The sequence below is a fragment of the Aestuariivirga litoralis genome (genome assembly GCF_015714715.1).
In the GTDB taxonomy this organism is placed as follows: Bacteria; Pseudomonadota; Alphaproteobacteria; order Rhizobiales; family Aestuariivirgaceae; genus Aestuariivirga; species Aestuariivirga litoralis_A.
In genome coordinates this window covers 113,828-168,234 of sequence record NZ_WAHS01000001.1, presented here as the reverse complement: position 1 = coordinate 168,234, position 54,407 = coordinate 113,828, and the positions used below count along the sequence as shown (strand labels likewise).

The window sequence follows — 54,407 nt, the reverse complement described above, 5'->3', positions numbered from 1 at the left end:
TGGTTTCATCTATTTCGATTCATTTGAGCAGTTCTACGAAACCCAGACCGGCCACTATGATGATGCGCATCCGCCCATCATGGCGCTGTTCTGGCGCCTCCAGCAAATAGTGTTCGGCACCGCCAATCTGTTTTTTGCATTGCAGATTGCAGCTTACTGGCTGGGGCTGCACATCCTGTTCCGGCAATGGCCTGCCCGCTGGTGGACCGTGCTGGCTCAATTGGCTTTGGGGTTCGCACCCTTTACAGCGCAGTTTCTTGGCAATGTCTGGAAAGACATAGGCCTCGGGGTGTGCGCAATGATTGCTTGCGCATTGATTATGGATGCGCGTTTCAACGACAAGGCCATTTCATTTCGGCGCGGATTGATAATCGCGCTGTTGATTTTTTACGGCACATTCGTGCGCCACAACTCAGCCTTCCTGACGGCGCCGCTCATCCTGCTGGCCTTCAACAAATGGAGCAGAATATTCTCTTGGCAGCCTCTCGCAGCACTGGCTCTCTGCGCAGCCCTTATTGGCGTCGCACCATTTATGAACAGGCAGATCATGGGGGCAGAAAACTCCCACCTGGATAAGGCTCTGAAAATCTATGACCTCGGTGGAATTTCTCAATTCACCCAGATCAACCTTCTGCCTGGAACGTGGACTGAAGACGAAAACAACAAGATCCTGAACTCTTGTTACACAACGCGAGATTGGAACACTTACCGGTTCAATTTTTGTCCTTTTGTTTGGGCGAAGCTCGATGTTTCAAACCTGAACCATGTCTGGCTGAGCGCGATTGTCTCTCATCCGGTTGCCTATGCCTATCACCGGCTGGGCTCATTTAACAACTTCATGCGGTTCATCGGCCCGCAATGGGGCTATCTCTACTATGAAAAACAGGTGCCGGGTTACGTCACCGACAAGCCCCCCGTTCCAGCACCCCTATACAGCGCCATCGCCGGCGTTTTGAAAAGCATGCACAGCTACATTTTTTTCATGCCCTATTTTTGGTTTTCTCTCCTGCTCGCCCAAGTCATACTGACAACGCCAATGACGGATAAATCGAGGCAGGTTGTGAACTGCATTTCTGTCGCATCGCTCGCCTATTTGCTGAGCTTTCTACCTTTTGGTGTGGCCGCCAATTTCCGCTATGCCTTCCCGGCCATCGTACTTTGCTGCAGTGGTTTTGTGATCCTCATCGCTGCGCATCTTAAAGGGACCGCCACGCCCTACACGCGGTTGCAAAAAGGGCTGCTGGTGATCCCCGCAACCATCATCATGATAGGCGTAATTTTTTGAGTGGCGCGGCATTCAGAAAACCCCTGGATGCGGCGCGTGTTTTCCGGCTACCGGGCTTTCTCCAGGCGTTTCGCGAAATCATTCCCCCCATCGCCCGAAATTTCGAAATCGAGCTTGCGATTCACGCAATCGGGCTCAGAATGCCTTGCGACGAAATAGAAACGCATTATGGAACGCGGCTCGAAAATTCACAAAGCAAGCTCTCTACCTGGCGCGATGGCAGGCGCATCCTGTTCATGATTGCGCGGTCCGTCATCACTGAAAAACCGCTGCAGTTTTATTCATATTGCGCCGGCCTTTGTGCCTTGATAGCACTTTTGCTTGGCATACCCGTCGCATTAGAGTTCCTGAAGATCGGTTTGGTGCCGCGCCTTCCAACCGCAGTTCTCGCTGCCACGCTGATGATCTGCGCCTTGTTGCTTCTGGCCTGCGCGCTCATCCTCGATCATGTGAAGCTCGAGCGCTATGAGGCCAAACGGTTGGTTTACCTTTCCATCCCCCATCCCAGCCAGAAAGCCACGACGGTATGATCGGCACCTTCGCGGGCACCAGGAGGCTTTCAGAGCGTGACTGGCAGGAAATCCTCAGAGTGACCGCGGTGATTGGCGTTCTGCTGCAGGCAGCGCTCTATTATCCTGGCTTCATCTATTTCGATTCATTCCAGCAGTTTTACGAAACCCAGACCGGCCACTATGACGATTGGCATCCGCCGATCATGACGCTGTTCTGGCGGCTGCAGGTCATACTGTTCGGCACAGCCAACCTGTTTTTCGCCTTGCAGATTGGGGCCTATTGGCTGGGGCTGCACATCCTGTTCCGGCAATGGCCTGCCCGCTGGTGGACCGTGCTGGCTCAATTGGCTTTGGGGTTCGCACCCTTTACAGCGCAGTTTCTTGGCAATGTCTGGAAAGACATAGGCCTTGGGGTGTGCGCAATGATTGCTTGCGGATTGATTATGGATGCGCGTTTCAACGGCAAAACCATTTCATTCCGGCGCGGCCTGATGATTGCGCTGTTGCTTTTTTACGCCACCTTCGTGCGCCACAACGCAGCCTTCCTGACGGCCCCTTTCATCCTGCTGGCTTTCAGCAAATGGAACAGGATGCTTTCATGGCAACCGCTCGCAGCACTTGCTCTCTGCGCATTCATCATTGGCATCACGCCATTCATGAATCGCCAGATATTGGGTGCGGAGAATTCTCACGTAGACAGATCTCTCAAGATTTATGATCTCGGTGGAATTTCTCACTTCACCCAGATCAATCTTCTGCCTGGAACATGGACTGAAGACGAAAATAACAAGATCCTGAATTCTTGTTACGAAACGAAGGATTGGAACAATTACCGGTTCAATGCTTGTCCCTACGTTTGGGAAAAACTCGATGTTTCAAACCTCAACCAGGTCTGGCTGAGCGCAATTGTCTCTCATCCATTTGCCTATGCCTATCACCGGTTCGGCTCTTTTAACAACTTCATGCGGTTCATCGGTCCGCAATGGGGCTATCTCTATTATGAACAACAGGTGCCGGGTTACGTCACCGACAAGCCTCCCAATCCAGCGCCCCTATACAGCGCCATCGCCGGCATTTTGAAGAGCATGCACAGCTACATTTTCTTCATGCCCTATTTTTGGTTTTCACTCCTGCTCGCCCAATTCATACTGACGACGCCAATGACCGATAAATCCAGGCAGGTGGTGAATTGCATTTCTATTGCATCGCTAACTTATCTGCTGAGCTTTCTGCCTTTCGGTGTCGCCAGCGATTTTCGCTATGCCTTCCCGGCCATCGTACTTTGCTGCAGCGGTTTTGTGATCCTCATCGCTGCGCATCTTAAAGGGACCGCCACGCCCTACACGCGGTTGCAAAAAGGACTGCTGGCGATCCCGGCAACCCTCATCACAATAGGCGTGATATTTTGAGCGGCGCAGCGTTGAGGAAAAGCCTGGACGTGGTGCGAGAATACGTCCCGCTTAACATTCTATCGATCATCGGTTTCGCCGGTTTTGTCTTGCAGGCCGCGATCTATTACCCCGGCCAGGTGTACCGGGACGTCTGGTGGGAATATCTGAACGCCCTGCACGGTTCCTTTGGTGACCTGCATCCGCCGATCATGGCGCTATTCTGGGAATTGCAGATCGTGCTTCTGCGCACCGCCAATGTTCTCTACATCACCAACCTTGCGATGTATTGGCTCGCCTTCTATCTTGTCTTGCAGCACTGGCCACAGAGACGCCTGGCCACGCTGGTATTGCTGACGCTAGGATTCGCACCGTTTTCATTTCCGGCACTTGGTATCGTGTTGACGGATGTGGGCGTGGCAGGTTCCGCCATGCTGGCTTGTGCGCTGATCCTTGACGCCCAATTCCGCAGCATCACTTTATCTCGAAAGCGCGGCGTGATGATCGGCGTTCTGCTTTTCTACGCCACCTTCCTGCGCCACAACGCGCCGTTCTTGACGGCACCTTTGATCATGCTGGCGCTCGGCCGGTGGAATCGTCTGATCTCTTGGCAGCCCATTGTCGCCATCGGCCTCACTCTGCTGCTAATTGGCTTTGCCCCCGTCTTGAATCGCGGCATCATCCGCGCTTCGAATGACCATTCCTCGCGCCAGCTGATGATTTATGACTTGGCCGGTATCTCAAATCGCTCTCGGAGCAACCGGATACCCGGAAATTGGACCGATCTGGAAATCCGTCAAATTCTGGAAAACTGTTACAGTGAAAAACAGTGGGATGCCTATGCGCCGTGGGGCAAGTGCTCTTTCGTGACAGCCCAAGTGGACAATGACGCCTTGCCAGGCGCCTGGATCCGAGCCATCGCGCAACGCCCCCTGCTTTATGCGGAACATCGCCTCGCAAACTTCAACTACTTCATGAATTTTATCGGAGAGCCTTGGGCGCCCTGGGGCAGTTGGCAATATCTGCCCGGCTATTCAGGCGACAAGGTGATACCTGATGCCCCGGCCTACAAGGCACTGAGGAGCCTTTATTACGGAGCGCCCACAGCGATCTGGTACATGCCCTATTTCTGGCTGTCACTGAATCTGGCGGTCTTCATCATGACGTCTGATATGCATGACAGATTCAAACGTGCCGCAAATGCAATGGCCACTGCGTCACTGCTCTATCTCACCACATATCTGCTGTTCAATATCAACTCGCACTTCCGCTACGCCTATCCAGCCATCGCCCTGTGCTGTTTGGCGATTGTCACTCTCATCACGGCGCGCCTGCTGAAGATTGATACGCCTTACACGCAATTGCAAAAATGGCTGCTGGTCATCCCGGCAGCCATCATCGCAGTGGGTGTGATTTTCTAAGCGAGAGTTATTCCTTCACCGGCACCACATAATTCAGCGGCATGCGCGCGCCATCGGCATAGATCACCTGGCCAGAAATATAGCTGGCCTCTTCCGAGGCAAGGAAGGACGCGATGGTGGCGATTTCCGAGGCTTCACCCGGGCGGCCCAGCGGCGTGCGCGAGAGAATGCGGTTCATCGCCACCTTGTCATTGGCCACGCCCTTCAGCATGTCGGTCATGATCGAGCCGGGGCCGATAGCATTGACGCGGATACCATGCGGCGCGAGTGCGAGTGCCGAAACCTTGGTGAGCTGGCGCACGCCACCTTTTGACATCGTGTAAGGCGCAATCGCCGGGATCGCAAGCGTATCATTGACCGACGACATGTTGACGATGGCACCCGCCTTGCGGCCCGCCGCCACCTGCTTCACCATCTCACGGCCACACGCTTGGCTCAGCAAGAATGAACCCTTCAAGTTGATGCCAATCACCTGGTCGAATTGTTCTTCGGTGATCTCGAGGAATTCTCCGACAATCGAAATCGCCGCATTGTTGACGAGGATGTCGATTGCACCATGCTGCTTCAGCGTGGCCGCAACCAGCGCCTTCACCTCGGATGATTTCGAAACATCGCAATGTTGGTAGGTGGCGTTCAGCTTCTTCGCTTCCGCCTCGCCTTCCTTGTCAAGCACGTCGGCCATCACAACCTTGGCACCTTGCTTCACGAATTCTTCTGCAATCGCCAGGCCAATGCCGCGCGATGCGCCGGTGACGATGGCAACTCTATCTTTCAACTTCATGGGTCAGTCCTTGTGAAAATGGAGATTGGCCGTAGCGGCCTCAAGCAGGATGGATTGGAATGAAACGTGGCGGCCTCTTTGCAACGCGAAAAGCGTCTGGTCAACGACATCCCGGTTGTTGACCCAGGCCGAGTTATCCTTGGGGGTGTTCCACGCGGCATCGAGCGGCGAAATATCTTCCAGGTTGGGCGGATACACCGCCGTAACCCGCACATTCGTGCCGCGCAATTCCTGTCGCAACGCATCGGTAAACCCGGCCTGCGCTGCCTTGCTGGCCATGAAGGCCACGGAAGCATTCTGTTGCGCTGCCTGACCGATGCCGCTCACCGAAATGATGTTGACGAGATCGCCATGCGCCGATTGCTGCATCAACGGCAGAAGCCCCTTGGTGAGCAACATGGTGCCAGAGACATTGGCGCCGATGAGGGCCAGCAACTCTTCATCCTCACCATCGAACGGCCCGGATAGCCACAGCGAAGCATTATTGATGAGAATATCCAGCGGACGCTTGTCGTGCCGCCACGACGCAGTCAGTGCGGAAATGGCTTTGTGATTGGCAAGATCAAGCGCCACGCATTCGGGCCGGGTACCGGTGTGCGCTGCAATCGCATCTGCCACTGTGGCAAGCTTTGCGGTGTCGCGGCCGGAGAGAACGACTTCAGCGCCAAGATCAGCCAGCACGATGGCAAAGGCCGCACCCAAACCGCGGCCAGCACCTGTGATGAGAACGCGCCGGCCCTTCATGGCCACATCAATAATCTGCCTTGGGCGCAACGCGGCGCGCGAATACAGCAATGATGATGGCGCCCAGCACAGTCAGCCAAAGGCTCGCGCTCAATGATGTAACCTGCGCCACAAAACCAATCAGCGGCGGGCCGGCGAGAAAGCCAGAATAGCCCATGCTGACCACGGCGGCCATGCCGCGTGCCGGTGCATCAGGCTCAAGCCGGCCACCACCCGCAAACAACACGGGGGCCAGATTGCCGATGCCAAGGCCGCCGATGCAATAGCCGATGATCGCAGTGTAAAGATCGGGCGCCAGCAATGCACCGGACATGCCGATGGCAGCGATCACGGCACTCACCACGATCACATTCACCGCGCCATATTTGTGGCGCAGCCAGTCGCCCGCAAAGCGCGAGATCGACATGCCGCCCTGATAGAAGGCGAAGCCGAGTGCGGCCATCGAAGCATCCACCGCGAAGCGTTCCTTGTTGTGAATGCCAGCCCAATCTGCGACCGAGCCTTCCACCATTAGCGCCATGAAGCACAATGCACCCAGAGCCACCGTGTGCCGCGTGGGCCAGCCGAAATGCGATTCAGACAAGCCTTTGTCCACGCTTGAAGGCAAAAGATAGAAACAAGCCGTCACCACACCGACCAGGAATATCCCATCGAATATCAGTGCTTCGATCACAGCTCCGTAGTGTTGCAGCAACCATGACCCGGCAAAGGCACCTGCCGTGCAGCCCACGCTCCACGCGGCATGCAGCACTGAGAGGATGGGTTTGCCCAATGCTTTTTCAACCGCGATGCCATGCGTGTTCATCGACACATCCATCGAGCCCAGGCCAAGCCCCATGGCAAAACCACCCGCCATGAAGGTGGCAAGGTTGGGCGCAAAAACCGGCCCCAGGAATCCGATGACCAACAGCAGGCCGCCGGCCAATGTCATGCCGGCACTGCCAAACCGATTGATCAGCGCGCCGGTAAAGGGCATCGAAAAAATTGAACCCACGGCGATTGAAAGCAGCGCCACGCCGAACACCGCGGGGCCGACTGCAAGACGGTCCTTCACCAGCGGAATGAGCGGTACCCAGGCGCCGATGAGCAAGCCATGCCAGAGAAACAGCATGAAAACGGCCCAGCGTGCCGCGTTGATTTTGGGAAGGGGAAGCGTTTCAGTCATGTTGGCCATGGGGCAGTTACACCAGTTTGAGTTTGTTCAGATATGGTTTTTCGCGTGCAGAATTGCGGCTCGCGCAGGCCTCAATTGAGCAGTGAAATCAGCGGGCGCATCGGCCTCCAGCACCAGCGTCGCCACATCAGCCAACGCACAAATGCCATAGGGCGCGCGCGTGCCCAGCTTTTCATTCAGAAGTCCGGTGACCACCGATTTTGCATTTTGCACCAGCATGGATTTGATTTCGGCATCTTCATAGACAAAGGCCGAAACCGCGCCCTCTGCATCGAGCGCGCAAGTGCCCAGCACCAATAAATCTGGGCGGAAATCCTGGATAGCCCGCATAGCGGCGGCATCGGTGGGTGCGCCCACATGCCGGTTGATTTGGCCGCCAATGCTGATCAGCCGGATGTTCTGAAAAGCCACCAGCGCCGCAGCGATCGCGGGGTCATGGGTGATGACAGTGATGTCCTCACGGTCCGGCAAGTGACGCGCGGCAGCCAGGTTGGTTGACCCGGCATCCATGAACACCACCTGCCCCGGCTGAACCAACGAAGCCAGTGTGAGCCCAAGCGCATCCTTGCGGCTCAGATCAAGGCCTCGCCTTTGCCCGGCATCGGGAGGCACAGGGCTCTTCAAAAGGGCACCACCATAAACGCAGGTGCACAGGCCCAGCGATTCCAACTCTTTCAGATCACGCCGCACCGTGTCTTCTGAAACCGCATAATCCTGCGAAATCTGGCGCACTGTAACGCGGCCAGTTTTCTCTAATCTTTTTAGTATTCTATTGCGTCTTTCATCAGGAAAATCCGCAACGCTCAAATTCGTCTGCATGATACACATCCTGCAATATTCTGCTAAATACTGCACAATATTGCAAAAGTCAAATCCTGTCAGCAGTTCAAGAGTGTTGCAGTCCCGACACTTCCGGCGCGCATGGACGGCTGTTAAGGACCGCGCATGACGATTGCTCCCACTTCCAAATACGCCACCCTTTTCATCTTCGTCACCGTGTTGCTCGACATGGTGGGCTTCGGCCTGGTCATGCCGGTGCAGCCCGCCCTTATCCAACAGGTGGCGCATGTCGATCTCGGCACGGCTTCGCTGATCGGCGGCTTCATGTTCTTCGCCTTCTCGGCTGGTCAATTTCTTTTGGGGCCAACGCTGGGCAACCTGTCAGATGCCTATGGGCGCAGGCGGTTGCTGCTGCTCGCGGTCTTCGGCCTGGGTTGCGATTTTCTGATCACCGCCATGGCACCCAATATCACGTGGCTTTTCATCGGCCGCACGCTGGCTGGTGTGTGTGGTGCTTCATACGTGATCGCCAATGCCTTCATCGCCGATGTCACCCCGCCAGAAGGCCGCGCCAAGGCCTTCGGCATGATGGGTGCTGCCTTCGGGCTGGGCTTTGTAATCGGCCCTGCGATCGGTGGCCTGCTCGGCACATTCGGCCCGCGCGTGCCCTTCTATGTTGCAGCCGCGATTTCGCTTTTGAATTTCGCCTTCGGCTATTTCATTCTTCCCGAAACATTGCCGCCGGAAAAGCGCCGCGCTTTCGAATGGAAACGTGCCAATCCGTTCGGCACTTTGAAGATCTTCGCGCAATATCGCCAGGTGCTGCCGCTCTGCGGAATTCTCGGGCTCTATTTCTTCGCCACCTCGGTCTATCCGGCGATCTGGCCGTTCTGGGGCACCGCGAAATTCGGCTGGAGCTCAACCCTGATCGGCGTCACGCTGGCTGCTTTCGGCATCATCATGGCCTTCACCCAGGGCGTACTCACCGGCCCGCTGGTCAAGCGCTTCGGCGAATGGAATATGGCCATTGTCGGCCTGATTGCAGCACCACTCGGTTGCATCATCTTTGCATTGGCACCCTGCCTTACGATTGTGATCATGGGTTTCTTCATCCACGCGCCGGAAGGCTTCGTGCATCCGATGGTCACCGCCATCATGTCGAAGGAAGTGCCGGAGGATGCGCAAGGCGAATTGCAGGGCGGCCTGTCTTCCATCATGAATATTTCCATGATGATGGGCACGGTCTTCTACGGTGTTGCCTTTGATTATTTCGTTCGCCCGAACCCGTTCATCGTTTCGGCCGGTGCAGGCTTCCTGATCGCTGGGGCGTTAACAGTTTGTACACTTCTGCTGGCCCTCACGCTGGCCAAACCGTCACGCGCACTTTTGATGGCTGAAAAGTAAGAATTACCCTTACTGGTTGTTAAGCATGATCTTCTAGTTTCCGGATGCGGGAAACCAGGGATTGCACATGACTGAACTTGCCTTGACGATGCGGCGCTGGAGCTTGAAAGGCTTCAGGCTCGTGATCCAAAGCCTGGCGGCGCAATGGCTCATCCTGTTCATCCCGCTTCTGTGCATGGCCACCAATCAAGTCATGTTCGCACGCCTGCCGCACCGTGAGCTGGCCCCGATTTTCGACGTGCTGCTGGAAATTGCCACCAGCATGATTCCCGTCGGCGTTGCCGTTGCGCTGATCCTGCGTTTCATCCAGTATATTTTCATCATCAAGCCGGAAAGCCCGGTGCGCGCGCTCATCGCCGATGTGAAATGGATTGTCACCAAGCCCGCAATGTTCATCAATGCGCTGCCGGTGGTGATCGCCATCGTGATCTACAACAAGGCCATTCTCGATCTGAAACCGCAGATCCCGTATCTCAACGGTTTCAAATGGGATGAGACGTTTATGCAGCTGGATCGCACGTTGCATTTTGGTGTGGACCCGTGGCGCCTACTGCAGCCGCTGATGGGTTATGACTACGTCACTTTCGCCGCCTGCCTGCTTTATAATCTGTGGTTCATCGCGCTCTTTGGAACCATGGTCTGGTTCGCCTTTCAGAAACAATCGAGCGAGCTGCGCACGCGCTTTTTCCTGTCCTACATGCTGATCTGGTGGATCGGCGGCGGCTTGATGGCGGTATATTTCTCTTCCGCCGGCCCCGCCTATTATGAGCGCCTCGGCCTGATGCCTGATCCTTACACCGACCTGATGGCCTATCTGAACAGCGTGAATACGCGCCTGCCGATCTGGTCGCTCAGCACGCAGGATCTGCTCTGGGATGGCTATACCGGCAAGTCGGAAGCTTTGGGTATCTCCGCCTTCCCTTCGATGCACAACGGCAATGCCGCTCTGTTCGCGTTGACCTTCCGCCACATCAACAAATATCTCGGCTGGTTCTTTGCGGCTTACGCCGTGGTGATCCTCGTCACCTCGGTGCATCTGGCCTGGCATTATGCGGTGGATGGCTATGGCGCCATTGCGCTGTCCTGCTTGATCTGGTGGCTCAGCGGTGCGGTCGCAAAATACCTGCACCGCCGCCCCACGATGATCCAGCATAACCGCGACATGGAAACTCTGGCCCGCGGCTGACACTTGTGGCAGAGCAACCTGCCATGACATTCGAATTGCCCGCCGACAAAGCCGCCGCCCGCAAAATGGCGTCCGGCACCCGCCTGAAAGCGCATGAGCAAATGAAGGAAAGCGCGCCCTTGCTGCTCGCCTCGCATGGTTTTCCGGCCAGGGCAGAACCGGGCTTCAATGTCGTCTCCGCTTTCTTTCCGGTGCGCTCGGAGATTGATACGCGGCCCTTGCTTGGCCGCCTCGCCGGTGAAGGCTGGACGACCTGCCTGCCTATCGTCATCGCCGAGGGCCAGCCGCTGTCTTTCCGCCGCTGGCTGCCGGGCGAGCCTTTGGACAAGGGCTTCATGAATATCGACATCCCTCTCGACACATCGCCCGAGGTTGAACCCGATGTCCTCATCGTGCCGCTTCTTGCCTTTGACCGTAAAGGCTTTAGGCTGGGCTATGGGGGCGGCTTCTACGACCGGACATTGGACAAATTGCGCGCCCAGAAAAAGATCATCGCCATCGGCGCAGCCTATGCCGCACAGGAAGTGGAAGAGGTACCGCATCACGCCCACGACCAGCATTTGGATTTCGTGATGACCGAACGCGGTGTGATCGCATGCGGCTGATTTTTCTGGGTGACGTGGTGGGCCGTTCCGGTCGCGACGCCGTCCTGCGCCACCTCCCCGTTCTGCGCGAAAGCCTCAAACCTGATCTCGTCGTGGTCAATGGCGAAAACGCCGCCCATGGTTTCGGCATCACCGAGGAAATCTTCAACAGCCTGCGCGAGGCGGGTGCGGATGTCGTCACCCTCGGCAACCATGCCTTCGACCAGCGCGAGGCACTGGTTTTCATAGCGCGCGAAAACCGCATGATCCGCCCGCTCAATTGGCCGGAAGGTTGCCCCGGCAATGGCTCGGCTCTGGTGGACACCGCCAAGGGCCAGCGCGTGCTGGTCATCAATGCGATGGGCCGCGTGATGATCGAGCCGCAGCTCAACGACCCCTTCCCGGCGGTGAACCGCGAACTTGAAATGTGCCGCTTGGGTGTGGATTGCGATGCCATCCTGATCGACATGCATGCCGAAGTGACATCGGAGAAAATGGCCATGGGCCATTTCTGCGATGGCCGCGCCAGTCTTGTTGTGGGCACCCACACCCACACGCCCACCGCCGATCATCACATCCTCGTCGGCGGCACTGCCTATATGACCGATGCTGGCATGTGCGGCGATTATGATTCCGTGATCGGCATGGACAAAGCCGAGCCGCTGAACCGCTTCCTGCGCAAACTCCCGGTAGAACGCATGCGTCCCGCCGATGGCGAGGCTACAGTGTCAGGCGTGATGGTGGATACCGATGACAAGACCGGGCTGGCGCTAGCGATCAACCCCATCCGCGTGGGCGGACGGTTGAGCCAGGCGTTGCCTTAATTCTTTGTGCTGAAAAGCTTACGCGCTCTTGCGCGATTTGCTTTTGAGAAGATCGGGGATCGAGGCTTTGGCGGAAGCCGCCAGCTTCTGCGCCACATGGCGGGCACGGCTGATGTCGCCCTGCTCCAAAGCCTTGGTGGCGGATGCGCTCATTTCGGTGAGCGTGGTGATGGAGGCAAACAGCCTGCCCGTAGGTGCATTCTCAGCCAATGACTTGACCTTCCTTAAGCCCGCCGCGCCTGCGACTCCGAAATCTTCATTGAACGAAAAAGACTCAATAGGCGCAAACTTGCCATTCATGAAAACGCACTCCACACACTCACTGGGCCCCATGTTGAGGGCTTAAACTTAAAGCCGGGTTAAACTGTGGCGCTTGGCACTACTGCCGCCTGCCTCTATAAGGCAGCAACTTCGGTATCTGACTTTTTAAGAGATTGATATGGCTGGTCATTCACAATACAAGAACATCATGCACCGCAAAGGGCGGCAGGATAAAATCCGTTCGAAGATTTTTTCCAAGCTGGCGCGCGAAATTACCGTGGCCGCCAAAGCCGGTATCCCGGACCCGTCCGCCAATGCCCGGCTGCGCCTCGCCATCCAGAATGCCCGCGCTGAATCGATGCCGAAGGATAATATCGAGCGCGCCATCAAGAAGGCGTCCGCCGCCGATGGCGAGAATTACGAAACCATCCGCTACGAAGGCTATGGCCCGTCAGGTGTCGCCGTCATCGTCGAAGCCCTGACCGACAACCGCGCCCGTACAGCACCCGTGGTGCGCGCGTTCTTCGCCAAATATGGTGGCAATCTGGGCGAAACCGGATCAGTGTCTTTCATGTTCGTGCATGTGGGCGAGATCGTCTATCCGCTGGCCAAGACTTCTGCTGATGCGATGATGGAAGCTGGCATTGAAGCAGGTGCCGACGATGTGACCAGCGACGGTGAGCACGTGGTCACCTGCGCGTTTGAATCAATCAATGAAGTGTCGACCGCTTTGGCCGCAAAATTCGGCGAAGCTGAATCCGTGAAGCTGGTGTGGAAGCCCACAGTGATGGCGCCCATCACCGAGTTTGAAAAAGCCGAAAGCCTGATGAAGCTGATCGACGCGCTGGATGAAGATGATGACGTGCAGCACGTCTTCACCAATGCTGATATTCCGGAAGAGATCGCGGCCAAGCTGAACCCAGAATAAGATGGCGCATCACAATTTCAGCCCCAGCACTTACTTCCAAACCATCGGCAGCCATGCGGCCGCATTGGTGATTGCGGATGGCGACACGGTCACCGTCTCCACGCTGGATGCCAATGGCTACGACCTGAACAACGCGCATCAGGCCGCCGATCCGAACCCGATGTCCGGGCCGTTCTTCATCGAGGGTGCAGCACCCGGCGATGCGCTGGCGGTGGAGATCATTGAGATTGAGATGACGCGCGCCACCGGCTGGACGCGGCAAGGCCTCGCTTGGCACTTGGTCGATCCACATCAAGTGCGCGCCATGCCGCCGCGAGAAAAGATTTTCTGGGATATCAATCCCAGGCAAAACAGCATCACCCTGCAAAAGCCGCCGGCTGCTTTAAAAGATTGGTCGATCCCCATCGTGCCGATGATCGGCTGCTTTGGCGTGGCCCCCGATGGTGGCGAAGCAATCAGCACTGCCACCAGCGGGCATCATGGCGGCAACATGGATTACCGCGGCTTCGGCGAAGGCGTGACAGCTTATTTCCCGGTGTCTGTTCCCGGCGCGTTGTTCTTCCTCGGCGATGTGCATGGGGCACAGGGCGATGGTGAAATCGCCGGCACCGGCATCGAGACCAGCGCCGAAATCACTTTCAAAGTGCGCCTGCTCAAGAACAGGAAAATGCGCTGGCCACGCGGCGAGAATGAAACGTCGATCTTCACGGTCGGAAATGCCCGCCCGCTGGACCAAGCACTGCAGCACGCCACCACCGAAATGCTGGTCTGGCTGGAACAGGATTACGGCCTCGACAAGATCGCAGCTTCTCACTTCCTCGGCATGAATGTGCGCTACGACGTGGCCAATGTTTTCAACCCGGCCTATTCGGTGGCTTGCCGTTTGGAAAAGTCTGCCCTCGCCGCTCTCAAATAGCTAATCTCGCCCTATGGTGAGAATCATCGGTCTCGATCCCGGCCTGCGCCACACCGGCTGGGGCATCATTGAAGCAGAAGGCACGCGGCTGTCCTATGTCGCCGATGGTGCCGTTCACTCAGTGAATGAGGATGACCTCGCCACCCGCCTGCTGCAGATCCACACCCAGGTTCTGAAAGTCCTCGATGAGTTTGCGCCGGAGGAAGCCGCTATCGAAGAAACCTTCGTCAACAAGGACGCCCGCGCCACTTTGAAGCTGGGCCAGGCGCGCGGCGTGGTCATGCTGGCCCCGGTCTTGCGCAAAGTGGGCGTGTTCGAATACGCACCGAACGTGATCAAGAAATCAGTGGTGGGAAATGGTCACGCCGAAAAAGACCAGGTGAAGCACATGGTGAAAGTGCTGCTGCCCCGCGCCGTGATGAACACGGCCGACTCAACCGATGCCCTCGCCATCGCCATCTGCCACGCGCAACATCGCGGCGCCCACGCGCTCAAGGCGAAACTGGCGCAGCTCTGATTATTTCAGTTCGCTGTGGAACTCCGCAAGTTGCTTCTGGCCTTCCGGCTTCAGAAATTCTGCGGCTTCTTTAAAGCCGATCACCACCGCATTGGCGCAAGCGGTTGAGACATAGGGCAGCTCCGGGGTGAAGCTCATGCCCGTGCTGGCAAGGCTCACATCCCATCCGAAATTATCCTTCACGGCCTCAGCGCATTCCTCGCCATTGTCCTTGTCATCGGTGAATGCCTTCATGACCATGGACTCGAGCTTGCCCGAGAGTTTGCCATCCTTGGCGGCGATGCCGCTGGCAAACCATGTGCGCAGATCAAGCGCTTTCCCGTTGCGCAAATCATAGACCTGTTCCGAGCTGCTGTTGGCCGGATGCGCCCCGCCGCAGAAAGAACCATCGCCGCTGCCGACGACGAGCCAGTGCGCCGTCAACACCGTGGGCGAAAGACTGACATCATAATCGCCGTCGCGCCCCATCGTCGTTGCCTGTTGCAGGCATTCGACATAGCCAGGCGCACTGCCATTCTGCGGCACGCCTTCCAGCAGCTGCTTGTTGATGGCCGCAATGCCTGCACCCTTGCCGGGCAATTTGAAGGTTTCCAAGATGGCATCGAATTGCTTGCCCGCTTCAACCTTAACCTTGGTGTAGGGCTGGCCATCCAGCGTGGCCGGTGTTTCAGTGATCTTCGGCGGCGTCAGGCGCGGTTTGAAAAATTCATTTGCACCGCAGGGCGAGTCCACATCCTCGCCGGAGAGCTTGGCCAGCCGGTGCAAGTTCACATCGAACGTCTTGCCATTGCCAACCCAGCTGCCGGAAACCGTGTCGCCCCCGGCCATCTTCAAGGTCCAGACGGCGTCGGGCTTGGCCTCATCAGTGCCTTCGGTCCATCCGCCCTTGTCGCTGGTCTGCAGATTGATCAGCTTCAGATGCGAAAGATAATAATAGGCGCCGAAATTGTACTCGCCGTCTTTCACCTGCAGGCAGACATTGACGGGCAATTTGCCAATTGTGCCGGTCCAAATGCCGTTCAGCGGCTGCACATCACCCTCGGCATGGGCCTGTGCTGCCAAGATAAGACCCCATACCAGCGCGACAATCACTTTCAACATCTCGCCCTCCTCCGCGTTCTTGACTTGTTCTAATACGTTCTTTACCAGTCAGCTTTAGAGAACAACGCATGATCGGCAAGCTTAAAGGCAGAATTGATTCCACCGGTGAAGACTGGGTGATGCTGGATGTGGGCGGCGTGGTCTATTTCGCCTCCGCTTCCGCCCGGACCCTGGCCTCCCTGCCGCGCGCCGGCGAGGCGGCTGAGTTGCACACCGAAATGCTGGTCAGCCAGGATAATATCCGCCTCATCGGTTTTGCCAGCAACGCCGAGAAGGAATGGTTCAAGCTGCTGCAATCGGTGCAGGGCGTGGGTGCCCGCGTGGCACTGGCCGTCCTGTCGATCATGACACCCAATGAATTGGCCTCGGCCATCGCCGTGCAGGACAAGGCCAAGATCGGTGAAGCCAATGGCGTGGGCAAGAAACTGGCCGAACGCATCGTGCTGGAGCTGAAAGACAAGGTGCCGAAATTCATCGTGGCCGATGTTGGCCTTGCCCAGGTTTCAGCAGAAATGCAGGCCACCACTCCCACAGCAGTGACCGATGCGGTCTCCGCCCTGGTCAATCTCGGCTATGGCCAAACCCAAGGCGCCCAGGCGGTATCCGCCGCTCTCAAAAAATTGCCACCCGATACACCCCCTGAAAAACTGATCCGCGCCGCCCTGAAAGAACTGGCGACGGTATGAACACCCGCCCCCTCGTGACCGGCGACAAGAAGCCTGAGGACGCGCTGGATACCCATCTGCGCCCGCAGCGGCTGGCGGAATTTGTCGGCCAGGCCAAGGCCAAGCAGAATCTCTCGGTCTTCATCGAGGCCGCCAAGGGCCGCAAGGAAGCTTTGGACCATGTGCTGTTCGCTGGCCCACCGGGCTTGGGCAAAACCACGCTGGCGCAAATCATGGCGCGCGAATTGGGCGTCAACTTCAAGGCCACCTCCGGCCCCGTCATCGCCAAGGCGGGTGACCTCGCCGCCCTGCTCACCAATCTTGAAGACCGCGATGTTCTGTTCATTGACGAGATCCACCGCCTGAGCCCGGTGGTGGAAGAAGTGCTCTATCCGGCGATGGAAGATTTCCAGCTGGACCTCATCATCGGCGAAGGCCCGGCCGCACGCAGTGTGCGCATCGATCTCGCGCGCTTCACATTGATCGGCGCCACCACCCGCACAGGTTTGTTGACCACGCCATTGCGTGACCGCTTCGGAATCCCTGTGCGCCTCGACTTCTATCAAGAGGACGAGCTGCTCGACATCGTGCAACGCGGTGCGCGCATTTTGAATCTCAACATCACCGAAGATGGTGCGCGCGAAATTGCCAAGCGCTCGCGCGGCACGCCACGCATTGCGGGCCGCCTCTTGCGCCGGGTGCGAGACTTCGCCCATGTCGGCGGCACTTCAACCGTAGACAGAACAATCGCAGATAAAGCATTGAAACTGCTGGATGTTGATGCCGCTGGTCTGGACGCACTCGATCATCGCTATCTGTCCTGCATCGCGCTCAATTTCGGTGGCGGGCCAGTGGGCATCGATACGATCGCGGCGTCATTGTCGGAAGCACGCGACACGATTGAAGACGTGGTGGAGTCCTATCTGCTGCAGCTTGGCTTCCTCAATCGCACACCGCGCGGCCGCCTGCTCACTGTGCATGCCTTCAAGCATTTGGGCCTCGCCATGCCCAACCGGCCGGAACTCACGCAAGGCCTGCTGCCGCTCGATGAGGATGACTGAGTGATGACTTATGCCTTGCGCGTCTTCTACGAAGACACCGATTTTTCCGGCTACGTCTATCACGCCAATTATCTGAAATATTGCGAGCGCGCCCGCAGCGATTATTTGCGTGTGAAAGGCGTGGACCAGACGGCTTTGTTCGACGGCGAAGACCGCACCGCCTTCGTGGTGCGCCGGATGGATTGCAATTTCCTCAGCCCCGCCCGCTTCAATGATGAGCTGACGGTGGAAACCGATTTCCGCGAAATGGGCGGCGCACGGTTTGAGCTGTTCCAGACGGTGAAGCGCGGTGAGCAGAGCCTCTTCACCGCCGCCGTTACCGTGGTGCTGATTGACGGGCGCGGGCGGCCGAAACGTATCCCCGGAGACATGGCCCGGGTACTGCGCGGCTAACCCAGCTCAGGAACGATAAAGTAACCCATCCTTAACCATAAGCCTGATTCAACAGGCCTGCTGTGGCATCACTGCCCCGGCCTGCGGATGATTCGGGAAAAGCCTGTAAATGCCGCAGTTTTGACAGATTTGACTGGTGGAAGCGCCTCACCTTCTCAGGGGCGAAGGCATCCACTATTTGGGACAGGGTTCATGGATCAAGTAACTGCCGCACCAGTAGCGCCAGGCGGCGCGCATATTTCGCTCTTTCATCTGATCTTCCAGGCTTCATTGCCGGTCCAGATTGTGATGCTCGGGTTGGGCCTCGCCTCAATCTGGTGCTGGGCCATCATCTTCAACAAATTTTTCGCTGTCCGCCGCATGAATGCCGCCAATGACCGGTTTGAAAGCCAGTTCTGGTCGGGCCAGTCACTGGAAGACCTGTATCGCTCGATGTCCGGCCGCGCCACGATAGGCATGGCAGCGATCTTCATCACCGCGATGGAGGAATGGAAGCGCAGCCAGGGTGCTGCGATGCGCGCCGGTTTCGCCGGTGTGCTGAAGCGCATCGAAAAGGTGATGGATGTTTCGATCCAGAAGGAAATGAGCGGGCTGGAAGGCCGTCTTTTGTTCCTTGCCACCGTGGGCTCTGCCGGCCCCTTCATCGGCCTGTTCGGCACGGTCTGGGGCATCATGACCTCGTTCCAGGGCATCGCCAATTCGCAAAATACCAATCTGGCCGTGGTGGCGCCGGGCATCGCCGAGGCGCTGTTTGCCACCGCAATCGGCCTTGTGGCCGCCATACCGGCGACAATTTTCTATAACATGTATTCCTCCGATGCCGCCAAGATCGGAACGCGTCTTGAAAACTTTGCAGATGAATTCGGCGCGATTATCTCGCGTCAACTTGATGAGCGGGCTTAAGTAGATGGCAGCTGGTGGTATCAAGGCAGGCGGTTATTCCAGGCGTTCGTCACGCCGGCAGTCGCGCCACGGCGCGATGAGCGATATCAACGTGACTCCGTTGGTGGACGTGATGCTCGTGCTCCTCATCGTGTTCATGGTGGCAGCGCCGCTGATGACGACCGGCATTCCCATCGAACTGCCAAAGACCAAAGCCAAACAGCTCAATATCCCGACCGATCCAATGGTCATCGCGGTGAAGTCGGACGGCTCCATCTATTTGCAAGACGCCAGAGTCAAACAGGATGAATTGACCGCCAAGCTGCAGGCGCTCGCCAAAAACGGCACTGATGATCAAGTCACTGTCAAGGCAGAGGGTGCCACACCCTACGGTGCCGTGGCTCAAGTTATGGGCATCCTGAATGCCGCAGGCTACAACAAGATCGGTCTGCAAACCAGTCCACAGGATCAACCCTCTGGCAATTGATGCGGAAAAGCGCTGTCATATCCTTCTGCGTTCACGCTGCGATAATCCTGGCGGCGCTTTTTGCTTTGCCCGCCCCCGCTCCTTTCAAAGTGGCGCCAGCAGAAACCATCCAGGTTGATATCTCCGCGATGATTTCCGACAAGACGCAGAAAATGGCCACCGCCAAGGACGCGCCGGATTCAAAGCTTCCACCCGCCCCCAAGGTCACCAATGTGACCAAGGATGTGCCGCCCGCCCAGAAGGTGGATGACAAAGTCAACACCGCCGCCCACGAGCCCACCGCTCCGCCGCCGGAGAAAAAGCCTGACCCCAAGCCGGTAGACAAGCCGCTCGATTCCGATCCGCTAAAAAACCTGATCAACGATGATCAGAAGAAGCTGGAAGAGCAGCAGAAGCTCGACGAGCAGCAGGCCATCGCCGACGCGCAAAAGAAGGCTGAAGAAAAAAAGAAGGCCGACGAAAAGAAAAAAGCTGACGACGCCAAGAAGAAGGCCGAGTTGAAAAAGAAGCGCGATCAGCAAAATGCCGATACTCAGGCCTTGTTGGACAAGATCAAAGGCGAAAATACTGCCCCTGCCAAGCCTTCCGACAAGCAGGGCGCACCCGCCAAGGGCGAGAAGGACACGGCCGGCAATGATGCCGCCAATACCGCCACGATTGCTGCGGCCTTGATCTCGCGCATCAAGGAATGCTTCAATATTCCCGCTGCGGCGCGCGAAACCAATATTTCCGTGCCGATCCATTTTTTGCTGAACACCGATGGCTCGGTCAGTGGCCAGCCTGAGGCAGTTCAGGACCCTGGCTCTGATCCGATTGCGGCGGCCACCACCCGGGCCGCAATTTCAGCCATCATGGAATGCCAGAATTACGAATTGCCCGTTGATCAATATGATCAATGGAAAGACAACACGATCGACTTCAACCCAACCCAGCTTGCTGGCCAGTGAGATTTCTCATGAAAAGCTTTTTCCGCGTTTTTGTTCTGCTGATTGTGGTGGCCTCTGCTGCAAGCTCGGCCTTTGCCGTTACCGGCACGGTGACCGGCGGCAAGATTGATCCGCTGCCGATTGCAGTGGCACCCTTCCTTGCATCGCAAGGCTCAGGAGACCAAGCCACAGCAGTGGCCGGCATCATCGCCAATGACCTTAATCGTTCGGGCTATTTCAAGCCGCTCGACCCTGCGAGTTTCATTGAACAGATTTCCAGCTTCGACCAGAACCCGAATTTCGGATCATGGCGGCAGGTGAAGGCGCAGGCCCTCGTGGTCGGTCAGGTTTCAGTGGCCGGCGGCAAGCTCACTGTGGCCTTCAAGCTTTATGATGTGAACACGCAAGCCTTCCTCGCCGGTTCAAGCTTCACTGCCCCGGCCAATCTCTCGCGCCGTCTGGCTCACAAGGTGGCTGACATGATCTATAACAAGATCACCGGCTTTGCCCCCTATTTCGACACCCGAATTGTCTATGTCGATGAAAGCGGCCCGAAGAACCTGCGCATCAAGAAGCTGGCCATCATGGATCAGGACGGTTTCAACGCCCACACCTTGACCAATGGCAAAGAGATTTTGCTCACGCCGCGCTTCTCGCCCTCCTCGCAGGAGATCACTTATTCTGCCATCGGTGCTGAAGCGTCGCGCGTCTATATCTACAACATCGATACGGGCCAGAAGGAAATTGTGGGCGACATTGCCCATATGAGTTTCGCGCCGCGCTTCTCGCCCGATGGCCAGCGCATCGTGATGAGCCTTGAAAGCGACGATGGCCGCAACGCCAATATTTATGAAATGGATTTGCGCTCCAAGCAGATCCGCCAGATCACCAATGTGCCGGCGATCAACACCGCCCCCTGCTATTCGCCAGACGGCACGCGCATCGCCTTTGAATCGGATCGCGGCGGCACCCAGCAGATCTACACAATGAATGCCGATGGCTCCAACCAGCAGCGCATTTCCTTTGGCCAGGGCCGCTATTCCACCCCGGTCTGGTCGCCGGATGGCAAATATCTCGCGTTCACCAAGCAAAGCTCTGGCGGCTTCGGTATCGGCGTGATGAACCCTGATGGCTCGGGTGAGCGTATCCTGACCGAAGGCTTCCATAATGAAGGCCCCAGCTGGTCGCCTAACAGCCGCGTCATCATGTTCTTCCGTGACAGCCCCGGTGAAAATGGCGGCTCGCAGCTCTGGTCGGTGGATATTTCCGGCTATAACGAGCAGGCCATGCAGACCGCCAATTTTGCCACCGATCCGGCCTGGTCGCCGCTTTTGAAGTGAGAATCGGCGTTAACGTCTCGCAAACCACGGTTCCAAAAGAACCGCGAATATGTTGCTTTTGACACAATTTCGCCTCGCTATTTGACCAAGTGCTGCACCGGGTTGCATTGCGGGAAGTGACGGTAAGCAGGCGGTTTCGCCTTTTTTAACCAAATCCTGTCATGCCTAATGATGGATGAGCTCTGGCTTTTTTCGGCAGGGCGTTGGGACTTAAGGGCTTTAAGGGCCCCTCGAAAAGAGTGGAGTGACTTTGATGATGATGCGTGTTGCAGGTTTCAAATATGCGGCGATTTGCTGCTGCTTTCTGGCTCTCGCCGCCTGCTCGAAGAAAACCCAGCCCGATCTCGACGCCGGCATGAATGGCGGCGGCATGGGTCAGGCCGCTCCCGGCTCCAAAGCTGATTTCACCACCAATGTGGGCGACAAGATTTTCTTCCTCGAAGACCAATCCACACTGACCCCGGAAGCCTCCGACACGCTGTCGAAGCAGGCCAACTGGCTGAAGCAATACGGCCAGGTGACCATTCAGGTTGAAGGCCATGCCGACGAACGCGGCACCCGCGAATACAACATCGCCCTTTCCGCCCGCCGCGCCACCACCACGCGCAACTTCCTGATTCAGCAGGGTGTACCCGGCAACCGCATCTCGTCCATTGCCTACGGCAAGGAACGCCCGGTCGCCCTGTGCGATGCCGAACAATGCTGGAGCCAGAACCGCCGCGCTGTGACGGTGATCACCGGCGGCACCAACTAAGTTCATGCCTTCCCGTGCCAAAAGCCGGGGAATTGAGATTTCATGTTTGAGCCTCAATTTCCCCTTTTTTGGCGGGCAAACGGCGCTGAACCTTTGTGGATACCACCCATGTTAAAGCGTAGCCTTTTCGTCTGTGCCTTGATGATGAGCGCCGCCGTCCTTCCGGCGCGCGCTGATGACGTCACCGTCCGTATGGACCAGCTGGAAGAACAGTTGCGCCAGTTGACTGGCCAGGTCGAACAGCTCACTTATCAATTGAAGCAGATGCAGGCCCAGGCGCCCAAGAAACTGGGCTCCGCCGAACAGGCCCCTGCTATTGCTGATCCGGAAGCCCCTGCTGCCCCGAAACTGGCACAGGCCGCACCGGTAGCACCACCGCTGAAAAAGAAAACCGAAGCGATGAATGCCAACGCCGGCGATAACGGCGTGGAACAGATCGGCGAACAGCCGATCACCGACCCGCAGATTTCAGGCGGTATTGCCACCCCGCCCGCCCAGATCGCTTTGGCGCCCAAGCCCGCAGGCCTCGGCACCACCAAATCCGCCAATGCTGAAGACGGCGGCTTCCAGGGCAAGGTTCTGGTTCCGGCTGGCGGCGATGATACCCAGGCCACCACCGACACCAATGACGGCAGTGCCGATCAAACCGCAACGGACGGCGGCACCCAGCAAGCTTCGCTGGAAGCCCCGCAGGCTGAAACCCCTGATGATCTCTACATGCGCGCCAACCAGGCGCTGGTGAAGATGCACTATGATGAGGCCACCGTGGCCTTCAAGGATTTCATCGACAAGTATCCAGATCATCCCGCCGCCGGCAATGCCGAATACTGGCTGGGTGAATCCTATTGGTACCAGCAGGATTTCTCCAACGCGGCTCAGGCCTATCTGAACGGCGCCAAGAAATACCCGAAGGGCAGCCGCGCCGCCGACAGCATGTTGAAGCTGGGCATGTCACTGTCGCGTTTGGGCCAGAAGGACCAGGCTTGCACCACCTTGGGCTCAATCGACGATGAATACCCCAAGGCCGTCGAAGCCAAGAAGCGCGCCCAGGCTGAAATCAAGCGTGAAGGCTGCGCCCTCTAATTTCTCGGCTGCGCGGCTGAAGCGGCTGTTCAGGCCGTGCGCCCCTTTCCCATCTCTGGCGATTGCCGTTTCCGGCGGTGGTGATTCCATCGCCCTCCTCCGCCTTGCCCATGCATGGCACGGCAGCGGGAGCCTGATTGCACTCACCGTCGATCACGGGTTGCGCAAGGAATCGGTCAAGGAAGCCAAGCAAGTCGCCAGCTGCTGCAAGTCCCTTGGCATCAAGCATCACGTTTTGAAATGGAAGCATCAGGGCATCACCTCCGGCCTGCAGGCCAAGGCGCGCTCGGCACGTTATGAACTCATGGCCGCATGGTGCGGCAAACATGGCGTGAATGCCCTGCTCACCGCCCATACAATGGATGACCAGGCCGAAACCGTGGCCATGCGCCAGCGCCGCACATCATCAGCCAAAAGCCTCTCCGCCATCTGGCCCGAAAAGCAATGGAACGGCATCACCGTTTTGCGCCCGCTTCTCGATGTGACCCGCGCCGAATTGCGCGACTATCTCACAGCCATCGGACAAGACTGGATCGAAGATCCGAGCAACCAGGACCATCGCTATGAGCGCGTGCGCGTGCGCGCCGAAGCTCCTGCACTGACACTCGCTGCCGAAGCCAAAGCAGCGCAGCGCAAAACGCGCAGCGCGGAAAAATCCGCCGCCGTATGGATTGCAAAAAGCGTCACCGTCACCAGCTTCGGCATGATTACAATTTCAAGCGCAAGCGTGAAGGCGATGACGGATGCGGCATTGCTCAATCTCATCGCACTCGCTGGTGGTTCGACACCTGAATTGGCCAAGCGCGAATCTCTTGCCGCCTGGCTCGCCTCTGACGAAACCGGCCGCCGTACGCTGGGCGGCGCGCTGTTCGCCAAGCGCCAGCGCGAGATCATTGTCGCGCGCGAACCCGCACGCATTGCCGCAGCACCCGTTGCGACATCGCCCGCAAACGGTGTGCGATGGGATAACCGCTTTCTGGTGATCGGCCCCAAAGGTTCATCCATTATTGCAAGAGCGGCTCTCAAATCACTGAAACGTAATGGTAAAATTCCAGCCTTTGTGGATGCCGGTTTACCGGTCGTGATGCGCGGCGATAAAGTTCTTGCCGATGTTTTCAGCAGCCATCATCCAGAAGCGAAGATTACATTCATCACGAAATAATCGAAGCTGCTTCTTGGATTGGCAGCACCTGCGCCCTATGTTACGCGTAACGTTCATTTGGCTTCGCGCCAAAACTTCGAGGTATGACGTGAACAACTTCCGTAATCTTGCCATTTGGGTCGTGATTGGTGTTTTGCTGATCGCGCTTTTCAGCCTGTTCCAGGGACAGGTCATGAAGGGCACCACCAAGGAAATCACCTACACTGAGTTCTTTGACAAGGTGAATGCAGGCACCATCAAGAGCCTGAACATTTCGGGCGGCTATATCCAGGGCAAGGATACCAATCAGGCCGCCTTCGAAGGCTATGTGCCACTGGGCGAGAATGACCTGGCCACGTTGCGCTCGAAGAATATCGACATGACCATCCGCCCGCCGCAGAGCGACTCGTTCTGGTCGAACGCGCTGATCTCCTGGCTGCCGCTGATCATTCTGGTCGGCGTGTGGCTGTTCTTCATGCGCCAGATGCAGGCCGGTTCCGGCAAGGCCATGGGCTTTGGCAAATCCAAGGCCAAGCTGCTCACTGAAAAGCACGGCAAGGTGACCTTTGCTGATGTGGCCGGCGTGGACGAAGCCAAGGATGATCTGCAGGAAGTCGTTGAATTCCTCAAAGACCCGCAGAAGTTCCAGCGCCTCGGCGGCAAGATTCCGCGCGGCGCATTGCTGGTCGGCCCTCCGGGCACCGGCAAGACGCTGCTGGCCCGCGCCATCGCTGGCGAAGCCGGCGTGCCTTTCTTCACCATTTCCGGTTCTGACTTCGTTGAAATGTTCGTCGGCGTGGGTGCTTCGCGCGTGCGTGACATGTTCGAACAGGCCAAGAAGAACGCGCCCTGCATCATCTTCATCGACGAAATCGACGCTGTTGGCCGCCATCGTGGCGCAGGCCTGGGCGGCGGCAATGATGAACGCGAGCAGACGCTGAACCAGTTGCTGGTCGAAATGGATGGCTTTGAAGCCAATGAAGGCGTGATCATCGTCGCGGCCACCAACCGCCCTGACGTGCTTGATCCTGCCCTTCTGCGCCCCGGCCGCTTTGACCGCCAGATCGTGGTCGGCAATCCGGACGTGAAGGGCCGCGAGCAGATCCTCGCTGTTCATATGCGCAACATTCCGATGGCACCTGATGTGGATGCCAAGGTTCTGGCCCGTGGCACGCCCGGCTTCTCCGGTGCGGATCTCGCCAACCTCGTCAACGAAGCCGCACTTCTGGCTGCCCGCCGCAACAAGCGGCTGGTTACGCAGGCCGAATTCGAAGATGCCAAGGACAAGGTGATGATGGGCGCCGAGCGCCGCTCCCTCGTGATGAGCGAGGAAGAACGCCGCAACACCGCCTATCACGAAGCTGGCCACGCCATTGTGGGCCTGCAGGTGCCTTATGATCCGTTGCACAAGGTGACGATCATTCCGCGTGGCCGTGCCCTGGGCGTGACCATGAACCTCCCCGATGGTGACCGCCACAGCCACACCCGTGAATGGTGTGAATCGCGCCTGGCTGTTCTGTTCGGTGGCCGTGAAGCGGAGCTCATTCTCGGCGGTGCCAAGAATGTGACCAATGGTGCCAGTGGCGACATCCAGATGGCAACCTCGCTGGCCCGCACCATGGTGATGGAATGGGGCATGAGTGAAAAACTCGGCCGCGTGCGCTATGGCACCAATGACCAGGAAGTCTTCCTGGGCCACAGCATCACCCAGTCGAAGAACATCTCGGAGGAAACCGCGCGCCTGATCGATGAGGAAACCCGCAAGCTGATCAGCGCTGGCGAAGCCTCTGCCAAGCGCATCCTCGCCAAGTATCGCAACGGCCTGCACAAGGTTGCTGCCGCCCTGATGGAATTTGAAACCGTCTCGGGTGCGGAAGTGAAGCAGGTTCTGGCCGGCAAGAAGATCAAGCGCGACGATACGCCGGCGCCGACTTCGGGCTCGTCCACCCCCGTCGTCCCGCGCACCACTCCGCGCCGTCCGCTGGGCAATCTGGAACCGCAGACGCAAAGCTGAGACGCGTGATAACTGAATTGAAAAGGGCCGGGCAACCGGCCCTTTTTTGTTGCTGGCCCTAAATATTTGGGTCAAAGCCAAGGACATGAAAACCTATCTTCGACCCCTAGGTCTCGCGCATGGGCCGGATGCAGCCAAGCTGGTCAATTCGGGCGGCGCTTTCCCGCTAGCCGGGCGCGCCGACATCGCTTTCACCCAAGCAGAACTCATCACCCGTCACGCAGACGGCAAGATCGAACGCCGCATCACGAATGATACCAGCGAGATTCGAAACCATCCCTCCTTCACCGCGATCACATCCCCCCGCCCCAACTTCGGCGCGCTGGAACTGAACCGCGTGCATGTCATGGGTATCGTCAATGTCACGCCGGATTCCTTCTCCGATGGTGGCGTGCATTTCGAAGCGGCCACCGCCATCGCTGAAGCCCGCAAGATGGCAGAAGATGGTGCTGCCATTCTCGACGTGGGTGGCGAATCCACCCGGCCCGGCTCCGACACGGTTTCTGTCGAGCAAGAGCGCGCCCGCATCATGCCGGTGATCGAAGCGCTGGCGAAGGACCACTTCGTATCAGTGGACACGCGCAAGGCCCCGCTGATGCAGGAGGCGCTGAGCAAAGGTGCGGCCATCATCAATGACGTGGCCGCTCTGCAATTTGATCCAGACGCCCCAAGCGTCGTGGCCAAGGCCGGCGCACCCGTCATCCTGATGCATGCGCAGGGCGAGCCGCGCACCATGCAGCTGGCCCCCAAATATGATGACGTGGCGTTGGATGTGTATGACCAATTAGCCGCCCTGATCGCCAAGGCGGAAGCCGCCGGCATTGCGCGCAGCCACATCATGGTGGATCCGGGTATCGGCTTCGGCAAGACCTTCAAGCAGAATCTCGAACTGCTGCAACAGCTCACGCTGCTCCACGGCCTGGGCGTGGGCCTCCTCGTCGGCCTCTCCCGCAAGGGCATGATCGGTGCGCTGACGGGCGAAAAAACGGCGGGCAAACGCCTGGCCGGATCGCTCGGCGGCGCGCTCCATGCGGCCTTGTTGGGCGCACAGGTGCTGCGCGTTCACGATGTTAAGGAAACATTAAGTGCACTGGCGGTTTTCACCGCAGCCCTTGATCCAGATTCAGCCGACATTTAATTTTATCCCTCTAATTGGAATCACTTTTCAGGGGTCCGGCAGGAATGTCACGCAAGTATTTCGGCACAGACGGTGTGCGCGGACGCGCCAATGAGGGCGCCATGTCTCCAGACGTGGTGATGAAGATCGGAATGGCCGCAGGCCAGCTGCACTTACGCGGCGGCCACCGCCACCGCGTGGTGATCGGCAAGGACACGCGCCTGTCCGGCTACATGATCGAACAGGCTTTGACCGCTGGTCTTCTCTCGGCCGGCATGGATGTGTTTCTGTTCGGCCCGGTGCCCACGCCCGCTGTCGCCATGCTCACCCGCTCGATGCGTGCCGATCTGGGCGTGATGATCTCGGCCTCGCATAATCCTTACTACGACAATGGCATCAAGATTTTCGGGCCCGATGGCTACAAGCTGTCGGACGAAACCGAAGTCAAAATTGAAGAGTTGCTCGACAATCCATCGCAGTTGAAGCCCGCAGGTTCTGACATGCTGGGCCGCGCCAAGCGCATTGAAGATGCCGGCGCTCGCTACATTGAATTTGCCAAGCGCACTTATACGGCCGAGGCACCGCTCGATGGCCTGCGCATCGTGATCGATACCGCCAATGGCGCCGCTTACAAATCAGCTCCTCCTGCGCTGTGGGAACTGGGTGCCGAAATCATCACCATGGGCAATGAACCCAATGGCACCAACATCAATGAGAAATGCGGTTCGACGCATCCTGAAGCGATGTGCGAACGCGTGCGCGACACGCGCGCTGATATTGGCATCGCGCTCGATGGCGATGCTGACCGCGTGATCATCTGCGACGAAAATGGCCGAGTCATTGATGGCGATCAGATCATGGCATTGATCGCTTCATCCTGGGCCGCGCGTGGCTTGCTCAAGGGCGGCGGGCTTGTTGCCACCGTGATGAGCAATCTGGGCCTCGAACATTTCATGGCTTCAAAAGGCCTCACGCTGGCGCGCACCAAAGTGGGTGACCGTTATGTGGTCGAGCACATGCGCGCTCATGGCTTCAATGTGGGCGGCGAACAATCCGGCCACGTGGTGATGTCGGATTATGCCACGACAGGCGATGGCCTCGTCGCGGCCCTTCAAGTTCTCGCCGAAGTGGTGCGCCAGCAAAAGCCGGTGAGCGAAGTGTGCAACTTGTTCAAGCCGCTGCCGCAGATCTTGCAGAATGTGAAATTCAAGGGCGGCAAACCGCTCGAAGATGCGACTGTGAAAAGCGCCATCAAGGATGCTGAAGCGATGCTCGGCAAAAAGGGCCGCCTGGTCATTCGCCCATCCGGCACCGAGCCACTGATTCGTGTCATGGCCGAAGGCGAAGATGCTGCCATGGTGAAGAAAATTGTCGACGATCTTTGCGGAGTGATTTCAAAAGCGGCGGCCTGAACAAGAGGTCCAACCCACTCTAAAGCTGGCATGGTGAATGATCTCTGATGCGGCGTTTCATTTCGATGCAAAAGAGTGATGCATAAATGCAACTGTCAGGATCTGTCACATTTCAGCCTTCTTCCAGCCTGCCTTGGAACAAAAGCGGCTGGCATTGTTTGTAAGTATTGGGACTAGCGTTTTAATGAGGTGCGTTATGAAATCGTTTTGGAAAATTCTTTTTGCCAGCTTCGCCATGGTGCCGCTGGCGGCCACTGTAAAGGCTGCGGACGTGTCTTATGCTCCGCCAGATGCGGTGGTGTCGTCGGGCATTTATATCCGTGGTGACCTTGGAGCCTCCTACCTCAACTGGGATAGCGCTAATCAAAATTGGGCTTATGTGGGCGATGCCGGTATCGGCTATCAGCTGAATGACAATTGGCGCGCTGACGTGACCTACAACTGGACGGGTGGCTACGGCCTCAATCCGGGTGAAGTGCGCACCGGCATGGTGCTCGGCACCGCCTATTACGACTTCAAGAACTCGTCTTCCTTCACCCCTTATGTCGGCGCAGGCGTCGGCTATGGTTGGGAATGGGGCAATGGCGCGGCCACTGACGTAACCGGTGTGGCCATCGGCCTGAATGCCGGTGTGGCCTATGAAATGACCAACAACCTGGCGCTGGATGTGGGCTACCGCTTCCACGACATTATCAACAGCACGCAGAACACCCAGGAGCATCAGATTGCTGCCGGTGTGCGCGTGAAGTTCTAAGTCAGTCAGTTCGTAAGAGTTTAAAGACGCGCCCCTTGTGAAAACAGGGGGCGCGTTTTTGTTAGGGCTTGTTGCCGCTCGCAATATCGCGCGCAGCCTTTTCCAATATCTCGCGCACGCGGGTTTGCTCATCCGCTGACCACGATGAGAACCGCCCCATCAAAGCCATCCGCAAAGTATGCACGGCATGCATCACGCTTTCCGGCATCGGCGCATGGCCTTGGCCGCGTGCCTGCACATCGATGCGCGCCATCAATGCGGCTACTGCATCAGCGTGTTCCTTGAGGAAGTCCTTGCCGGCATCAGTGATCGTGTAGGACTTCTTGGCATCTTGAGCGGCAGCCACAATCAGCCCCTGCTCTTCCAGCAGCGTGAGCGTGGGATAAATCGTGCCGGGGCTCGGCGAATAATTGCCCCCGAAACGCGCTTCGATGGTGCGGATCAGATCATAACCATGCGAAGGCTTGTCGGCGATCAGCGCCAGCAGCAGGAAGCGCAAATCGCCCTGCCCGAACATTCGGCTGCGCGGACCGCCGCCACCGAAGCCGCCGCCAAAACGTGCCCAGGGCGGCCCGCCGCCGGGTCCGCCGCGCCGCGCCCAGCCCCATTTGGGGCCGTGATTCTTGTGTTCGTCACTCATGCGGCAATCAAACATCATGTTTACTCCTTCAGGTAAAGAGGCGGCTCCTCAAAGCATGACCAGCAAAAGTGGACGCCGGTTTTGCGTCCGGTCATGCGCTATTAAAAAATGAGGGGCCACCCGCTGTCGTTAGTCTTGCTTGGAACCAGCATCATCTTCCGGCTTGGCCGGAGGCGCGGCACGGAAAGCATCGTAAGCTTCCTGGTCGCGCTTGCGGCGCTCCGCATCGCTGAAGGCCTGGAACGCGTGGCGCTCTTCGCGCAGCTTTTCCATCGTCTCGCGGGCGTGCTGGTCAAAGGCGTCATTGCCCGAAGACCAGCGGCGCATGCCGCGATGCCCACCACCGCAGCGGCCACGGCCTTCACCAGATCCAGGGCCGCCCGCGAATGCGTGGCCGCCATGGCCCCAGCCGCGGCGGCTGTTCCACAGGAAGTAACCGAGCGTCAAAACGCCCAGCGGCGGAAACACAGCGAAGGCACCCACAGTGGCCACCACCTTCAGCGGGTGAAAGCCCGGCTGGCGCGCCCAGGACAGCCAATCGCGGTCATAACCGCCCGAATCGCCGGGCCCGAAGCCGCGCTGCCCAAAACCGCCACGGCCAAAGCCACGGCCTTCAGTGCCGCGCCAATGATTGCCCCGCTGGCCATCATTCGGGCCGGAAGCGTCTGATTTGTCTTCATTTCTATCGTAGGTCATATGTCTCTCCTTTGTTACGATAGCACTAAAGATATATCTTAAGACCGATCTTTCAAGAGCAGCCCCTCACTTTTTTGTAAAATTCCAGCGGGTGACCAAAAGAGCGTTTTCTGCCAGTCTGTTGGCTTCAGACTCTGGAGGCCATATATGGGCACGCGCATTTCCTTTCCCCGCATCGACGGCAAAAAAGCCGAGGGCTATCTTTCCAAGGCGGCACACGATCACGCCCCTGGCGTGGTGGTCATCCAGGAATGGTGGGGCCTGCAGGACAACATCAAAGGCACCTGCGACCGGCTGGCATTGGCCGGATACGACGCGTTGGCACCCGATCTCTATGCCGGTCGCGTGGTGCCCTATCATGATCATGATGCGGCTGAGGCCGAGATGAAGTCGCTGAATTTTGCCGATGCCGCACAAAATGTGGTGCGCGGCGCGATGGTCTATTTGAAGCAATCCTCACCCAAGGTCGGCATCATCGGCTTCTGCATGGGCGGCGCGGTCGCCATGCTGTCATCTACAGCACCGGAAATTTCCTGCGTGGCACCCTTCTACGGATTGCCGCCGGAACAGTTCCTCGATATTTCGAAAATCAAGGTGCCGGTGCAGGGCCACTTCTCCAACACCGATGATTTTGTCACACCCGAACGCGCCAAGGCTTTCGACGCGGCGCTCACCAAGGTCGGCGTGAAGCACGAGATCTACGGCTACGACGCAAGCCACGCTTTCATGAACGAACAGCGCGACGTGCATGACCGCGCCCAGGCGGAGATTGCGTGGGGCCGACTGTTGAAGTTCCTCGGCGAGAATTTGGGCTAAGACAATCATGAAGACGCAGCTTCTTTGGCTCACACTCGCGCTGGCTGCGTCCTTTGCGCTGCCATGTTCGGCGCAAACAACAGCGGCCACCGATCAATGCGAGACTGATGATCCCACCACTTACGCGGCGGATTGCGCAGCGGCGGCAAAATTGAAAACGGCGCTGAAGAGCAACGACAGGCAGACTGTCGCCAATCTGATCGATTTTCCCTTGCAGCGTGTGTCTCCGCTGCCGCCCATCCGCAATGCCAAGGAATTCCTCGTGCATTGGGACGAGTATTTCGATGCCGTCACCACCAAGCAGCTGCTGGATGAAAAGCCCTCGCAATATGGCTGGCGCGGCATTGCCATGGTGAATGGCATGGTGTGGTTCAAGGAAGGTCGCATCACCGCCATCAATGAAAACACCGCCGCCGCCGAAAAAGCGCTCAAGGACGCAAAGGAAGGCGAAGCCAAAGCGCTCTATCCAGCCGCGCGCGGCTATGACCGCCTTGTGCAGCACTGCAGCACGAAAACCCTGCAGGTCCGCGCGCAGAAGCACGGCGATGACTTGCGCTATTTCGCCTGGAAGCGCGGCGCGCCGTTGTCTGGGAAGCCGCAGCTCGCGCTCCGCAACGGCACCTACGAGGATGCAGGCTCAGACGGGCACGCGACGCTCACCTTCAAGAACAATGGTTACACTTATCAGCTCGACAATGGCGCCGGCATCTGCGGTGAAGACTGCAACAGCTATCTCACCGTGCTGAAAGGCCAGAAAACCGTTTCACGCCAGGTTTGCAAATAAAGACTTCCGCTTAGATTGCCCTGACCAACCCGCCATCCACGCGTAAGGATTGCCCGGTGATATAGGCCGCATCCTTCGACGCCAAGAATGAGATCGTACCGGCGATTTCGGCGCTGGTGCCATAGCGCTTGAGCGGCACACTATCGCGGCGCTCGTCCGTCGGCGGCAAGCTGTCGATCCAGCCGGGCAGCACATTGTTCATGCGCACATTGTCTCCTGCATAGGTGTCGCTGAAAATCTTGGAGTAAGCGGCAAGGCCCGCGCGCGCCACGGCGGAAGTGGGGAACATCGCGGAAGGCTGGGTCACCCACGCCGTAGAGATGTTGATGATCGCGCCATCCTTCTGCTTCTGCATGATCGGCGCCACAAGACGCACCGCGCGCACCACATTCATGAAATAGATATTGTAGCCCTTGAGCCAGTCTTCATCGCTGATCTCGATGATCTGCGCGCGCGGGCCATGCCCTGCGCTATTCACCAGAACATCGATACGGCCAAATTTCGCCATCGTGCCATCCACCAGCGCCTTGAGATCATCCGTGGACTGATTACTTCCGGTGATGCCGAAACCGTCCAGCTCCTTGGCCAGCGCCTCGCCTTTGCCTGATGACGACAGAATGGCGATCTTGAACCCGTCGGCCGCCAGCCGCTTGGCCGCCGCAGCCCCCATGCCACTGCCGCCACCCACGATCATTGCCACTTTGTCCGTCATGTCCATCTCCTGTTTGCAGCACCAATAGCAGTGCAGGACCGACAAAACAGGCCAGCCTGCATTTTTATATTTACCCGGGTAATATTATCTGCTATTTCACCCGGATATAAATCAGAAAGAGAGAATGACATGTCAAATCAGGACCGAAAAGCAATGATCGCCGCATACAAGGAGCGCAAATCCGTGCGCGGCGTGTTTGCGGTCGTGTGCTCGAGCACGGGCGAAGTCTGGGTCGGCACCAGCCGCAACCTTGCTGCCCAACAGAACAGCCTCTGGTTCGGGCTGCGTCTGGGAAGCAGTCCCTTCAAGACGCTGCAAGCCGAGTGGAATCAACAGGGCGAACGCGAATTTCGCTTCGAAGAACTTGATCGTCTGTCCGATGATTTCTCTGAACTTCTGCAGAAGGATGAATTGAAGAAACGCCAGCAATTATGGGCTTCACGGCTGCAGGCAACGCCGATCTGATTCACCCTGACTCAAAATTGAGTTGAAAGGCGACGCAAGTTCTGTCAAACGCGCCCTCGGGCTAGGCCACCCCAACGTGGCTCAACCCATCTGTAAGGATGGAGCAAACATGACAGATCAAAAACCGGCTATGCGCCCGGCTTGCGCAAATTTTTCTTCCGGCCCCTGTGCGAAAATTCCGGGCTGGACCCCTGACAAACTCAAAGACGCCGTGCTGGGCCGTTCCCATCGCTCAAGCTTGGGCAAGGCCCGCCTGAAGAAAGCGATTGAGCTCACCCGCGAAATTCTGGAAGTGCCCGCCGATTACAAGATCGGCATTGTGCCTGCTTCAGATACCGGCGCTGTTGAAATGGCGCTGTGGTCGCTGCTCGGCGCGCGGCCCGTGGACATGGTCGCCTGGGAAAGCTTCGGCGATGGCTGGGTCTCTGATGTGCTGAAGCAGCTGAAGCTGAAAGACGCCCGCAAGATCACCGCCGGTTACGGCGACCTGCCGGACCTCAAGCAGATCGATTTCAGCCACGATGTGGTCTTCACCTGGAATGGCACGACATCAGGCGTGCGCGTGCCGGATGCCAACTGGATCCCCGCCAACCGCGAAGGCCTGACCATCTGTGACGCCACTTCCTCCGCCTTCGCGCAGGAAATGGATTTTGCCAAGCTCGATGTCATCACCTTCTCCTGGCAAAAAGTGCTGGGCGGCGAAGGTGCGCATGGCGTGCTGATCCTTAGCCCACGTGCGGTTGAGCGTCTCGAATCCTATGTGCCCGCTTGGCCGATGCCAAAGATTTTCCGCCTCACTTCGGGTGGCAAATTGATCGCCGGTATTTTTGAAGGCGAGACGATCAACACGCCGTCGATGCTCTGCGTTGAAGATTACATCGTCTCGCTCGAATGGGCCAAATCCATTGGCGGCCTGAAGGCCCTGCGCGCCCGCGCGGATGCAAATGCCACCGTTTTGGACGCCTGGGTGGCGCGCAACAAATTCGCACATCACCTCGCCAAGGTGCCGGGCACACGCTCCAACACATCTGTCTGCCTCACGCTCGATGGCGCCGAAGACGTGCCGAAGAAACTGGTGAAGTTGCTGGAAGCCGAAGGTGTTGCTTACGACATCGGCGCCTACCGCGATGCCCCTCCGGGCCTGCGCATCTGGTGCGGCGCCACGGTCGAAACCAAAGACGTTGAAGCGCTCACGCATTGGCTCGACTGGGCCTATGCCAAAGCCACATCCGCTTAATTCAATTTCTCATTCATAGGAGCGCCTCATGGCCCCCCGCGTTTTGATTTCAGACAAACTGTCTGCCGCCGCCGTCCAGATTTTCAAGGACCGTGGCGTCGAAGTCGACTACCAGCCTGATTTGGGCAAGGACAAGGAAGCCCTCCTCGCCGCCATCCCGAACTATGATGGTTTGGCGATCCGCTCGGCCAGCAAGGTCACGCCCAAAATCATTGAAGCTGCCAAGCGCCTGAAAGTTGTCGGCCGCGCCGGCATCGGCGTGGACAATGTGGATATTCCCGCCGCCACCGCGCGCGGCATCGTGGTGATGAACACGCCCTTCGGCAATGCCATCACCACCGCTGAACATGCTATCTCGATGATGATGGCTTTGGCCCGCCAAATCCCGGAAGCCAATGCATCGACCCATGCTGGCAAGTGGGAGAAGAACCGCTTCATGGGTGTTGAGCTTTACAACAAGACGCTCGGTGTCGTCGGTTGCGGCAATATTGGTTCCATCGTGGCTGATCGTGCGCTGGGCCTCAAGATGAAGGTGATCGCTTTTGATCCCTTCCTCTCACCAGAACGCGCCGTGGAAATCGGCGTCGAAAAAGTCGAACTCGATGAAATCTTCAAGCGTGCCGATTTCATCACGCTGCATACGCCGCTCACCGACAAGACCCGTAACATCATTGACGCTGCATCACTCGCCAAATGCAAGAAAGGCGTGCGCATCATCAATTGCGCGCGCGGCGGTTTGGTGAATGAAGATGCGCTTTATGATGCGCTGATCTCCAAGCATGTTGCGGGCGCAGCGCTCGACGTGTTCGAGGTGGAACCTGCCGAAAAGCACAAGCTGTTCAATCTCGAAAACGTAGTCGCAACCCCGCATCTCGGCGCTTCCACCGGTGAAGCACAGGAAAATGTGGCGCTGCAGGTGGCCGAGCAAATGTCGGACTATCTGATCAAGGGTGCTGTCACCAACGCGCTCAACATGCCGTCCATCAGCGCCGAAGAAGCTCCGCGCCTGCGCCCCTTCGTGGCACTGGCTGAAAAGCTGGGCAGCTTCGCGGGTCAGCTCACAGATTCCACCATCACCGGCATCGTCATCGAATATGCCGGTGACGTGGGCGAGATGAACACCAAGGCGCTGACATCGGCAGCTCTGGCCGGCATCCTGCAGCCGCAGATGGGCACCATCAACATGGTGTCTGCTCCTGTGGTAGCGAAGGAACGCGGCATCAAGGTGGATGAAGTGAAGCAGACCAAGCGCGGCGCTTACGAAACTTATATCCGCATCACCGTGAAGACCGACAAGTATGAACGCGCCGTCGCCGGCACCGTGTTTGGTGATGGCAAGCCGCGCATCATCCAGATCAAGGGCATCGAGCTCGAATGCAATTTCGGCCCGCACATGCTCTATGTGACGAACAACGACAAGCCCGGCTTCGTCGGCAAGGTCGGCACGCTCTTGGGCAATGCCGGCATCAACATGGGCACCTTCCATCTCGGCCGCCTCGAACAGGGCGGCGACGCCATCTCGATCATCGAAACCGATGGCGAGGTTCCGGCGAATGTGATGGCCGAAGTGCAAAAGGTGCCGAACGTTGTGCAGGTCAAACAGCTGAAGTTCTGAGACCCCTCATCCGCCTGTCGGCACCTTCTCCCGCAAGGGGAGAAGGCAGCACACTGCAAACTTTCAATCAGATCGCCCTTCTCCCCTCGCGGGAGAAGGTGCCCGAAGGGCGGATGAGGGGGCCTTCGGGCCTTAACACTTGCTCCCCACGAATCATCTATCCTGCGCAGTGATGAAAGAGACTGACCTCTATCCGCCGATCAAGCGCTTCCTTGAATCGCAGGGCTACACGGTGAAAGCCGAGATCAAGTCCTGCGACGTGATGGCATTGCGCGGCGATGATCCGCCGGTGATTGTGGAGCTGAAAACCGGCCTCACGCTGCAGCTGTTCTATCAGGCGGTGGACCGCCTCGCGGTCACCGATGCGGTTTACATTGCCGTCGCCCGGCCCAAGCGCGGCGTCACGCTGGATGCATTGCGGCTCACCAAACGGCTGGGCCTCGGCCTGATCGTGGTGGCAAAATCCGGCAGCATCGAGGTGCTGGCTGACCCTGCGCCCTATACGCCGCGCAAGAACAGCGCGCGCAAGTCGGCGCTGCTGAAGGAATTCTCCCGCCGCCACGGCGACCCTAATCTCGGTGGCTCGGCCAAGACCAAATTGATGACGGCCTACAAGCAGGATGCGCTGCGCTGCCTCGCACATCTTCACACCCACGGCCCCACCAAGATCTCCGAGCTGAAAAAACAGACGAATGTGGATCGCAGCGCCACCATCCTGCGCAATGATTATTACGGCTGGTTCTTCAAGCACGACCGCGGCGTTTATGCTGTGACCGAACAGGGCATCGCAGCGGTAACGCAGTTCCAGCGTGAGATCACCAACCTGCTTCCCGCACCGGAATAAACCTTGTTCCCCGCCTTCCCTTGACCCCGCCCCCATGCAGGCCGACACTGCATGGTTAATGAGCAACAAGCGCGCCAGTTTTATTACCAGCTTCGGTCAGGGCTCCGGCCCCAGCCCGGTGCTGCTGGCTGGACATCTGGGCCAGCGCGGTGCCGCCCTGTGCAATCTCGCGCGGCTGAAACTGCCGGTGCCGCCGGGCTTCGTGCTGAACACCGAAGCCTGCCGCAATATTGCCAGCAGCGACCCGGCCACAGTTGAAAACATCAAGGCCATGCTGGCGCAGGGACTGGAATCGATCACCACCGAGACCGGCTGCACCCTGGGCGACAAACGCAATCTGCTGCTGCTCGCCGTGCGCCCCTCTGCCCCCATCTCGTTCCCCGGCGCCACCGAGGCGGTGCTGAATGTCGGCCTCAACGACGAAACCGTGGAAGGCCTCGGCGTCTCCGCTGGCGATCACGCTTTCGCCTATGAATGCTACCGCCGTCTGATGCAGAATTACGCGCAAGCCGTTTTGGGCGATGACCCGGCGGTGTTTGATGATTTGCTCAACCTCTATGTCGAGGAACGCGGCTATGTCTCAGCCCGCGAAATCCGCGGCACTGACGGGCCGGAACTGGCCAGCCGCTTCAAGGCGCAGATTGAATCCAACAATGACCGCGCGTTTCCACAGGATGTGGAGGAACAGCTCTGGCATGCCGTTGCCGCACTCGCCCGCAACTGGCAAAGCCCGCGCGCCAAACAGAAACGCAAGCTGCACGGCTTGAAGGAAGACGCTGGCCTCGCCATCGTGGTGCAGGCCATGGTGTTCGGCAACCAGTCGGACCATTCTGGCACCGGCCATGCCACCTCTCGCCCGGCCCAGACGGGTGAACGTGAAGTGGGCGGCGACTATCTCACCAATGCACAAGGCTCTGATCTTGATGCCAGGCTGCGCCAGGTGCTGGCCATCGCCGGCCCCGCGCCATCGCTGGAGACTGAAGAGCCCGGCGCCTTCGCACAGCTGGCTTCGGCGCTCGATGTGCTCGAACATGAATTGAAAGACGCGGTCGAAGTGGATTTCACCGTCGCCCAAGGCGCACTCTGGCTACTGGACGCAAGACCGGCACGCCGCACCACGTCAGCCAATCTGCGCATCCTCACAGATCTGGTCGCGCGGGAGCAGATCACCAAGCACGATGCCCTGATGCGCATTGACCCCGTGGCGCTAGACCAACTTCTGCATTCCACCATTGATCCCGCCGCCAAGCGGGAACTGGTGGCGCAAGGCATCGGCGCCTCGCCGGGTGCAGCGTCGGGCATCATTTCATTTGACGCCAATGAGGCACGCGTGCTGGCGGGCCAAGGCATCGCCGTCATCCTGGTGCGCACCGAAACGGCGCCAGAAGACATCAAGGGCCTTCACATGGCCGATGGCGTCTTGACCACCCGTGGCGGCATGACCAGCCACGCCGCTGTGATCGCGCGTGGCATGGGCAAGCCCTGCGTCACCGGCGCCTCCAGCCTGCGCATCGATATGGAAGCGGGCCAGCTGAAGGCTGCCGGCGTCACCCTCAAGCGCGGCGACATCATCACCATCGATGGTTCGTCGGGCCAGGTGCTGAAAGGCCAGGTGGCCGTCACCAAGCCCTCGCTGTCTGGTGATTTCGCCACCATCCTCACCTGGGCCGATGAAACCCGCCGCATGAAAGTGCGCGCCAATGCCGAAACGGCGCATGACGCCAGGCTGGCACGCGATTTTGGCGCCGAGGGCATCGGGCTTTCCCGCACCGAGCACATGTTCTTTGAAGGCGATAGAATTATCGCCATGCGCGAGATGATCCTCGCCGACACCGAAAAAGAGCGCCGCATTGCGCTGGCCAAGATCCTGCCGGTGCTGCGCGCCGACTTCATCGAGCTGTTCGCCATCATGGCCGGCATGCCCGTCACCATCCGCCTGCTCGACCCGCCGCTGCACGAATTCCTGCCGCGCGAAGTGGAAGAGATCGAGGCCATGGCGCGCAATCTCAATCTCGAGGTGGCCGGCTTCAAAAAGCGGGTGCTGGAACTGCGTGAGCAAAACCCCATGTTGGGCCATCGCGGCGTGCGCCTGCTCCTGTCCTATCCCGAAATCACCGACATGCAGGCAAGGGCCATTTTCGAGGCGGCAGCGCATGTACAGGCCACCACCGGCACCGGCCCCATCGCCGAGGTTATGGTTCCGCTAGTCGCCTCACGCGGCGAGCTTTCCGCCGTGCGCGCCCGCATTGATGCTGTGGCCCGCGATGTGGCCAAGGAAACCGGCCAGAAGCTGGAGTATCTGGTGGGCACCATGATCGAGCTGCCGCGCGCTGCGCTGCGGGCCGCTGATATCGCGGAAGCGGCCGAATTCTTCTCCTTCGGCACCAATGACCTGACGCAAACCACCTATGGCATCAGCCGCGACGACAGTGCGCGTTTCATAGGCGAATACACCAACCGCCAGATTTTTCCGCATGATCCATTCGTCTCGCTGGACGTCGAAGGCGTGGGCGAATTGATCGCCATGGCGGTGGAGCGCGGCCGCCAGGGCCGCCCCGGACTGCATCTCGGCATTTGCGGTGAACATGGCGGCAATCCGGACTCAATCAGCTTCTTTGAGGCGGTCGGCCTTGATTACGTCTCCTGCTCGCCTTTCCGCGTACCTGTAGCGAGGCTTGCGGCAGCCCAGGCGCACCTAAAATTGGCACGTAAATCATAGTACTTTCAATGGATTAACCTTTATCAACAGAACTTTGTTGCATGGCAACAAAATGGCGAAATTTAGTTTGCCCTGTGGTTAACCCATGCTAAACCCCAAAGCCGTATATTGGTTCCGGGCTGTTGCCCGGCCAAGCAAAGGATTGGGATATTGCACCAAAGCCCGCGTAGAACCCGGCAGCGCCTCACCCGAGAGGAAGAGATGTTCCGCATGCCGGTTTCAAAATCGAGCCGTTGGATTGATTATCTGCCCATGGCTGTGGCCGGGCTGATGTTGATTGTCGCCTTTGCTTTCGCTGGCCATTTGATTGGCCGCGATGCCTCCGCCCATAATTCTGATGCTGAAGACATTGCCACTCTTGTGTCGCCCAGCTCCCCCCTGTCCACCAAGGGCTCACTCCTGCCCGAAGGTGAAAGCGTTGCCTCGATCAACATGTCCACTTTGCGCCGCCAGACGGTCATTTCCGATGGCAAGGGCGATCTGGTCGATGCCGCCGCTGACATTGTACCTTCCGTTTCGCCGCCGCTGCCCAAGAGCAAGCCTTCCAACATGAAGACGCTGGTCGCCCAGGCCCATGCGATGATGAAGATCATTCCGGCGGCCATTGACCTGCAGCATGAAAATGATGACGCGCAGCCCGCCGTCAAGCGCCTGGTGTCAAACCCGGCTCTGCCCAACCCGAACAAGCAATTCGCCGTGTCAGGCCCTGACAAGCAGAAGGTCATGGCCCAGCGCAATATCCGCATGGCCGAGGAAAACTGCCTGGCCCGCGCCGTTTACTTTGAAAGCCGCTCCGAGAGCGACATGGGCCAGCTGGCCGTCGCCAAGGTCATCCTCAACCGCGTCAAGAACCCGGACTTCCCCAAGACGATCTGCGGTGTGGTCTATCAGGGCTCCGGCAGCCGCAATTCCTGCCAGTTCTCCTTCGCCTGTGACGGCCTGGCTGACGACGTGAAATCGCCCGCTTCCTGGGCCCACGCCAAGTCGATCGCCCAGCGCGCCATCAACAATGATCCGGCCATCGCCATGCTTGGCAATGCCACCAACTATCACGCTGATTACGTGACCCCCCGCTGGGCCCACACGATGCGAAAACTCATTAAAATTGGCCACCACATCTTCTACGCCAACGAAGGCTGAGAAGAGCCGGAACCCAGATCACAAAGCGCCCGGAAGGGCGCTTTTTTATTGGCGAGGAGGCTTCACCACAACGGCGTGCGCTCAGACCCTTTTTCCATCCGCATCAATCAGCAAGGATCCATCTTCTTTGTAAAGTGGGCCCGCAGGAAGCCTGTCTAGTAAGTCCAGCACGCCTTCACTCGGCCTGCAAAGCTTCACGCCCTTTGGCGCGCAAACGATGGGCCTGTTCACCAACACGGGATGCTTCAACATCTCCGCCATGATCTTCTGATGCGAAACCCCAGCTTCCAACAAACCAAGTTCTTTGGCCGGAGACTTGGTCTCGCGCAGGGCAGTGCGAGGATCAAGACCAGCGGCAGCAAAGAGCCCAAGCAACTGAGGTTCTGTCCATCCCGTTTTCAAATATTCCACGATCACCGGTTCAATGCCTGTTGCCCGGATGATGCTGAGCACATTGCGCGACGTTCCGCATTCAGGATTGTGATGGATGACAATGCTCATGGGCCTAAGCCTTCTCTTCTTTGAAAAAAAGTACTGAGCACACCAGCAGCCCGCACGCGGTGCCGACCGCCTGCGCCGCAATGAATGGCAGGACTGAGTCCGGCGCGATGCCTGCGAAGGTATTGGACAGCGCCCGCGCCATGGTGACAGCAGGATTGGCAAATGAAGTAGATGCCGTGAACCAATATGCCGCCGTGATGTAGAAGCCAACCAGCGCCGGAATGGCGGCAGCGTTGAAGCGGATGCCGCCGAATATCGCAAGCAACAATCCGAAGGTCGCGGTGGCTTCAGCAACCCACTGTCCAGTGCCCCAGCGTTGCTTGGTCGAAATCTCCAGCAGCGGCAGGTCAAACATGGCGTGCGCCAGCCAGACTCCAACCAACGCACCGATCACTTGAGCAGCGACATAAGGGAGAAAGCGCGGCCATGGGAGCCGTTTTGTAGCGCACACGGCAAATGATACAACCGGATTGAAATGCGCCCCCGATATTGGACCCAGCACAGTGATCAGAACATAGAGAATAGCGCCTGTCGCGATGGTGTTACCAAGCAACGCGAGAGCCGTATTGCCGCCAGCAAGTTGCTCACCCATGATCCCTGAGCCGATCACCGTGGCAAGCAGGAGAGTAGTGCCGACAAACTCTGCCAACAAGTCCCGGTACTGCCTCATTTCCACAACCTCATTTCAGTTCACTTTCCGGTGCCGTGCCATCTCCGGGACCGAGAGCTTTCTGCAGATAGACCGTATCAAGCCAACGCCCGGCCTTTCGTCCCACCGACTTCATGCGGCCGGCCATTTCAAAGCCGCATGCCAAGTGCAGCGCTACGGATGCTGGTTCACCGCCACCCGAAACGGCTATCATCTGCCGGAATCCTGAATCCTCTGCGGCACTCACTAGCCGGTTGAGCAGCACTTTGCCGATGCCTTGCCCTCTGTGGTCACCGCGCAAGTAGATCGAGTTTTCGCACGAATATTGATATGCCGGACGGTCGCGGAATTGCGTCACATAGGCATATCCAGCTACCGCGTCGTGGATTGCAGCAACAATGAATGGCCAGCCACGCTTGTCGCATTCTTCCAAGCGCGCAAATGTTGCATCTTCACTGCGGGGAACAGTGTCGAATGAAGCGGTTCCCCCCAGCACATGCTCGGCGTAAATCGCCGTGATGGCCGGAACATCATCCGCAACAGCGCGCCTGATAAGCAATTGCTCAGCGAGCACGTTTGACCGCCTTGACCGGAACACAGCAGGCCTTCGCGGCAACTGCAGCGGGGCCACAAATCTCTGGCTTGCCTTGGCAGCAGTCCCGCATCAGGAACTCCACAAGGCCTGACAGACTATCGTAGTTGGCGGTATAGATGATCGAACGCGCCACCCGCCGCGACTTCACCAAGCCTGCCTGTTCAAGATTGGCAAGGTGGAATGAAGCGCTGGATGAAGACGCACCCACCGCCTCACCAATGGCCCCTGCAGCCAATCCTTCGGTGCCCGCAACCACCAGCGCACGCACCATTTGAAGCCGCGTGCTTTGCGAAAGCGCACCAAACGCGTTTAGGGCTTGCAATTCTTCCATTATCATTTCAATATCTCAAGAGTCGTTGAAATGAGAATAGCTTGCAATGAATGCCAACGCCAGTGTTTTGTTACCCAAGCCGGAAATTGAGAAGTCGCTGGCGGAAATGCTTTCCACCTTGGCCCCGCACGCGGACAAGCCGCTGGTTATTGAATATGCTGGCCGGCGGGTGCAACCCGGTTATCACGTTACCGAAGTGAAAGCCGGGTCATTTGCTACGCTTGACTGTGGTGGAAACCCCGACGCGTGGCAGGAAACCATCCTGCAGGTGGAAGACATCCCGGCAGAGGACGGCCAAACCTTCATGAATGTGGGAAAGTTTCGCTCCATCCTGGCAAAGGTGGGCACCAAGATCAGCCTTGACAACGCGAGCCGCTTGACGTTCGAGATCAGCAGCCCCGATACGCCGATGCAAATCTTCGATGTTGAGAGCGTGACAACCGATGCGTCCAGCGCCGTGTTGCATCTGAAAGGCCGGGCGGCCATTTGCAAGCCCCGGCACCGCGCCGAAAGAGCACTGCCCTCTTCTTGCTGCACATCGAAACCAGCGACCGGCAACGCCAATTGCTGTGCCTGAGCTGGCAACTACACCTTGATAGCGAAGGGCACACCCTCATACGCGTCAGCCCCGCGCCCGATGCTTTCCACCGCGCGCAGCATGCGGCCCTGCCGGCCCAGCACCTGATCCACCTTGGCGGTGATCAGCCTATTGGGCGTGGCTGACGGCGAAGCTTCCCGCAGATCCTGTGCCAAGGCCATCTCGTCCTCATCCGGCCGCAGCAGGCACATTGCGGTAAAGGCCGTAGCGGTGGAGCGGCTGATCCCTGCCCAGCAATGAACCACCATCGGCGCCTTACGGTCCCACTCCTGGATGAAACGGATCAGCCGGTGCACATCATCTTCGCTGGCATGCACCATGCCTTCGGTGGGCTCATTGATGTCATTGAAGCTCAGCCGTAGATGCCGCGCCTCATCCACGCCGCTGTAAACCGGGTGCGCCGTTTCCGGCCCCAGGATGCCGATCACCGAGCGTGCGCCATGCTGGTCAATCTGCCCCTGCGCCTTGCTCAACCCACACACGATGATCATGCCAGCGCCTCGAATTCCTTGATATAGGCGGCCTTGGCCTCCACCGCCGGCATCGGCTTCAGCGACAGGAACTGCTGGAAGCCATCGCCATTCAGCCCCTTGGGGCGGCCGAAGAATTTCTCCGCCTCATCCAGCGCAAAGTCCGCCAATTGCGTGGCCTCCAGATAGGCCGCAATCTGATCAGCCTTCTTGATCTCCGCTTCCAAAGCCGCATCGCTGGGCGGCAGGCCGAAGCGAATATGAATGGCCGCCATCAGCCGCTTCTCAAACGCCTTGTAATCCAGCCCCAGCACCGCCTTGAACGGCGAGATCATGTCGCCGATTACATATTCCGCCGCATCATGCAGAAGCGTAGCGCGCCGCTCTGCTTTAGTCGCCGCCTTGTTGGCATGGACAAACACCGCGCCCACCAGCAGGCAATGCTGCGCCACCGAGAAAGCATGATCGCCCTTGGTCTGCCCGTTCCAGCGCGCCACGCGCGCCAGGCCATGGGCAATGTCTTCAATCTCGATATCGAGCGGCGAAGGGTCCAGCAGGTCCAGCCGCCGCCCTGAAAGCATACGCTGCCAGGCGCGCGCGCTCACTTCCGCACCAGCTTCTGCACCGCCTTGTGGCGGTGGCAATCCGGATGGTGGTCATTATAGAAACCACAGGCTTCCATGAAGGCGTAGACAATCGTCGGGCCGACGAATTTGAAACCACGCTTGACCAGGTCCTTGGAGATTTTCTCCGACACATCGTTCTTGGTGGGAATGGCCTGCCCCGGCTTGAGCACCACGGGCTTGCCGCCCACATGGTCCCAGAGATAGGCCGAGAAATCCTCCATCTTCAGATAGGCCTCAGCCGACTTCACCGTGCCCTCAATCTTGGCGCGGTTGCGCACAATCCCGGCATCCTGCATCAACGCTTCCAGCTTTGCGGGCTGGTAATTGACGATCACCTCCGGCTTGAAGCCATCAAAGGCTTTGCGAAAATTCTCGCGCTTGCGCAAAATCGTGATCCACGACAGCCCCGCCTGAAAGCCATCGAGGATCAGCTTTTCAAACAGCGCCCGGCTGTCATATTCCGGAACACCCCAATCGGTGTCGTGATAATGGACATAGAGCGGATCGGTGCCGCACCAGTGGCAGCGGTGAATGCCGTCATCATGCTTTACCGCACTCATGGAAGTGTAACCTCGAACCTGGCCCAGTCGGGCTTGCTGACTTTGAAGGGCAGCGATGCCTTCGCCTCCGCCAGCCGGTCCAGCCTCAACAGCGCCAGCGCGGCCTTGCCCCGCCGCCCCAATACCTCGCCGAGTAACATTTCGCCCACCCGGATTTCGTCAGCAGCATTTTCGTCTTCAAAAGTGATGGGGAGTATGCGGCTGCGCGCCGTGCCCCGGTGATGCATGCGCGACACAACCTCTTGCCCGATATAGCAGCCCTTCTTGAAATCGACCCCGGCGAACTGGTCGAAATTCGCTTCATGCGGAAACAGCTTGTTGCTACCGATCTCGGCACTGTCCGCGATGCCAAGTGCATAGCGATTGAGGTCATAGTTATGTCCGCTCGCATGCCCGCGAATGTCGGCGATTGCGCGTGTTCCGAGCAGTGCATGTCGTGGATCGAGGGCAGCACCTGAGAAGGCCAGAACTCCCAGATCATCGCGCGGCGTGATCTCGAATTTTGCCCGCAGGCGGTACAGCTTCAGCTTCGCCACCAAGTCATCACGCGCCGATGCATCGCCATCAAGATAACTCACATCACCCGCATGATGAATGAACACATCATGCAGGATCTTCCCCTGCGGAGAGAGCAATGCGCCATAGGCGATCTGCCCTTGAATCAAATTCTCAACATCGCAGGTCAAGATATTGTGTAAAAAGGCTAAAACGCCATCGCCTTTAAGGGCTGTGATGGCACGGTGAGGCAGGCTTTCGGGGGTGAATTCTGTCATGGTTGCCTTGGGGCAGCATAAGTTTTACGAGAAGCTAAGAGGCAAAACAAGGAGCGGCCGGGTGCAAAAAGCAGACCTGATTTTGAAGGGCGGCACCATCGTCAATCACGCTGGAATAGGCGTGGGCGACATCGCGGTTTCAGGCGGCAAGATCACAGCCATCGGCGATATGTCCGGCATCACTGCTGCGGAAACTCTCGACTGCAAAAACCTACACATCCTGCCCGGCGTGATCGACAGCCAGGTGCATTTCCGCGAACCCGGCGCAACTCATAAAGAAGATCTCGAAACCGGTAGCCGGGGTGCCGTCGCCGGTGGCGTCACCGCCGTTTTCGAAATGCCCAATACCAAGCCCACAACAACCTCTGCCGAGGCCTTGGCCGACAAAGTGTCGCGTGCCCGGCACCGCATGTTCTGCGACTTTGCCTTCTATGTCGGCGGCACGCGCGAGAATGTGGAGCAGATTCCGCTTTTCGAAAGCCTCGAAGCCTCGGCCGGTATCAAGGTCTTCGCCGGTTCATCCACCGGTGACCTTCTGGTGGAAGATGAAAGCGGCCTTGAAGCCGTGATCAGCCGCCTGACCCGCCGCGCCGCCTTCCATAGCGAGGATGAAATGCGCTTGCGTGCCCGGGTGGGGCTGCAACGCGAGGGCGACCCGACCTCGCATCACGTCTGGCGCGATGAGGAAGCCGCAGTCATTTCAACCGCGCGCTTGATCCGCATCGCCCGCAAGCACAACAAACGCATTCATGTGCTGCATATTTCCACCGCTGAGGAGTTGCCGCTTCTGGCCGCCGCCCGTGATGTGGCTACAGTTGAGGTCACCCCACATCACCTCACCATGTCGGCCGATGACTATGCGCGGCTGGGCACCAGATTGCAGATGAACCCGCCGGTGCGCGAGAAGCACCACCGCGAGGCCCTCTGGAAGGCCATTTCCTCCGGCCTTGTCGATGTGCTGGGCTCCGACCACGCCCCCCACACGCTGGAGGAAAAGGCCAAGCCCTACCCCGCCTCGCCCTCCGGCATGACCGGTGTGCAAACGCTGGTGCCGATCATGCTGAACCATGTGAACGAAGGCCGCCTGGGCTTGCAGCGCCTCGTCGATCTCACATCGCATGGCCCCCAGCGCATTTTCAACCTGCGCAACAAGGGCCGCATTGCCGAAGGTTATGATGCCGATTTCACCATTGTCGATATGAAGCGCGAGCAGATCATCGAGAACAAATGGATTGAAAGCCGTGCCGGCTGGACTCCTTACGACGGCAAAAAGGTCAAAGGCTGGCCGGTCGGCACCTACGTCCGCGGCATTCGCGCCATGTGGCAAAATGAAATCGCGCCGAAAGCGTTCGGCGAGCCAGTGAGGTTCTGATGAAAAAATTCCGCGCCCTTCTCGTCTCCAAAACCGAAACCGGCCAGAGGGCCGAATTTGTGGATTGGACCGAAGACCAGCTCATGCCGGGCAATGTGACCATCCGCGTGTCGCATTCTTCCATGAACTACAAGGACGGCCTCGCCGTCACTGGCAAGGGCCCGATCATCCGGCAATTTCCACTGATCCCCGGCATTGATATCGCGGGCAAAGTGATCTCCTCGTCAGACGCGCGCTACAAAGCAGGCGATGACGTGGTGCTCGGTGGCTGGGGCGTGGGCGAAGGCCATCACGGCGGCTTCGCGCAAGTGGCGCGTGTGAAGGGCGACTGGCTTGTGCCACTGCCCAAGGGCTTCAAACCCGAAGATGCAATGGCCGTGGGCGTGGCGGGGTTCACCTCGATGCTCTGCGTCATGGCGCTGGAAGAACAGGGCGTGAAGCCGGAACAGGGCGACATTCTCGTCACCGGCTCAGCCGGCGGCGTCGGCTCGGTGGCGATCATGTTGCTGGCCAAGCTGGGCTACAAGGTGGCCGCTTCCACAAGGCGCATGAATGAAGCGGATTTCCTGAGGGGCCTCGGCGCCACCAGCATCGTCGATGCGGCGGAATTCAACACGCCCGTAAAGCCCCTCGCCAAGGCGCGCTGGGCAGGAGCCGTCGACAGCGTGGGTTCGGTCACCCTGGCCAATATCCTGTCGCAGATCGTGCCGGAAGGTTCAGTCGCTGCATGCGGCTTGGCGCAGGGCATGGATTTGCCGACGAGCGTCGCGCCCTTCATCCTGCGCGGCGTGCGCTTGATCGGCATCAATTCGGTCACCACGCCGTTCCCTAAGCGCCTCGCAACATGGGAGCGATTGGCGCGTGATCTCGACATGGCCAAGCTTCACACGCTCACCACCACAGTGGGGCTCAGCGATGTGCCCCGCGTGGCGGAAGACATCGTGGCCGGCAAAACCCGTGGCCGCGTGGTGGTGGATATCAACAAGTAGGCCCGGGCGGGTGTAAGCAATCCCCGCCCGGGCCACTCGTTATTACATGCTCACGCCATATTGGGCGCAGATGCCGATGATCTGTTCAGGTGCCAACGCGCCACGGGCGGCTTTGCCCGCGCGGTCGAAGTGACGGAACATTTCCACAGCCTGCACACCCGGCAAAACGATCACCAGAAATCGCAACGCGCGGCCACTGGCATTCTTCCAGCCATGCACCTGGCCGCGCGGCAGTTTCACCGTGTCGCCGGTGATGGCCGTAGTTTCGCCTGACGGGCTGATCAAAGTGATCTCGCCATCGATGATATAGAAGAATTCGTCTTCATTGGCGTGGCTGTGCGGCGGCACGAAATAGCCGTCGGGCACAATATGCTCGCCCACCATCATGCCCAGTTCCTGGGCATCGCAGCGCACGATCATCTGGGCGCCGAACACGTCAAGGTTTTCTTCCGTCTTCAGGCCGGTTTTGCTGTCGTTCAACATTTTAAGTCTCCATGTGTTTAAGGTTCAATCTCGGTTTGAGATGACGCCTGACTAGGGAAATGCTGCGCGGCTGGGCAGATGGTGGTTCTGGACATTATGTTCGCTCTATTGAACAATCACCGCCATGGAACCCTTTGCAGGCATGGAAACCTTTGTGGCGGTGATCGAGACGGGCAGCATCACGGCCGCCGCCGAGCGACTGCAGACGGCAAAGTCTTCGGTGAGTGAAACCATCCGCGCCCTTGAAGAACGCCTCGGCGTGCGCCTGATTGACCGCAGCACTCGCAAACTTCAGATCACCGAAGCGGGCCGCCTGTTCTACGAGCGCTGCCGCAAACTGCTGGAAGATGCCAATGCCGCCCGCGCCGAGGTGCAAGCGGCCACCGGCTCATTCGTTGGCCATATCCGCATGGCGGTGCCGGATAGTTTCGGCGCGCGCTACATCGTACCTGCGCTGAAGACATTTCTGACGCGCTATCCCGGCATCGAGATCGAACTGGTTGAAAGCCACGAGATGATCAAGCTGGTGGAAGAGAATATCGACCTCGCCATCCGCATCGCGGAGACGCCGCATGAAAATCTGGTGGTGCGGCAGATCGGCAGCTCGCAAGTGATCATCGTCGCATCGCCGGCCTATCTGGCCGAGCATGGCGAGCCGAAAAAGCCCAAGGATCTCATGAAGCACCGGCTCATCGGCTATTCCCGCCTGCGCTGGCGCGATGCATGGCTGGTCGGCGGCGAGACCATCGCCGTAAAGCCCTTCATGCTGACCAACAGTGTGGAATCACTGGAAGCGGCAGCGATCAATGGTTTGGGCCTCACCGCCGTGCCCGAATGGATGGCCCGCAATGCGATTGCAGCAGGCTGGCTGCGCCGGGTGTTTCCGCCGCTGCCCATGCCCACCAGCGGCATCTATGCGGTCTATCCCACCAACCGCCTGCTTGCGCCGCGAATCCGCGAAATCGTCGATCACCTTGCAAAAGTGTTCGACGATTCAGGACTGGGCAAAAAGTGATTACTGCTTGGTGCGGGTAACAGTGAATTCGCCGTTGCGGATGCGCTCTGGCAGGCGTTCGCACATCACGGCGACCGGCTCTTCGCCGTAAGTGGCAATCATATCGGAGAGCGACGCGAAAATCGCTGCCGTGGCAATCGCATCAGGATCAATGCCGTCATAGACCGCCTCTTCCCAGGCATCGAGAATATAACGGAGGGCGGCGTGCTTTTCTTCCTGCACGGGGCGTTCGATTTCTTCGTCTGTAGCGGTTTTATTCAGCGGCGTTTTCAGCATAGCGTCCCTGGTGAGCCCGTGAACCGGGCGTTCTCAGCGCACCATAGAGACTCGATAACCAAACCCAATCGCTTCCTTTAAGGAAGGTTAACGCGCATGAGTCACTTGTCTTCAGATACCCAGAATGGCCCGCGCCGCCTGAATGGCATCCACCGTGTGCAGCGCCAGATCAAAGGACGCCACATCGTGAAGCGCCACAAATTTCGCCTGCAAGGCATCACTGGCCGGCACGGGTTCGCCCGCAATGTGAACGCCAGCATAGCAGGCAATGGCGTAATGCGTAGGCTTGGCGATGATTTCATAAAACCCGGCCAGTGAGCGCAGTTCCACGATCACACCGGTTTCTTCCCGCACTTCGCGCGCCGCAGCCGCCTTCGCACGCTCCCCAAATTCCACTTTGCCACCCGGCAAGCTCCAAAGGCCCAGGCCCACCGCATTGCCCCGCTGCACGAGCAACACCTCCCCGCCCCTGAATATGGCGGCGGAGGCCGCAAGAATGGGTCTTTGCTGAGTCACGTTCACCGCCTATCTTCTCCTCATGTGTGTTCTTCGTTCTCTCCGCCGTGGACCGGAGGAAATCCGCCATTTGCTGAAGTATATTAACGCGGAAGATTTCCCGCCACGCGAATATATCACCCCAGGCAGCCCAACAGCGATTGTAAGGCGCAACATGAACGGCGCTCGCGAAATGGTTCTGGTGCGCTGGGGGTTTGTGCCCAGCTGGGCCAAAGAAATCCTGCCCGGAAAGCCACTGGTTAACGCCCGCGCTGAAACAGTTTACGAAAAGGCTTCATTCAAAAACGCCATAAGGAGACGGCGATGCCTGATCCCCGCCGATGGCTTTTACGAATGGCAAGGCGACGTGCCGGGTCGCAAGCAAGCCTGGTATATTCACAAGCCCGATCAAACCGCCTTCGCGCTGGGCGGCATTTATGAACATTGGTTGGGTGCCCACGGCTCCGAGCTTGAAAGTGCTGCTGTGTTGACCTGCGCATCGGGCATGCCGGTGGCCGCGATTCATGAACGATCCCCCGTGGTGATTCTGCCGGAAGATTATGAGCGCTGGTTATCGCAGGACGAACAGGTGCAGGATTTGTTGAAACCACCGCCTGATGATTTCTGGACGATGGAAAAGACCATCATCGCCCGTCCACGCAAACCCGAAGTGCAAACTCCTCCACCCGCACCCAAACCACAAATGGATTTATTGTGAAACATCTTCGCATTCTCGAATGTGCCCCCGGCCTGATCGCCTATTACGACGGCCGCGTGCCGGACCATCGTTTTGCGGAAGGCGAAAACTGGGTGGACGATGGTGCCATTTCATTGGGCATCGCCAGCTATGCTTTAGTAAGCAAAAACAAGGCATTGGTGTACGATACTCATGTTTCGGTTGAATATGCCGCCTTCATTCGCAAGGACCTGGAACTCCGGGGCGTGACAGAAATCACCGTGCTGCTGAGCCACTGGCATCTGGATCATGTGGCCGGCACGGAAGCCTTTGCCGATTGCGAAATCATCAGTACACGGAAGACTTTGGCACATCTCGAACAGAACAAGGCCGCCATCGCGGACGGCACCTTTCACGGCCCGCCTGCTATCAAGCCGCTGATCCTGCCAACCCGTACCTTTGAGGGCGAAATGGATTTCACCTTGGGCACGATGAAACTCAAATTTATCGAAGCCAATATCCATTCCGATGATGCCGCTTTGGTCTGGCGCGCCGAGGACGGCCTGCTGCTCGCTGGCGACACGATGGAAGACACCGTCACCTATGTCGGTGCGCCACAGGACTTTGAAATCCATTTGCAGGATTTGGACCGGCTGTGGAACTTGAATCCCAGCTTCATCTTCCCCAACCATGGTGACCCCGAGATCATCGGGGTGGGTGGCTATGGCAAAGGCCTGATCAAGGCCCAGTCACAATATATCCGCATGCTGATGCGCATGCGCAAAGAGGAAGCGCTGCGCACCATGCCGCTGCAGGAGCTGATCGCCGGGCCACTGCAAATGGGCTGGGTCAATTACTTCGCCCCTTATGAAGAGGTGCATGCCCAGAATATCAAGCAAGTGCTGGAAAGCTCTTAGCCTACAATCTTCGCCTTGGTCGCAGCCTTGAGCTGCTCTTCGGTCACGCCCGGCGCCGTTTCCACCACCTTCAGCCCGCCCGGCACCACATCCAGCACGCCCAGATCGGTGATGATGCGGTCGACCACGCCCTTGCCGGTCAGCGGCAATTCGCATTTGGGAAGGACCTTGCTGTCGCCCGCCTTGTTGGTGTGCTCCATCACCACCACCACGCGGCCCACGCCGGCGACGAGATCCATCGCACCGCCCATGCCTTTGATGAGTTTGCCGGGGATCATCCAGTTGGCGATGTCGCCATTCTCGGAAACTTCCATCGCACCCAGAATGGCCATGTTGATCTTGCCGCCGCGGATCATCGCAAAGCTTTGAGCTGAATCGAAAAAAGCAGTCTGCGGCAGCGTTGTCACCGTCTGCTTGCCAGCATTGATCAGGTCGGCATCTTCCTCGCCCTCAAACGGGAAAGGCCCCATGCCCAGCATGCCGTTCTCAGATTGCAGCGTCACTTCTACGCCAGCGGGAATGTAATTCGCCACCAAAGTCGGAATGCCGATGCCAAGATTGACATACCAGCCATCTTGCAATTCCTTGGCGGCGCGGGCGGCCATTTCTTCGCGGTTCCACGGCATGGCTCAGGCCCCCTTCTTGCGCACGGTGCGCTGTTCAATGCGTTTTTCATGCTCGCCCTGGATCAGGCGGTGCACATAGATGCCCGGCAGGTGGATCGTATCCGGGTCCAGCGAGCCCAGCGGCACGATCTCTTCTACCTCGGCCACGCAGACCTTGCCGCAGGTGGCGGCCGGCGGGTTGAAATTGCGGGCCGTCTTGCGGAACACCAGATTGCCCGATGGATCAGCCTTCCAGGCTTTGACGATCGAGAGATCTGTCACCAGCCCCTGCTCCAGCACATAGGTCTTGCCGTTGAAGTCCTTGGTTTCCTTGCCCTCGGCAATCAGCGTGCCCACGCCGGTGCGGGTATAGAAACCAGCAATGCCTGCCCCGCCCGCGCGCATACGCTCCGCCAGCGTGCCTTGCGGGTTGAATTCCACTTCCAGTTCTTTCTGCAGATATTGCCGCATGAATTCGGCATTCTCGCCCACATAGGACGAAATCATCTTTTTGACCTGGCGGCTTTCCAGCAGCTGGCCAAGGCCAAAGCCATCCACGCCCGCATTGTTGGAAGCGATGGTGAGCTGCTTAGTGCCGGCTTTCTTGATGCCGGCGATCAGCAGCTCCGGTATGCCGCACAGGCCAAAGCCACCAGCGGCAATCAGCATGCCATCAAACAGCAGCCCCTTCAGAGCTTCATCGGCATTCGGGTAAATCTTTTTCATGGTACTCCCCAGAACCTAATCCGGGGAAAGTAACAAGGCCTGCTATGCTTTGCAAAGCCGTTTGCGACATTCGCACCATCAGATGGTGCAAAGTAAAGGCGCTGCACGGTTGAGGGAACCGTACAGCGCCAGATAAGCCTCGCCGCTCAACGCAGCTCAGCTGGGTTACTTCGGCAGCAGAACCTTGTCGATCACATGGATCACGCCGTTCGATTGCGCCACGTCGGCAATGGTCACATTGGCCACG

Annotated in this window: 62 protein-coding genes (2 of these 62 running past the window's edge); 39 read left to right on the top strand and 23 right to left on the bottom strand. The window is 58.3% G+C overall.

Annotated elements, in window-relative coordinates; genetic code table 11:
• The 4 genes in view from F8B91_RS00865 to F8B91_RS00850 are tightly spaced (at most 32 nt apart) and all read left to right on the top strand, a layout consistent with a single transcriptional unit that may run on beyond the window.
• Positions 1–1,285, top strand: the 3' portion of a protein-coding gene (locus F8B91_RS00865; protein WP_196501832.1) for a hypothetical protein. The gene continues 104 nt to the left of window position 1, outside the view; only the last 1,285 of its 1,389 coding nucleotides appear in the window; its start codon lies off the left edge, out of view; the stop codon is at positions 1,283–1,285.
• The gene (locus F8B91_RS00860) at positions 1,282–1,815 is read left to right on the top strand and encodes a hypothetical protein (RefSeq protein ID WP_196501831.1); all 534 of its coding nucleotides are present in this window, start codon (positions 1,282–1,284) and stop codon (positions 1,813–1,815) included. The genes F8B91_RS00865 and F8B91_RS00860 overlap by 4 nt, the downstream gene beginning before the upstream one ends.
• Positions 1,812–3,206 carry a hypothetical protein gene (locus tag F8B91_RS00855; protein WP_196501830.1) on the top strand — a complete coding sequence of 465 codons (1,395 nt, stop codon included), beginning with the start codon at positions 1,812–1,814 and terminating at the stop codon, positions 3,204–3,206. Before F8B91_RS00860 ends, F8B91_RS00855 begins: the two co-directional genes overlap by 4 nt.
• 32 nt (positions 3,207–3,238) lie before the next feature.
• On the top strand, positions 3,239–4,606 hold the full coding sequence (locus F8B91_RS00850; protein ID WP_196501829.1) for a hypothetical protein: 1,368 nt from the start codon (positions 3,239–3,241) through the stop codon (positions 4,604–4,606).
• A 7-nt stretch (positions 4,607–4,613) separates the two neighbouring features.
• On the opposite strand, the gene F8B91_RS00845 is transcribed toward F8B91_RS00850, so the two are convergent.
• The 4 genes from F8B91_RS00845 to F8B91_RS00830 are packed head-to-tail and all read right to left on the bottom strand — an operon-like array spanning position 4,614 to position 8,124.
• The gene (locus F8B91_RS00845; RefSeq protein WP_196501828.1) at positions 4,614–5,387 is read right to left on the bottom strand and encodes an SDR family NAD(P)-dependent oxidoreductase; all 774 of its coding nucleotides are present in this window, start codon (positions 5,385–5,387) and stop codon (positions 4,614–4,616) included.
• Positions 5,388–5,390: 3 nt separating this feature from the next.
• On the bottom strand, positions 5,391–6,131 hold the full coding sequence (locus F8B91_RS00840; protein ID WP_196501827.1) for an SDR family NAD(P)-dependent oxidoreductase: 741 nt from the start codon (positions 6,129–6,131) through the stop codon (positions 5,391–5,393).
• Between the two features lie 7 nt (positions 6,132–6,138).
• On the bottom strand, positions 6,139–7,305 hold the full coding sequence (locus F8B91_RS00835; RefSeq protein ID WP_196501826.1) for an MFS transporter: 1,167 nt from the start codon (positions 7,303–7,305) through the stop codon (positions 6,139–6,141).
• A 27-nt stretch (positions 7,306–7,332) separates the two neighbouring features.
• Positions 7,333–8,124: a DeoR/GlpR family DNA-binding transcription regulator gene (locus tag F8B91_RS00830; protein WP_196501825.1), complete on the bottom strand. Its 792-nt coding sequence runs from the start codon at positions 8,122–8,124 to the stop codon at positions 7,333–7,335.
• Positions 8,125–8,250: 126 nt separating this feature from the next.
• On the opposite strand from F8B91_RS00830, the gene F8B91_RS00825 reads away from it, so the two are divergent.
• From F8B91_RS00825 to F8B91_RS00810, 4 genes are all read left to right on the top strand, one after another.
• Positions 8,251–9,489 carry a TCR/Tet family MFS transporter gene (locus F8B91_RS00825; RefSeq protein WP_196501824.1) on the top strand — a complete coding sequence of 413 codons (1,239 nt, stop codon included), beginning with the start codon at positions 8,251–8,253 and terminating at the stop codon, positions 9,487–9,489.
• Between the two features lie 67 nt (positions 9,490–9,556).
• Positions 9,557–10,675 carry a phosphatase PAP2 family protein gene (locus F8B91_RS00820; protein WP_196501823.1) on the top strand — a complete coding sequence of 373 codons (1,119 nt, stop codon included), beginning with the start codon at positions 9,557–9,559 and terminating at the stop codon, positions 10,673–10,675.
• 23 nt (positions 10,676–10,698) lie between these two features.
• Positions 10,699–11,280 (top strand): 5-formyltetrahydrofolate cyclo-ligase, encoded by a 582-nt coding sequence (locus tag F8B91_RS00815; protein WP_196501822.1) that lies wholly within the window; start codon positions 10,699–10,701, stop codon positions 11,278–11,280.
• Complete coding sequence (locus F8B91_RS00810; protein WP_196501821.1) at positions 11,271–12,083, top strand: TIGR00282 family metallophosphoesterase; 813 nt, start codon at positions 11,271–11,273, stop codon at positions 12,081–12,083. Before F8B91_RS00815 ends, F8B91_RS00810 begins: the two co-directional genes overlap by 10 nt.
• A gap of 18 nt (positions 12,084–12,101) precedes the next feature.
• On the opposite strand, the gene F8B91_RS00805 is transcribed toward F8B91_RS00810, so the two are convergent.
• The gene (locus F8B91_RS00805; RefSeq protein WP_196501820.1) at positions 12,102–12,293 is read right to left on the bottom strand and encodes a hypothetical protein; all 192 of its coding nucleotides are present in this window, start codon (positions 12,291–12,293) and stop codon (positions 12,102–12,104) included.
• A 229-nt stretch (positions 12,294–12,522) separates the two neighbouring features.
• Here F8B91_RS00805 and F8B91_RS00800 point away from each other — a divergent pair, with 229 nt between their 5' ends.
• Genes F8B91_RS00800 through ruvC form a run of 3 tightly spaced genes read left to right on the top strand, consistent with a single transcriptional unit; the run spans position 12,523 to position 14,705 of the window.
• Positions 12,523–13,272 carry a YebC/PmpR family DNA-binding transcriptional regulator gene (locus F8B91_RS00800; protein WP_196501819.1) on the top strand — a complete coding sequence of 250 codons (750 nt, stop codon included), beginning with the start codon at positions 12,523–12,525 and terminating at the stop codon, positions 13,270–13,272.
• A 1-nt stretch (position 13,273) separates the two neighbouring features.
• Entirely contained in the window at positions 13,274–14,188 is a 915-nt protein-coding gene (locus F8B91_RS00795) for an acetamidase/formamidase family protein (RefSeq protein ID WP_196501818.1), read from the top strand.
• A gap of 13 nt (positions 14,189–14,201) precedes the next feature.
• Positions 14,202–14,705 (top strand): crossover junction endodeoxyribonuclease RuvC, encoded by a 504-nt coding sequence (gene ruvC, locus F8B91_RS00790; RefSeq protein ID WP_196501817.1) that lies wholly within the window; start codon positions 14,202–14,204, stop codon positions 14,703–14,705.
• On the opposite strand, the gene F8B91_RS00785 is transcribed toward ruvC, so the two are convergent.
• Complete coding sequence (locus tag F8B91_RS00785) at positions 14,706–15,806, bottom strand: hypothetical protein (protein WP_196501816.1); 1,101 nt, start codon at positions 15,804–15,806, stop codon at positions 14,706–14,708. It lies immediately after the preceding gene.
• 68 nt (positions 15,807–15,874) lie between these two features.
• Here F8B91_RS00785 and ruvA point away from each other — a divergent pair, with 68 nt between their 5' ends.
• From ruvA to F8B91_RS00715, 14 genes are all read left to right on the top strand, one after another.
• Positions 15,875–16,492, top strand: coding sequence for a Holliday junction branch migration protein RuvA (ruvA, locus tag F8B91_RS00780; protein ID WP_196501815.1), 618 nt, complete (start codon positions 15,875–15,877; stop codon positions 16,490–16,492).
• Entirely contained in the window at positions 16,489–17,532 is a 1,044-nt protein-coding gene (ruvB, locus tag F8B91_RS00775) for a Holliday junction branch migration DNA helicase RuvB (protein WP_196501814.1), read from the top strand. Before ruvA ends, ruvB begins: the two co-directional genes overlap by 4 nt.
• A 3-nt stretch (positions 17,533–17,535) precedes the next feature.
• Positions 17,536–17,925 (top strand): tol-pal system-associated acyl-CoA thioesterase, encoded by a 390-nt coding sequence (gene ybgC / locus F8B91_RS00770; RefSeq protein ID WP_196501813.1) that lies wholly within the window; start codon positions 17,536–17,538, stop codon positions 17,923–17,925.
• A 192-nt stretch (positions 17,926–18,117) separates the two neighbouring features.
• Entirely contained in the window at positions 18,118–18,828 is a 711-nt protein-coding gene (gene tolQ / locus F8B91_RS00765) for a protein TolQ (protein WP_196501812.1), read from the top strand.
• A gap of 4 nt (positions 18,829–18,832) precedes the next feature.
• Positions 18,833–19,294, top strand: a complete 462-nt coding sequence (locus F8B91_RS00760) for an ExbD/TolR family protein (RefSeq protein ID WP_196501811.1) — start codon at positions 18,833–18,835, stop codon at positions 19,292–19,294.
• An 89-nt stretch (positions 19,295–19,383) separates the two neighbouring features.
• A complete protein-coding gene (locus tag F8B91_RS00755) occupies positions 19,384–20,241 on the top strand; it encodes a hypothetical protein (protein ID WP_196501810.1) in 858 nt (285 codons plus the stop codon).
• Positions 20,238–21,560, top strand: a complete 1,323-nt coding sequence (tolB, locus tag F8B91_RS00750) for a Tol-Pal system beta propeller repeat protein TolB (RefSeq protein WP_196501809.1) — start codon at positions 20,238–20,240, stop codon at positions 21,558–21,560. The genes F8B91_RS00755 and tolB overlap by 4 nt, the downstream gene beginning before the upstream one ends.
• Positions 21,561–21,816: 256 nt before the next feature.
• Positions 21,817–22,314, top strand: a complete 498-nt coding sequence (pal, locus tag F8B91_RS00745; RefSeq protein ID WP_196503851.1) for a peptidoglycan-associated lipoprotein Pal — start codon at positions 21,817–21,819, stop codon at positions 22,312–22,314.
• Between the two features lie 108 nt (positions 22,315–22,422).
• Complete coding sequence (gene ybgF / locus F8B91_RS00740; RefSeq protein ID WP_196501808.1) at positions 22,423–23,397, top strand: tol-pal system protein YbgF; 975 nt, start codon at positions 22,423–22,425, stop codon at positions 23,395–23,397.
• Positions 23,378–24,559: a tRNA lysidine(34) synthetase TilS gene (tilS, locus tag F8B91_RS00735; protein ID WP_196501807.1), complete on the top strand. Its 1,182-nt coding sequence runs from the start codon at positions 23,378–23,380 to the stop codon at positions 24,557–24,559. Before ybgF ends, tilS begins: the two co-directional genes overlap by 20 nt.
• 88 nt (positions 24,560–24,647) lie before the next feature.
• On the top strand, positions 24,648–26,552 hold the full coding sequence (gene ftsH / locus F8B91_RS00730) for an ATP-dependent zinc metalloprotease FtsH (RefSeq protein WP_348641705.1): 1,905 nt from the start codon (positions 24,648–24,650) through the stop codon (positions 26,550–26,552).
• Positions 26,553–26,637: 85 nt separating this feature from the next.
• Positions 26,638–27,690: a dihydropteroate synthase gene (gene folP, locus F8B91_RS00725; RefSeq protein ID WP_246714930.1), complete on the top strand. Its 1,053-nt coding sequence runs from the start codon at positions 26,638–26,640 to the stop codon at positions 27,688–27,690.
• A 44-nt stretch (positions 27,691–27,734) separates the two neighbouring features.
• A complete protein-coding gene (glmM, locus tag F8B91_RS00720) occupies positions 27,735–29,081 on the top strand; it encodes a phosphoglucosamine mutase (RefSeq protein ID WP_196501805.1) in 1,347 nt (448 codons plus the stop codon).
• A gap of 196 nt (positions 29,082–29,277) precedes the next feature.
• Entirely contained in the window at positions 29,278–29,835 is a 558-nt protein-coding gene (locus F8B91_RS00715) for an outer membrane beta-barrel protein (RefSeq protein ID WP_196501804.1), read from the top strand.
• 61 nt (positions 29,836–29,896) lie between these two features.
• Here the strand turns inward: F8B91_RS00715 and F8B91_RS00710 are convergent, their stop codons facing one another.
• Entirely contained in the window at positions 29,897–30,475 is a 579-nt protein-coding gene (locus tag F8B91_RS00710; protein ID WP_196501803.1) for a PadR family transcriptional regulator, read from the bottom strand.
• A gap of 129 nt (positions 30,476–30,604) precedes the next feature.
• Positions 30,605–31,171: a DUF2852 domain-containing protein gene (locus tag F8B91_RS00705; RefSeq protein ID WP_196501802.1), complete on the bottom strand. Its 567-nt coding sequence runs from the start codon at positions 31,169–31,171 to the stop codon at positions 30,605–30,607.
• A 147-nt stretch (positions 31,172–31,318) separates the two neighbouring features.
• On the opposite strand from F8B91_RS00705, the gene F8B91_RS00700 reads away from it, so the two are divergent.
• Together F8B91_RS00700 and F8B91_RS00695 are read left to right on the top strand one after the other, a co-directional pair.
• On the top strand, positions 31,319–31,987 hold the full coding sequence (locus F8B91_RS00700) for a dienelactone hydrolase family protein (protein WP_196501801.1): 669 nt from the start codon (positions 31,319–31,321) through the stop codon (positions 31,985–31,987).
• Positions 31,988–31,994: 7 nt separating this feature from the next.
• Complete coding sequence (locus F8B91_RS00695) at positions 31,995–32,771, top strand: hypothetical protein (protein ID WP_196501800.1); 777 nt, start codon at positions 31,995–31,997, stop codon at positions 32,769–32,771.
• 10 nt (positions 32,772–32,781) lie between these two features.
• Here the strand turns inward: F8B91_RS00695 and F8B91_RS00690 are convergent, their stop codons facing one another.
• The gene (locus F8B91_RS00690) at positions 32,782–33,483 is read right to left on the bottom strand and encodes an SDR family oxidoreductase (protein ID WP_196501799.1); all 702 of its coding nucleotides are present in this window, start codon (positions 33,481–33,483) and stop codon (positions 32,782–32,784) included.
• A gap of 129 nt (positions 33,484–33,612) precedes the next feature.
• Here F8B91_RS00690 and F8B91_RS00685 point away from each other — a divergent pair, with 129 nt between their 5' ends.
• From F8B91_RS00685 to F8B91_RS00660, 6 genes are all read left to right on the top strand, one after another.
• Positions 33,613–33,948, top strand: a complete 336-nt coding sequence (locus F8B91_RS00685; RefSeq protein ID WP_196501798.1) for a GIY-YIG nuclease family protein — start codon at positions 33,613–33,615, stop codon at positions 33,946–33,948.
• A 109-nt stretch (positions 33,949–34,057) separates the two neighbouring features.
• A complete protein-coding gene (locus F8B91_RS00680; protein WP_196501797.1) occupies positions 34,058–35,185 on the top strand; it encodes a phosphoserine transaminase in 1,128 nt (375 codons plus the stop codon).
• Between the two features lie 28 nt (positions 35,186–35,213).
• On the top strand, positions 35,214–36,800 hold the full coding sequence (gene serA / locus F8B91_RS00675; protein ID WP_196501796.1) for a phosphoglycerate dehydrogenase: 1,587 nt from the start codon (positions 35,214–35,216) through the stop codon (positions 36,798–36,800).
• Between the two features lie 172 nt (positions 36,801–36,972).
• Positions 36,973–37,644: a DUF2161 domain-containing phosphodiesterase gene (locus tag F8B91_RS00670; RefSeq protein WP_196501795.1), complete on the top strand. Its 672-nt coding sequence runs from the start codon at positions 36,973–36,975 to the stop codon at positions 37,642–37,644.
• 58 nt (positions 37,645–37,702) lie between these two features.
• On the top strand, positions 37,703–40,363 hold the full coding sequence (ppdK, locus tag F8B91_RS00665; RefSeq protein ID WP_196501794.1) for a pyruvate, phosphate dikinase: 2,661 nt from the start codon (positions 37,703–37,705) through the stop codon (positions 40,361–40,363).
• A gap of 210 nt (positions 40,364–40,573) precedes the next feature.
• Positions 40,574–41,503: a cell wall hydrolase gene (locus F8B91_RS00660; RefSeq protein ID WP_196501793.1), complete on the top strand. Its 930-nt coding sequence runs from the start codon at positions 40,574–40,576 to the stop codon at positions 41,501–41,503.
• A gap of 81 nt (positions 41,504–41,584) precedes the next feature.
• Here the strand turns inward: F8B91_RS00660 and F8B91_RS00655 are convergent, their stop codons facing one another.
• From F8B91_RS00655 to F8B91_RS00640, 4 genes are read right to left on the bottom strand one after another with little or no spacing between them, the layout of a single operon-like run.
• A complete protein-coding gene (locus F8B91_RS00655) occupies positions 41,585–42,004 on the bottom strand; it encodes an arsenate reductase family protein (protein ID WP_196501792.1) in 420 nt (139 codons plus the stop codon).
• Positions 42,005–42,008: 4 nt separating this feature from the next.
• The gene (locus tag F8B91_RS00650) at positions 42,009–42,674 is read right to left on the bottom strand and encodes an aquaporin (RefSeq protein ID WP_196501791.1); all 666 of its coding nucleotides are present in this window, start codon (positions 42,672–42,674) and stop codon (positions 42,009–42,011) included.
• A 10-nt stretch (positions 42,675–42,684) separates the two neighbouring features.
• Positions 42,685–43,227, bottom strand: coding sequence for a GNAT family N-acetyltransferase (locus tag F8B91_RS00645; protein ID WP_348641704.1), 543 nt, complete (start codon positions 43,225–43,227; stop codon positions 42,685–42,687).
• Positions 43,217–43,579 (bottom strand): ArsR/SmtB family transcription factor, encoded by a 363-nt coding sequence (locus tag F8B91_RS00640; protein WP_196501790.1) that lies wholly within the window; start codon positions 43,577–43,579, stop codon positions 43,217–43,219. Before F8B91_RS00640 ends, F8B91_RS00645 begins: the two co-directional genes overlap by 11 nt.
• A gap of 46 nt (positions 43,580–43,625) precedes the next feature.
• Between F8B91_RS00640 and F8B91_RS00635 the strand changes: the two genes are divergently transcribed.
• On the top strand, positions 43,626–44,156 hold the full coding sequence (locus tag F8B91_RS00635; RefSeq protein WP_196501789.1) for a DUF6428 family protein: 531 nt from the start codon (positions 43,626–43,628) through the stop codon (positions 44,154–44,156).
• 8 nt (positions 44,157–44,164) lie between these two features.
• Here F8B91_RS00635 and F8B91_RS00630 read toward each other — a convergent pair whose 3' ends face one another.
• Genes F8B91_RS00630 through F8B91_RS00615 form a run of 4 tightly spaced genes read right to left on the bottom strand, consistent with a single transcriptional unit; the run spans position 44,165 to position 46,606 of the window.
• Entirely contained in the window at positions 44,165–44,668 is a 504-nt protein-coding gene (locus F8B91_RS00630; protein ID WP_196501788.1) for a tyrosine phosphatase family protein, read from the bottom strand.
• The gene (locus tag F8B91_RS00625; RefSeq protein WP_196503848.1) at positions 44,665–45,228 is read right to left on the bottom strand and encodes an HD family hydrolase; all 564 of its coding nucleotides are present in this window, start codon (positions 45,226–45,228) and stop codon (positions 44,665–44,667) included. The genes F8B91_RS00630 and F8B91_RS00625 overlap by 4 nt, the downstream gene beginning before the upstream one ends.
• A gap of 20 nt (positions 45,229–45,248) precedes the next feature.
• The gene (locus F8B91_RS00620; protein WP_196501787.1) at positions 45,249–45,833 is read right to left on the bottom strand and encodes a DNA-3-methyladenine glycosylase I; all 585 of its coding nucleotides are present in this window, start codon (positions 45,831–45,833) and stop codon (positions 45,249–45,251) included.
• Complete coding sequence (locus F8B91_RS00615; RefSeq protein ID WP_196501786.1) at positions 45,830–46,606, bottom strand: YgfZ/GcvT domain-containing protein; 777 nt, start codon at positions 46,604–46,606, stop codon at positions 45,830–45,832. Before F8B91_RS00615 ends, F8B91_RS00620 begins: the two co-directional genes overlap by 4 nt.
• Before the next feature lie 61 nt (positions 46,607–46,667).
• Here F8B91_RS00615 and F8B91_RS00610 point away from each other — a divergent pair, with 61 nt between their 5' ends.
• On the top strand, positions 46,668–47,978 hold the full coding sequence (locus tag F8B91_RS00610) for a dihydroorotase (protein WP_348641703.1): 1,311 nt from the start codon (positions 46,668–46,670) through the stop codon (positions 47,976–47,978).
• Positions 47,978–48,967: an MDR family oxidoreductase gene (locus tag F8B91_RS00605; RefSeq protein WP_196501785.1), complete on the top strand. Its 990-nt coding sequence runs from the start codon at positions 47,978–47,980 to the stop codon at positions 48,965–48,967. The genes F8B91_RS00610 and F8B91_RS00605 overlap by 1 nt, the downstream gene beginning before the upstream one ends.
• Before the next feature lie 42 nt (positions 48,968–49,009).
• Here the strand turns inward: F8B91_RS00605 and F8B91_RS00600 are convergent, their stop codons facing one another.
• Positions 49,010–49,450, bottom strand: coding sequence for a cupin domain-containing protein (locus F8B91_RS00600; protein ID WP_196501784.1), 441 nt, complete (start codon positions 49,448–49,450; stop codon positions 49,010–49,012).
• 124 nt (positions 49,451–49,574) lie between these two features.
• Here F8B91_RS00600 and F8B91_RS00595 point away from each other — a divergent pair, with 124 nt between their 5' ends.
• Entirely contained in the window at positions 49,575–50,465 is an 891-nt protein-coding gene (locus F8B91_RS00595) for a LysR family transcriptional regulator (protein WP_196501783.1), read from the top strand.
• On the opposite strand, the gene F8B91_RS00590 is transcribed toward F8B91_RS00595, so the two are convergent.
• Both F8B91_RS00590 and F8B91_RS00585 read right to left on the bottom strand, forming a co-directional pair.
• Positions 50,466–50,741: a hypothetical protein gene (locus tag F8B91_RS00590; RefSeq protein ID WP_196501782.1), complete on the bottom strand. Its 276-nt coding sequence runs from the start codon at positions 50,739–50,741 to the stop codon at positions 50,466–50,468.
• Between the two features lie 111 nt (positions 50,742–50,852).
• A complete protein-coding gene (locus F8B91_RS00585) occupies positions 50,853–51,257 on the bottom strand; it encodes an NUDIX domain-containing protein (RefSeq protein WP_196501781.1) in 405 nt (134 codons plus the stop codon).
• A gap of 22 nt (positions 51,258–51,279) precedes the next feature.
• Here F8B91_RS00585 and F8B91_RS00580 point away from each other — a divergent pair, with 22 nt between their 5' ends.
• Entirely contained in the window at positions 51,280–51,954 is a 675-nt protein-coding gene (locus tag F8B91_RS00580; RefSeq protein ID WP_196501780.1) for an SOS response-associated peptidase, read from the top strand.
• A complete protein-coding gene (locus F8B91_RS00575) occupies positions 51,951–52,829 on the top strand; it encodes an MBL fold metallo-hydrolase (protein WP_196501779.1) in 879 nt (292 codons plus the stop codon). The genes F8B91_RS00580 and F8B91_RS00575 overlap by 4 nt, the downstream gene beginning before the upstream one ends.
• Here F8B91_RS00575 and F8B91_RS00570 read toward each other — a convergent pair.
• The 3 genes from F8B91_RS00570 to F8B91_RS00560 form a co-directional block, all read right to left on the bottom strand.
• Positions 52,826–53,455: a 3-oxoacid CoA-transferase subunit B gene (locus F8B91_RS00570; protein WP_196501778.1), complete on the bottom strand. Its 630-nt coding sequence runs from the start codon at positions 53,453–53,455 to the stop codon at positions 52,826–52,828. The genes F8B91_RS00575 and F8B91_RS00570 overlap by 4 nt on opposite strands.
• 3 nt (positions 53,456–53,458) lie before the next feature.
• Positions 53,459–54,160, bottom strand: a complete 702-nt coding sequence (locus tag F8B91_RS00565) for a CoA transferase subunit A (RefSeq protein WP_196501777.1) — start codon at positions 54,158–54,160, stop codon at positions 53,459–53,461.
• Positions 54,161–54,325: 165 nt separating this feature from the next.
• Positions 54,326–54,407, bottom strand: the final stretch of a protein-coding gene (locus tag F8B91_RS00560) for a fasciclin domain-containing protein (protein WP_196501776.1). Its footprint extends 461 nt past the window's final position; 82 of the gene's 543 nt are visible here — the last part of the coding sequence; its start codon lies off the right edge, out of view; its stop codon occupies positions 54,326–54,328.

What these genes read in the sequence shown, in the direction of transcription:
- F8B91_RS00795 (WP_196501818.1), top strand. Translation starts at nt 13,274, where the DNA reads ATGGCGCATCACAATTTCAGCCCCAGCACTTACTTCCAAACCATCGGC.
- F8B91_RS00680 (WP_196501797.1), top strand. Translation starts at nt 34,058, where the DNA reads ATGACAGATCAAAAACCGGCTATGCGCCCGGCTTGCGCAAATTTTTCT.
- ruvB (WP_196501814.1), top strand. Translation starts at nt 16,489, where the DNA reads ATGAACACCCGCCCCCTCGTGACCGGCGACAAGAAGCCTGAGGACGCG.
- F8B91_RS00580 (WP_196501780.1), top strand. Translation starts at nt 51,280, where the DNA reads ATGTGTGTTCTTCGTTCTCTCCGCCGTGGACCGGAGGAAATCCGCCAT.
- F8B91_RS00570 (WP_196501778.1), bottom strand. Translation starts at nt 53,455, where the DNA reads ATGCCGTGGAACCGCGAAGAAATGGCCGCCCGCGCCGCCAAGGAATTG.
- serA (WP_196501796.1), top strand. Translation starts at nt 35,214, where the DNA reads ATGGCCCCCCGCGTTTTGATTTCAGACAAACTGTCTGCCGCCGCCGTC.
- F8B91_RS00640 (WP_196501790.1), bottom strand. Translation starts at nt 43,579, where the DNA reads ATGGAAGAATTGCAAGCCCTAAACGCGTTTGGTGCGCTTTCGCAAAGC.
- F8B91_RS00650 (WP_196501791.1), bottom strand. Translation starts at nt 42,674, where the DNA reads ATGAGGCAGTACCGGGACTTGTTGGCAGAGTTTGTCGGCACTACTCTC.
- F8B91_RS00715 (WP_196501804.1), top strand. Translation starts at nt 29,278, where the DNA reads ATGAAATCGTTTTGGAAAATTCTTTTTGCCAGCTTCGCCATGGTGCCG.
- F8B91_RS00600 (WP_196501784.1), bottom strand. Translation starts at nt 49,450, where the DNA reads ATGTTGAACGACAGCAAAACCGGCCTGAAGACGGAAGAAAACCTTGAC.
- F8B91_RS00830 (WP_196501825.1), bottom strand. Translation starts at nt 8,124, where the DNA reads ATGCAGACGAATTTGAGCGTTGCGGATTTTCCTGATGAAAGACGCAAT.
- F8B91_RS00800 (WP_196501819.1), top strand. Translation starts at nt 12,523, where the DNA reads ATGGCTGGTCATTCACAATACAAGAACATCATGCACCGCAAAGGGCGG.
- F8B91_RS00845 (WP_196501828.1), bottom strand. Translation starts at nt 5,387, where the DNA reads ATGAAGTTGAAAGATAGAGTTGCCATCGTCACCGGCGCATCGCGCGGC.
- F8B91_RS00565 (WP_196501777.1), bottom strand. Translation starts at nt 54,160, where the DNA reads ATGAAAAAGATTTACCCGAATGCCGATGAAGCTCTGAAGGGGCTGCTG.
- F8B91_RS00825 (WP_196501824.1), top strand. Translation starts at nt 8,251, where the DNA reads ATGACGATTGCTCCCACTTCCAAATACGCCACCCTTTTCATCTTCGTC.
- ybgF (WP_196501808.1), top strand. Translation starts at nt 22,423, where the DNA reads ATGTTAAAGCGTAGCCTTTTCGTCTGTGCCTTGATGATGAGCGCCGCC.
- F8B91_RS00615 (WP_196501786.1), bottom strand. Translation starts at nt 46,606, where the DNA reads ATGACAGAATTCACCCCCGAAAGCCTGCCTCACCGTGCCATCACAGCC.
- ppdK (WP_196501794.1), top strand. Translation starts at nt 37,703, where the DNA reads ATGAGCAACAAGCGCGCCAGTTTTATTACCAGCTTCGGTCAGGGCTCC.
- F8B91_RS00835 (WP_196501826.1), bottom strand. Translation starts at nt 7,305, where the DNA reads ATGGCCAACATGACTGAAACGCTTCCCCTTCCCAAAATCAACGCGGCA.
- ruvC (WP_196501817.1), top strand. Translation starts at nt 14,202, where the DNA reads ATGGTGAGAATCATCGGTCTCGATCCCGGCCTGCGCCACACCGGCTGG.
- F8B91_RS00710 (WP_196501803.1), bottom strand. Translation starts at nt 30,475, where the DNA reads ATGAGTGACGAACACAAGAATCACGGCCCCAAATGGGGCTGGGCGCGG.
- F8B91_RS00595 (WP_196501783.1), top strand. Translation starts at nt 49,575, where the DNA reads ATGGAACCCTTTGCAGGCATGGAAACCTTTGTGGCGGTGATCGAGACG.
- F8B91_RS00685 (WP_196501798.1), top strand. Translation starts at nt 33,613, where the DNA reads ATGTCAAATCAGGACCGAAAAGCAATGATCGCCGCATACAAGGAGCGC.
- F8B91_RS00630 (WP_196501788.1), bottom strand. Translation starts at nt 44,668, where the DNA reads ATGATCATCGTGTGTGGGTTGAGCAAGGCGCAGGGGCAGATTGACCAG.
- F8B91_RS00655 (WP_196501792.1), bottom strand. Translation starts at nt 42,004, where the DNA reads ATGAGCATTGTCATCCATCACAATCCTGAATGCGGAACGTCGCGCAAT.
- ybgC (WP_196501813.1), top strand. Translation starts at nt 17,536, where the DNA reads ATGACTTATGCCTTGCGCGTCTTCTACGAAGACACCGATTTTTCCGGC.
- glmM (WP_196501805.1), top strand. Translation starts at nt 27,735, where the DNA reads ATGTCACGCAAGTATTTCGGCACAGACGGTGTGCGCGGACGCGCCAAT.
- tolQ (WP_196501812.1), top strand. Translation starts at nt 18,118, where the DNA reads ATGGATCAAGTAACTGCCGCACCAGTAGCGCCAGGCGGCGCGCATATT.
- F8B91_RS00690 (WP_196501799.1), bottom strand. Translation starts at nt 33,483, where the DNA reads ATGACGGACAAAGTGGCAATGATCGTGGGTGGCGGCAGTGGCATGGGG.
- F8B91_RS00625 (WP_196503848.1), bottom strand. Translation starts at nt 45,228, where the DNA reads ATGCTTTCAGGGCGGCGGCTGGACCTGCTGGACCCTTCGCCGCTCGAT.
- F8B91_RS00620 (WP_196501787.1), bottom strand. Translation starts at nt 45,833, where the DNA reads ATGAGTGCGGTAAAGCATGATGACGGCATTCACCGCTGCCACTGGTGC.
- F8B91_RS00695 (WP_196501800.1), top strand. Translation starts at nt 31,995, where the DNA reads ATGAAGACGCAGCTTCTTTGGCTCACACTCGCGCTGGCTGCGTCCTTT.
- F8B91_RS00815 (WP_196501822.1), top strand. Translation starts at nt 10,699, where the DNA reads ATGACATTCGAATTGCCCGCCGACAAAGCCGCCGCCCGCAAAATGGCG.
- F8B91_RS00855 (WP_196501830.1), top strand. Translation starts at nt 1,812, where the DNA reads ATGATCGGCACCTTCGCGGGCACCAGGAGGCTTTCAGAGCGTGACTGG.
- F8B91_RS00700 (WP_196501801.1), top strand. Translation starts at nt 31,319, where the DNA reads ATGGGCACGCGCATTTCCTTTCCCCGCATCGACGGCAAAAAAGCCGAG.
- F8B91_RS00820 (WP_196501823.1), top strand. Translation starts at nt 9,557, where the DNA reads ATGACTGAACTTGCCTTGACGATGCGGCGCTGGAGCTTGAAAGGCTTC.
- F8B91_RS00810 (WP_196501821.1), top strand. Translation starts at nt 11,271, where the DNA reads ATGCGGCTGATTTTTCTGGGTGACGTGGTGGGCCGTTCCGGTCGCGAC.
- F8B91_RS00760 (WP_196501811.1), top strand. Translation starts at nt 18,833, where the DNA reads ATGGCAGCTGGTGGTATCAAGGCAGGCGGTTATTCCAGGCGTTCGTCA.
- F8B91_RS00785 (WP_196501816.1), bottom strand. Translation starts at nt 15,806, where the DNA reads ATGTTGAAAGTGATTGTCGCGCTGGTATGGGGTCTTATCTTGGCAGCA.
- F8B91_RS00840 (WP_196501827.1), bottom strand. Translation starts at nt 6,131, where the DNA reads ATGAAGGGCCGGCGCGTTCTCATCACAGGTGCTGGCCGCGGTTTGGGT.
- F8B91_RS00660 (WP_196501793.1), top strand. Translation starts at nt 40,574, where the DNA reads ATGCCGGTTTCAAAATCGAGCCGTTGGATTGATTATCTGCCCATGGCT.
- F8B91_RS00670 (WP_196501795.1), top strand. Translation starts at nt 36,973, where the DNA reads ATGAAAGAGACTGACCTCTATCCGCCGATCAAGCGCTTCCTTGAATCG.
- F8B91_RS00705 (WP_196501802.1), bottom strand. Translation starts at nt 31,171, where the DNA reads ATGACCTACGATAGAAATGAAGACAAATCAGACGCTTCCGGCCCGAAT.
- folP (WP_246714930.1), top strand. Translation starts at nt 26,638, where the DNA reads ATGAAAACCTATCTTCGACCCCTAGGTCTCGCGCATGGGCCGGATGCA.
- F8B91_RS00635 (WP_196501789.1), top strand. Translation starts at nt 43,626, where the DNA reads ATGAATGCCAACGCCAGTGTTTTGTTACCCAAGCCGGAAATTGAGAAG.
- ruvA (WP_196501815.1), top strand. Translation starts at nt 15,875, where the DNA reads ATGATCGGCAAGCTTAAAGGCAGAATTGATTCCACCGGTGAAGACTGG.
- F8B91_RS00605 (WP_196501785.1), top strand. Translation starts at nt 47,978, where the DNA reads ATGAAAAAATTCCGCGCCCTTCTCGTCTCCAAAACCGAAACCGGCCAG.
- F8B91_RS00590 (WP_196501782.1), bottom strand. Translation starts at nt 50,741, where the DNA reads ATGCTGAAAACGCCGCTGAATAAAACCGCTACAGACGAAGAAATCGAA.
- pal (WP_196503851.1), top strand. Translation starts at nt 21,817, where the DNA reads ATGATGCGTGTTGCAGGTTTCAAATATGCGGCGATTTGCTGCTGCTTT.